This window comes from Streptomyces aurantiacus (genome assembly GCF_001418335.1).
Lineage (GTDB): Bacteria > Actinomycetota > Actinomycetes > Streptomycetales > Streptomycetaceae > Streptomyces > Streptomyces aurantiacus.
Genome location: NZ_LIPP01000149.1, coordinates 55,565 through 113,235, shown reverse-complemented (window position 1 = coordinate 113,235; position 57,671 = coordinate 55,565). Strand labels below are relative to the sequence as shown.

The 57,671-nt window shown below is 68.8% G+C and carries 48 protein-coding genes (2 of these 48 running past the window's edge); 12 read left to right on the top strand and 36 right to left on the bottom strand.

Going from position 1 to position 57,671, the window contains the following annotated elements:
* The 9 genes from AOK01_RS20930 to AOK01_RS20890 form a co-directional block, all read right to left on the bottom strand.
* A protein-coding gene (locus AOK01_RS20930; RefSeq protein WP_055513924.1) for a xanthine dehydrogenase family protein molybdopterin-binding subunit crosses the window boundary here: on the bottom strand, positions 1-1,992 show its 5' portion. The gene continues 315 nt to the left of window position 1, outside the view; only the first 1,992 of its 2,307 coding nucleotides appear in the window; the start codon lies at positions 1,990-1,992; its stop codon lies beyond the left edge, outside the window.
* Complete coding sequence (locus AOK01_RS20925) at positions 1,989-3,668, bottom strand: (2Fe-2S)-binding protein (protein WP_055513922.1); 1,680 nt, start codon at positions 3,666-3,668, stop codon at positions 1,989-1,991. The genes AOK01_RS20930 and AOK01_RS20925 overlap by 4 nt, the downstream gene beginning before the upstream one ends.
* Positions 3,665-4,558 (bottom strand): FAD binding domain-containing protein, encoded by an 894-nt coding sequence (locus tag AOK01_RS20920; RefSeq protein ID WP_055513920.1) that lies wholly within the window; start codon positions 4,556-4,558, stop codon positions 3,665-3,667. The genes AOK01_RS20925 and AOK01_RS20920 overlap by 4 nt, the downstream gene beginning before the upstream one ends.
* Positions 4,559-4,836: 278 nt before the next feature.
* Positions 4,837-6,561 carry a beta-N-acetylhexosaminidase gene (locus AOK01_RS20915; RefSeq protein WP_079103608.1) on the bottom strand — a complete coding sequence of 575 codons (1,725 nt, stop codon included), beginning with the start codon at positions 6,559-6,561 and terminating at the stop codon, positions 4,837-4,839.
* A gap of 1 nt (position 6,562) precedes the next feature.
* Positions 6,563-7,447: a carbohydrate ABC transporter permease gene (locus tag AOK01_RS20910; RefSeq protein WP_055513962.1), complete on the bottom strand. Its 885-nt coding sequence runs from the start codon at positions 7,445-7,447 to the stop codon at positions 6,563-6,565.
* Positions 7,448-7,509: 62 nt separating this feature from the next.
* Positions 7,510-8,436 carry a carbohydrate ABC transporter permease gene (locus AOK01_RS20905; RefSeq protein ID WP_055513960.1) on the bottom strand — a complete coding sequence of 309 codons (927 nt, stop codon included), beginning with the start codon at positions 8,434-8,436 and terminating at the stop codon, positions 7,510-7,512.
* A 242-nt stretch (positions 8,437-8,678) separates the two neighbouring features.
* The gene (locus AOK01_RS20900) at positions 8,679-9,965 is read right to left on the bottom strand and encodes an extracellular solute-binding protein (protein WP_425424750.1); all 1,287 of its coding nucleotides are present in this window, start codon (positions 9,963-9,965) and stop codon (positions 8,679-8,681) included.
* A 302-nt stretch (positions 9,966-10,267) separates the two neighbouring features.
* The gene (locus tag AOK01_RS20895) at positions 10,268-10,573 is read right to left on the bottom strand and encodes a DUF3039 domain-containing protein (protein WP_055513916.1); all 306 of its coding nucleotides are present in this window, start codon (positions 10,571-10,573) and stop codon (positions 10,268-10,270) included.
* A 29-nt stretch (positions 10,574-10,602) separates the two neighbouring features.
* On the bottom strand, positions 10,603-11,175 hold the full coding sequence (locus tag AOK01_RS20890; RefSeq protein ID WP_055513914.1) for a YqgE/AlgH family protein: 573 nt from the start codon (positions 11,173-11,175) through the stop codon (positions 10,603-10,605).
* Positions 11,176-11,437: 262 nt separating this feature from the next.
* On the opposite strand from AOK01_RS20890, the gene murA reads away from it, so the two are divergent.
* The gene (murA, locus tag AOK01_RS20885; protein ID WP_055513912.1) at positions 11,438-12,784 is read left to right on the top strand and encodes a UDP-N-acetylglucosamine 1-carboxyvinyltransferase; all 1,347 of its coding nucleotides are present in this window, start codon (positions 11,438-11,440) and stop codon (positions 12,782-12,784) included.
* A 190-nt stretch (positions 12,785-12,974) separates the two neighbouring features.
* Here murA and AOK01_RS20880 read toward each other — a convergent pair whose 3' ends face one another.
* From AOK01_RS20880 to AOK01_RS20840, 9 genes are all read right to left on the bottom strand, one after another.
* The gene (locus tag AOK01_RS20880; RefSeq protein WP_007382399.1) at positions 12,975-13,256 is read right to left on the bottom strand and encodes an HU family DNA-binding protein; all 282 of its coding nucleotides are present in this window, start codon (positions 13,254-13,256) and stop codon (positions 12,975-12,977) included.
* 618 nt (positions 13,257-13,874) lie between these two features.
* The gene (locus tag AOK01_RS20875; RefSeq protein WP_055513910.1) at positions 13,875-15,290 is read right to left on the bottom strand and encodes an NAD-dependent malic enzyme; all 1,416 of its coding nucleotides are present in this window, start codon (positions 15,288-15,290) and stop codon (positions 13,875-13,877) included.
* Between the two features lie 444 nt (positions 15,291-15,734).
* Positions 15,735-18,203 carry a HelD family protein gene (locus AOK01_RS20870; RefSeq protein ID WP_055513908.1) on the bottom strand — a complete coding sequence of 823 codons (2,469 nt, stop codon included), beginning with the start codon at positions 18,201-18,203 and terminating at the stop codon, positions 15,735-15,737.
* An 83-nt stretch (positions 18,204-18,286) separates the two neighbouring features.
* Complete coding sequence (locus tag AOK01_RS20865) at positions 18,287-19,066, bottom strand: anti-sigma factor family protein (RefSeq protein WP_055513906.1); 780 nt, start codon at positions 19,064-19,066, stop codon at positions 18,287-18,289.
* A gap of 38 nt (positions 19,067-19,104) precedes the next feature.
* Positions 19,105-19,626, bottom strand: coding sequence for a sigma-70 family RNA polymerase sigma factor (locus AOK01_RS20860; protein WP_055513904.1), 522 nt, complete (start codon positions 19,624-19,626; stop codon positions 19,105-19,107).
* A 229-nt stretch (positions 19,627-19,855) separates the two neighbouring features.
* A complete protein-coding gene (locus AOK01_RS20855) occupies positions 19,856-20,449 on the bottom strand; it encodes a CGNR zinc finger domain-containing protein (RefSeq protein WP_055513902.1) in 594 nt (197 codons plus the stop codon).
* A 217-nt stretch (positions 20,450-20,666) separates the two neighbouring features.
* Positions 20,667-21,902 carry a uroporphyrinogen-III synthase gene (locus AOK01_RS20850; protein WP_079103606.1) on the bottom strand — a complete coding sequence of 412 codons (1,236 nt, stop codon included), beginning with the start codon at positions 21,900-21,902 and terminating at the stop codon, positions 20,667-20,669.
* A gap of 211 nt (positions 21,903-22,113) precedes the next feature.
* On the bottom strand, positions 22,114-23,496 hold the full coding sequence (locus AOK01_RS20845; protein ID WP_055513899.1) for a nitrate/nitrite transporter: 1,383 nt from the start codon (positions 23,494-23,496) through the stop codon (positions 22,114-22,116).
* A gap of 207 nt (positions 23,497-23,703) precedes the next feature.
* Positions 23,704-24,129, bottom strand: a complete 426-nt coding sequence (locus AOK01_RS20840) for a Rid family hydrolase (protein WP_055513897.1) — start codon at positions 24,127-24,129, stop codon at positions 23,704-23,706.
* 172 nt (positions 24,130-24,301) lie between these two features.
* On the opposite strand from AOK01_RS20840, the gene AOK01_RS20835 reads away from it, so the two are divergent.
* Complete coding sequence (locus AOK01_RS20835; RefSeq protein ID WP_055513895.1) at positions 24,302-24,817, top strand: MarR family winged helix-turn-helix transcriptional regulator; 516 nt, start codon at positions 24,302-24,304, stop codon at positions 24,815-24,817.
* Between the two features lie 93 nt (positions 24,818-24,910).
* On the opposite strand, the gene AOK01_RS20830 is transcribed toward AOK01_RS20835, so the two are convergent.
* Positions 24,911-25,354, bottom strand: coding sequence for an ATP-binding protein (locus tag AOK01_RS20830; protein WP_055513893.1), 444 nt, complete (start codon positions 25,352-25,354; stop codon positions 24,911-24,913).
* 214 nt (positions 25,355-25,568) lie between these two features.
* Here AOK01_RS20830 and AOK01_RS20825 point away from each other — a divergent pair, with 214 nt between their 5' ends.
* The 7 genes from AOK01_RS20825 to AOK01_RS20810 all read left to right on the top strand — a co-directional run bounded on the left by AOK01_RS20825 (position 25,569) and on the right by AOK01_RS20810 (position 33,289).
* On the top strand, positions 25,569-26,444 hold the full coding sequence (locus AOK01_RS20825; RefSeq protein ID WP_055513890.1) for a helix-turn-helix domain-containing protein: 876 nt from the start codon (positions 25,569-25,571) through the stop codon (positions 26,442-26,444).
* Positions 26,441-26,653, top strand: coding sequence for a DUF397 domain-containing protein (locus AOK01_RS41435; protein WP_342671052.1), 213 nt, complete (start codon positions 26,441-26,443; stop codon positions 26,651-26,653). The genes AOK01_RS20825 and AOK01_RS41435 overlap by 4 nt, the downstream gene beginning before the upstream one ends.
* 103 nt (positions 26,654-26,756) lie before the next feature.
* On the top strand, positions 26,757-26,957 hold the full coding sequence (locus AOK01_RS41430; RefSeq protein ID WP_079103604.1) for a DUF397 domain-containing protein: 201 nt from the start codon (positions 26,757-26,759) through the stop codon (positions 26,955-26,957).
* A 95-nt stretch (positions 26,958-27,052) separates the two neighbouring features.
* On the top strand, positions 27,053-27,247 hold the full coding sequence (locus tag AOK01_RS41425; protein WP_079103603.1) for a DUF397 domain-containing protein: 195 nt from the start codon (positions 27,053-27,055) through the stop codon (positions 27,245-27,247).
* 110 nt (positions 27,248-27,357) lie between these two features.
* Complete coding sequence (locus AOK01_RS20820; RefSeq protein WP_055513889.1) at positions 27,358-28,023, top strand: DUF7019 family protein; 666 nt, start codon at positions 27,358-27,360, stop codon at positions 28,021-28,023.
* 11 nt (positions 28,024-28,034) lie between these two features.
* Positions 28,035-32,573, top strand: coding sequence for a protein kinase (locus AOK01_RS20815; protein WP_055513887.1), 4,539 nt, complete (start codon positions 28,035-28,037; stop codon positions 32,571-32,573).
* Positions 32,570-33,289 (top strand): hypothetical protein, encoded by a 720-nt coding sequence (locus tag AOK01_RS20810; protein ID WP_169800145.1) that lies wholly within the window; start codon positions 32,570-32,572, stop codon positions 33,287-33,289. Before AOK01_RS20815 ends, AOK01_RS20810 begins: the two co-directional genes overlap by 4 nt.
* A 55-nt stretch (positions 33,290-33,344) precedes the next feature.
* Here the strand turns inward: AOK01_RS20810 and AOK01_RS20805 are convergent, their stop codons facing one another.
* The 17 genes from AOK01_RS20805 to AOK01_RS20730 form a co-directional block, all read right to left on the bottom strand.
* The gene (locus AOK01_RS20805; RefSeq protein WP_055513884.1) at positions 33,345-34,046 is read right to left on the bottom strand and encodes a hypothetical protein; all 702 of its coding nucleotides are present in this window, start codon (positions 34,044-34,046) and stop codon (positions 33,345-33,347) included.
* Positions 34,047-34,100: 54 nt separating this feature from the next.
* Positions 34,101-34,775 (bottom strand): hypothetical protein, encoded by a 675-nt coding sequence (locus tag AOK01_RS20800; protein ID WP_157871383.1) that lies wholly within the window; start codon positions 34,773-34,775, stop codon positions 34,101-34,103.
* 27 nt (positions 34,776-34,802) lie between these two features.
* On the bottom strand, positions 34,803-36,149 hold the full coding sequence (locus AOK01_RS20795; RefSeq protein WP_055513879.1) for a hypothetical protein: 1,347 nt from the start codon (positions 36,147-36,149) through the stop codon (positions 34,803-34,805).
* A complete protein-coding gene (locus AOK01_RS45180) occupies positions 36,146-36,355 on the bottom strand; it encodes a hypothetical protein (RefSeq protein ID WP_245702332.1) in 210 nt (69 codons plus the stop codon). Before AOK01_RS45180 ends, AOK01_RS20795 begins: the two co-directional genes overlap by 4 nt.
* A 203-nt stretch (positions 36,356-36,558) precedes the next feature.
* Positions 36,559-37,614, bottom strand: a complete 1,056-nt coding sequence (locus AOK01_RS20785) for a hypothetical protein (RefSeq protein WP_055513875.1) — start codon at positions 37,612-37,614, stop codon at positions 36,559-36,561.
* Complete coding sequence (locus AOK01_RS20780) at positions 37,602-38,312, bottom strand: hypothetical protein (RefSeq protein WP_342671051.1); 711 nt, start codon at positions 38,310-38,312, stop codon at positions 37,602-37,604. Before AOK01_RS20780 ends, AOK01_RS20785 begins: the two co-directional genes overlap by 13 nt.
* A 257-nt stretch (positions 38,313-38,569) precedes the next feature.
* Positions 38,570-39,127, bottom strand: a complete 558-nt coding sequence (locus AOK01_RS41420; RefSeq protein WP_169800144.1) for a S1 RNA-binding domain-containing protein — start codon at positions 39,125-39,127, stop codon at positions 38,570-38,572.
* Between the two features lie 16 nt (positions 39,128-39,143).
* Complete coding sequence (locus tag AOK01_RS20770) at positions 39,144-43,556, bottom strand: RHS repeat-associated core domain-containing protein (protein ID WP_425424751.1); 4,413 nt, start codon at positions 43,554-43,556, stop codon at positions 39,144-39,146.
* Between the two features lie 306 nt (positions 43,557-43,862).
* A complete protein-coding gene (locus tag AOK01_RS20765) occupies positions 43,863-44,909 on the bottom strand; it encodes a hypothetical protein (RefSeq protein WP_055513870.1) in 1,047 nt (348 codons plus the stop codon).
* On the bottom strand, positions 44,897-45,604 hold the full coding sequence (locus AOK01_RS20760) for a hypothetical protein (RefSeq protein ID WP_342671050.1): 708 nt from the start codon (positions 45,602-45,604) through the stop codon (positions 44,897-44,899). Before AOK01_RS20760 ends, AOK01_RS20765 begins: the two co-directional genes overlap by 13 nt.
* A gap of 376 nt (positions 45,605-45,980) precedes the next feature.
* Entirely contained in the window at positions 45,981-46,346 is a 366-nt protein-coding gene (locus AOK01_RS20755; RefSeq protein WP_055513865.1) for a hypothetical protein, read from the bottom strand.
* 125 nt (positions 46,347-46,471) lie between these two features.
* Complete coding sequence (locus tag AOK01_RS43610) at positions 46,472-46,828, bottom strand: hypothetical protein (RefSeq protein ID WP_157871381.1); 357 nt, start codon at positions 46,826-46,828, stop codon at positions 46,472-46,474.
* A 598-nt stretch (positions 46,829-47,426) separates the two neighbouring features.
* Positions 47,427-47,735 carry a hypothetical protein gene (locus tag AOK01_RS20750; RefSeq protein WP_055513863.1) on the bottom strand — a complete coding sequence of 103 codons (309 nt, stop codon included), beginning with the start codon at positions 47,733-47,735 and terminating at the stop codon, positions 47,427-47,429.
* A 285-nt stretch (positions 47,736-48,020) separates the two neighbouring features.
* Positions 48,021-49,331, bottom strand: coding sequence for an acyltransferase family protein (locus tag AOK01_RS20745; protein ID WP_055513956.1), 1,311 nt, complete (start codon positions 49,329-49,331; stop codon positions 48,021-48,023).
* A 206-nt stretch (positions 49,332-49,537) separates the two neighbouring features.
* Positions 49,538-51,739 carry a bifunctional polysaccharide deacetylase/glycosyltransferase family 2 protein gene (locus tag AOK01_RS20740; RefSeq protein WP_055513861.1) on the bottom strand — a complete coding sequence of 734 codons (2,202 nt, stop codon included), beginning with the start codon at positions 51,737-51,739 and terminating at the stop codon, positions 49,538-49,540.
* Positions 51,739-52,773 (bottom strand): hypothetical protein, encoded by a 1,035-nt coding sequence (locus AOK01_RS41415; RefSeq protein ID WP_055513859.1) that lies wholly within the window; start codon positions 52,771-52,773, stop codon positions 51,739-51,741. Before AOK01_RS41415 ends, AOK01_RS20740 begins: the two co-directional genes overlap by 1 nt.
* 346 nt (positions 52,774-53,119) lie before the next feature.
* On the bottom strand, positions 53,120-54,091 hold the full coding sequence (locus AOK01_RS20730; RefSeq protein WP_055513857.1) for a LysR family transcriptional regulator: 972 nt from the start codon (positions 54,089-54,091) through the stop codon (positions 53,120-53,122).
* A gap of 83 nt (positions 54,092-54,174) precedes the next feature.
* Here AOK01_RS20730 and AOK01_RS20720 point away from each other — a divergent pair, with 83 nt between their 5' ends.
* The 3 genes from AOK01_RS20720 to AOK01_RS20710 all read left to right on the top strand — a co-directional run.
* Positions 54,175-55,590 carry an MFS transporter gene (locus AOK01_RS20720; protein WP_079103599.1) on the top strand — a complete coding sequence of 472 codons (1,416 nt, stop codon included), beginning with the start codon at positions 54,175-54,177 and terminating at the stop codon, positions 55,588-55,590.
* 154 nt (positions 55,591-55,744) lie between these two features.
* Positions 55,745-57,040, top strand: coding sequence for an extracellular solute-binding protein (locus tag AOK01_RS20715; protein WP_055513851.1), 1,296 nt, complete (start codon positions 55,745-55,747; stop codon positions 57,038-57,040).
* Positions 57,037-57,671, top strand: partial view of a carbohydrate ABC transporter permease gene (locus AOK01_RS20710; RefSeq protein WP_055513848.1) — the 5' portion only. It continues 379 nt past the right edge of the window; the window shows 635 of its 1,014 coding nt (coding positions 1-635); the start codon lies at positions 57,037-57,039; its stop codon lies off the right edge, out of view. Before AOK01_RS20715 ends, AOK01_RS20710 begins: the two co-directional genes overlap by 4 nt.

Sequence of the window (57,671 nt, the reverse complement as noted above, 5' to 3'; positions counted from 1 at the left end):
GGCGGTGAGCTGCGCGGGGTTCAGCACGCGGCCGACGTCCTGGGCGAGTGCCAGTTCCACCACGCGCACCGAGCCGAGCTCGATGTCCACGTCCACCACCGCGCGGATCGCGCAGAAGGCGAGGCCCACGAAGGCGTCGCCCTGGCCCGCGCCGTCCAGCGGCTCGGTGGGGTGCGGACGGCACTGCGCGGTCGCCCACAGCTCCTTGCCGTCCATCGCCTCGGTGACGGTCGTCGACAGCACGCCGTCGTACGAGGTGATCTTGCCGTCGGTGATCTGGAGCAGCTCGGTGGACATCCCGAACTTGTGCGCCAGGGGCTGCAGCAGCTGTGTACGGACCATCTTGGCGGCCCGTTCGACGGCGCCACCCGACACCCAGGTGTGGCGGCCGCGGCTGCCGGGTCCCGCGGGCGGCTGATCGGTGTCCACGGAGGCCACGTGGACCTCTTCGATGCCGAGCGTCTCCTGGACGATCTGCCGGGCCAGCGTGGTGAAGCCCTGTCCGGTCTCCACGGCCGCGCAGAGGACCGTCGCGATGCCGTCGTGGACCTTCACGGTGGCCGTCGAGACCTCGTCCGTGCCCTCGGCGCCGAGCATGTGGACCATGCCCAGGGCGTAGCCGACGCCGCGCCGCACGGCGCCGGGTTCGCCGGCGCCCTCGGGGCCGCCCGGGAGCAGCCACTCGTCCTCGGGGGTGTCCTTCGGGAGGGCGGGCAGCGGGAAGTCCTGGACGGCCTGCAGCAGTTCGGCCACGGGGGCCGGGCAGGTGACCGTCTGGCCGGTCGGGAGCACGTCCCCCGTGGCCAGTACGTTGCGCAGGCGCAGCTCGGCCGGGTCGACGCCGAGCTTCTTCGCCAGCTTGTCCATCTGGGCCTCGTAGGCGGCGCACACCTGCATGGCGCCCTCGCCGCGTACGTGTCCGGAGGGCGGGTTGTTGGTGCGTACGGCCCAGCCCTCGATGAAGGCGTTCGGGACGACGTACGGGCCGCAGGCGAAGGAGACGGCGGCGGCGAGGGCCTCCGAGGAGGTGTCCGCGTACGCGCCCGCGTCGAGGAGGATCTGTGCCTCGACCTTCACCAGGTTTCCCTCGGCGTCCGCGTGGTGGCGGTAGCGCAGGAGCGTGGGGTGCCGGTGGACGTGTCCGAGGAAGGATTCTTCACGCGTCGCGGTGAGCTTGACCGGGCAACCGGTCTTGAGGGCGAGCAGCCCCAGGGGAAGCTGGAAGCCCTGGTCCTCGCGGTCGGCGGTGGCGCCGGGCACTCCGGTGACGACGACCTTCACGCGGTCCGGTTCGAGGCCGAAGCAGGCGGCTGCCGTGTCCCGGTCGGTGTGCGGGTCGGTGGACGCCACGTAGAGCTCGACCCCGCCGTCGGGGCGGGGCACGGCGAGGCCGGCCTCCGCGCCGATCGGGGCCGGGTCCTGGCGGCCGATGCGGTACAGGCCCTCGACGACGATGTCACCGGCCGCTTCCGGGTCGCCGTGGCGCAGCGGGATGTGGCGGATCAGGTTACCGTCGGGGTGCAGGGGTTCCGCCTCGAAGGCCTGCTCCGGGTCGGTCACCGGGTCGAGGATCTCGTACTCGACGATGACGGCGGCGGCGGCCATCCGCGCGGTGTCGGGGTGGTCGGCGGCGACCGCCGCGATGGGCTCGCCGTGGTGGCGTACGACCTCGGAGGCGAACACCGGGCGGTCGGGCCTGCCCCGGCCGAGGAGCGCGGTCCCGGGGACGTCCTCGTGGGTGATGACGGCCCGTACGCCGGGCATCTCGCGCGCGTGGGTGGTGTCGACGGACAGGATGCGCGCGTGCGGGTGCGGTGATCTCAGGACGGCAGCCCACAGGAGGCCTTCGGCCCACAGGTCCGCCGCGTACGGGAAAGTGCCCTCTGTCTTGGCGCGGGCCTCCGCGGACGGCAGGGACACGCCGAGACCGTGCGGCGGCTCCGGCGCGGTGCCGGGCTCCGCTGTGGTCGCGGTGGCGGTGTCGTTGCTCACGCCTGGCCTCCGTCCTGGCCGTACGGCTGCTCATGGGGCGGGTGGGGCTGGTGAGGCGGGTGGGGCTGGTGTGGCTCGAACGCGGACGGGTTGACGCCGCCCGCTCCGGGGCCCGCCTGGTGCGGGATACGGGGCTCTTCGCCGTCCGCCGCGCTCTCCGCGGCGGCGTGGGCGTCGCGCTCGGCCACGACGTCGCGGACGGCGTTCAGGACGCCCCGGTAGCCGGAACAGCGGCACAGGTTGCCGCTCAGTGCCTGGCGGGTTTCCAGTTCGGTCGGCGCGGGGTTGCCCTCAAGGAGGTCGTGCATGGTCATGGCCATGCCCGGGATGCAGAAGCCGCACTGCACGGCACCGCACTTGGCGAGCGCCCGCTGGACGTCCGAGGGCTGGCCGTCGGTGGCGAGGCCCTCGACGGTGCGTACCTCGCTCCCGGCGGCGGTCACGGAGGGTACGAGGCAGGAGGCCACGAGCCGTCCGTCCACCTGCACGTTGCAGGCGCCGCACTCGCCCTGCGAGCAGCCGTCCTTGGCGCCCGCGAGGCCGAGCCGTTCGCGCAGGACGTAGAGCAGGGATTCGCCGATCCAGGCGTCGGTCACGGGCCGTTCGACGCCGTTCACCCGCAGGGCGTACGAGGCCAGGGGGTGGTCGTTGTGCGGCGGGACACCCTCGGAGTCGCCGGCCTCGGCCTCCTCGGCGGCGGCGTCGGTGTCCGCGGCGCCCGAAGTCTCCGGAGTGTCCGAAGCGCCGGACGGCTCCTCGTGGTCGTGGCGGGGCGCGACGACTTCGGCCGGTTCCTCGTGCTGTGTTTCGTGCTGTGTTTCGTTCTGTGTCGAGTGCTGGTTTTCGTGCTCTACGGAGACGGCGATTTCGTCGGCGTGCTCTCCGGAGACGTCGATGATCTCGGCGGCGCCGTGCTCGGCGGGCGCCGGCCGGTCCTCGACGGGCGGCTGGGCCCATGGCTCGTTGGCCCAGGGTGCGGCAGCCCCGCCCGGCAGCGTGGCGGGCGGGCTCCCGCCCCACTGCTCGACCAGCGCCGACGTGGTGAATTCACCGGACTCGTCCGGCAGATCACCGTCGGCGACCGGAATGGACCACTGCCCGGCCTGGCCTGCCTGCCCGGCCTGGCCGGTCCGACCGGCTTGCCCCGCGTGTCCGATCGCGTCCTGCTGTCCGGGACCGCCCGGGCCGCCCTGTGGGGGCTGGTCGAAGGTCCACTGGCCGGTGGCCCGGGGGTCGTACGCGAAGGAGTCCTGGGCGGGCTGCCGGTGCTCTTCGGGCAGGGCGTTCGGGTCGGGCCACCGCACGGCATGCTGCTGGCCGGCCTGCTGCTGATCGGCCTGCTGCTGATCGGCCTGCTGCTGGCCGATCTGTTGCCGGTCGGCCGTCTCGGGCGGCAGGGCCCAGGAGTCGGTGGACGCCGGGTGGTCGGGCTGCGCGCCCGTGCCGGGCGCGGACGTTATCGGCGGCGGTACGTAGCCGTGGCCGGGCGCGGCGAGCGGCGAGTCCGCGAGGAGGGCGTCGATGCCGCCTTCGGGGAGCTTGACGAAGGCGGTGGCGCCGTCGTCGTAGTCGCCCTGGGGCAGCGGGTCCCAGCGGCTGCCCGCCCGGGGCGCGCCCTCTCCCTGCTGGTCTCCGTACTGGTCGTCGTGCTGATCCCCGTACTGGTCGTCGGTCACGACAGTGCCCTCCCCAAAGCTCGTCGGGCCAGCGCGGCGACGGTCCGCCGCAGGTGCAGTACGGCGGGCGGCAGCGACGGTACGGAGCCGTCCTCCTCGGGGGCCGGATCGGGGATGCAGGCCGCGGCGACGTACTCACCGAAGGCGGCCAGCGCCTCGGGCACGATCGCGCGGTTGTTGTCCCAGTCGATGAGCGAGGCGACCCACTGCTCGGCTTCCAGGGGCCTGAGCGGCATCGGCGCTATGGCGCCCACGGCGCACCGCACCCCGCGCCGGGCGGGGTCCAGGACGAGCGACACGGACGCGAGGGCGCGTCCGGGGCCGGTCCGTCCGGTCGCCTTCAGGAAGACCTGCGGCGCGTGCAGCAGCGGCACGCGCACGTACCCGATGAGTTCGCCGCCGCGGAGCATCTCCACGCCCGCGAGCAGGTGCGAGACGGGGATCTCCCGGCGGGCGCCGCCCGGGCCCGCGACGATGAGGGTCGCCTCCAGCGCGGCCAGCACGGGAAGCGCGTCCCCGGTGGGGGACGCCGAGGCGATGTTGCCGCCCAGGGTGCCCGCGTTGCGGATCTGCGGCGGTCCCGCGGCTCGCGCGGCGGCGGCGAGGGCGGGGATGAGCGCGGCGAAGTCGGGGCGCCCCATGCGGGCGTGGGTGAGGCCCGCGCCGAGGAGCGCGTGGCCGTCCTGGTACTGCCAGCCGCGGATCTCGCTGATCCGGCCGAGGCCGACGAGTGCGGCGGGCCTCAGCTGCCCGGAGTTGACGGCGGCCATCAGATCCGTACCGCCGGCCACGGGAACGGCGGCGGGCATGGCGGCGAGTGCCGCCACGGCCTCGTCCAGCGAGGCGGGCAGCGTCACGGCCTGCGCCGCCTGCGGTGCGTGCGTGGTCAAACCGGCTGCCCCTTCCCGCTGCCCCACCTGGTCCCACCTGTGTTGCCGTACGGTACGTGCTGACAGGGCGGACGTGGCAACTCTGGCACATCTTCCCCGTTCCCCGACGCGGGGGTCCGCTAGGAGGCATTCCTACCCACCATCAGTAGATGGTCCGTTTTCGCACCACATCGCCGGTCAGCGCGAATTGGCGGTTTTCGTCGCCTCTTGGGCACCTTTCTCCTCAGGAGCCACCGTCCCAGGGCAACCACATCGGGCGACACCCTCCGGGAGGTGTCTCACACGTTCGGGGGCTCTCCCTCGATCGGGCGTCCGAGCACGCCGGGGCGCCGCTGCCACGGCAACGGGCCCGCGGGCGGCCGGTAGGCGACCCCCAGGGCGTCAAGTCGCGGGTAGTGGGCGGTCATCCGCCGTTCGAAGTCCGCGAAGTCGCGTTCCGCGGGTGCGGGCAGGGCGCTCCAGGCGACCTCCGCGAAGGCCACGAGCCGCGGAAAGGCCTGGTAGTCCAGGCGCGCCCGGTCCTCCATCACCTCGGTCCACAGGTTGGCCTGGGTGCCCAGCACGTGCCGCGCCTGACCGGGAGTCAACTCGGCGGGTACGGGCTCGAAGCGGTAGACGTCCTCCAGGGTGCGCACGAAGCCGATGGGCACCGGCTCGTTGGGTCCTTCGGCCTGCCGGTGGTCCAGGTACACCTGCTGCTCGGGGCACATGACGACGTCGTGGCCCGCACGCGCGGCCGCGATGCCGCCCCGGTAGCCGCGCCACGAGGAGACGGCGGCGCCCGGCGCGAGCCCGCCCTCCAGGATCTCGTCCCAGCCGATCAGCCGGCGCCCTCGCGCGGTCAGCCAGTCGTCGAAGTGGCGGATGAACCAGGACTGCAGCTCGTCCTCGTCCTTGAGGCCCAGTTCGGCGATCCGTGCCTGTGCGGCGGGGGACGCCTTCCACTGGTCCTTGGGGCACTCGTCGCCGCCGACGTGGATGAACTCCGAGGGGAACAGGTCGAGCAGTTCCTCGAAGACGCCCTCGTAGAAGCGAAGGGCGTTGTCAGTGGGGGCGAGTACGTTTTTGGAGACGCCCCAGGTGTCCCAGACGGAGAGGGAGAGCGTGTCGACGACATCGGTGTTGCCGAGTTCCGGATATGCGGCGATGGCGGCCTGCGAGTGCCCCGGGATGTCGATTTCGGGGACGACGGAGATATGCCGCTCGGCGGCGTACGCGACGATCTCGCGGATGTCGTCCTGGGTGTAGAAGCCCCCGTGCGGCTTCTCCTCCCAGTCGGGCGAGGCGCGATGGCCGAATTTCGTGCGCGCCCGCCATGATCCGGTCTCCGTGAGCTTCGGATACCGCTCGATCTCGATTCGCCAGCCCTGGTCGTCCGTGAGGTGGAAGTGGAAGACGTTCAGCTTGTGCGCGGCCATCAGGTCGAGGTGGCGCAGGACGCCGTCCTTCGGTGTGAAGTGCCGCGCGACATCGAGCATGCAGCCGCGCCAGCCGAAGCGCGGGGCGTCCTCGACGGTCCGCTGCGGGACGACGTGGGTGACGCCGGGTCGGACGGGAGCACGCCTGAAGGCTTCCGGGCCGATGAGCTGACGCAGTGTCTGGGCGCCCCAGAACACTCCTGCGGAGGTCCCGCCCCGGATCTCGATGCCCCGTTCCGCGTCGACGTCGAGTACGTACGCCTCCGGTCCGAGGCCCTCGCCGAGGCTCTCGTCGATGCGCAACCGCACGGTGTGCGCGGCGTCACCGGCGTGCTGGTCCGCCGGCGGCAGGGAGAGTCCCAGGGCGGCGCCGAGGGTGAGGCGCAGCCAGCGTTCGGTGGTGCCTGTTCCGGGGCCGGCCCACAGGGTGGTGCGCGCGTCGAGCGGGACGCCGGGGCGGGTGGACCCACGCACCGAGCGGGGCGCCGGAATCACACCGGGCGAGGTCGGGCCGTTGGTCGTCACGTCGTCGTTCGTCGTCACGTCGTCGTTGGTCGTCGGACGGTTGGGCGTCGTGTCGCTCATGTCAGTCCTTCACCGCGCCGCCGAGTCCGGAGACCAGGCGCCGCTGTACGAGTACGAAGAAGATCAGCACCGGAATCGTCATCACCGTGGACCCCGCCATCACGCCGCCCCAGTCCGGCTCGTCGGGCTTGAAGAAGACGAGGAGGGCCATCGGCAGGGTGGACTGCGAGGTGTCGCTGATGATGAAGGACTTGGCGAACAGGAAGTCGTTCCAGGCGGAGATGAAGGAGAACACGCTGGTCGCGACGAGCCCCGGAAAGACCAGCGGGAAAAGGATCTGCCACAGGAACCGCCTCCTGCTCGCCCCGTCGATATAGGCGGCCTCCTCCAGCGCCTCGGGGACGGCCTTCACGAAGCCCCGCAGCATCCAGATCGCGAAGGGCAGCGAGAAGGCGATGTGCGGCAGGATCAGCGAGCCCAGTGTGTTGAGCTGGCCGAAGTCCCGCATCTGGAAGAAGAGGGGGATCGTCAGGGCCTCGACGGGCACCATCTGCGCGACCAGGAACATGATCAGCAGGGTGGTCCGGAACCGGAAGCGGAATCGGGTCACGGCGGTCGCCGCGAGAAACGCGATGAGCGCCGAGACGACGACCACGGTGACCGCCACGACAAGGCTGTTGAGGAAGTAACGGCCGAATTCCTGCTGCCCGAAGACGCGCCGGAAGGAATCGAGGTTCGGGGACAGCGTCCAGGGCCGCGGCTCGGACGACTCGATCTCCCCGGCCGGTTTGAAGGCGCTGAGCACCATCCAGTAGAGGGGAAATGCGACAACCGCCGCGATCAACAGCGCCGAGACCTCCGCGGCCAGCCGCCACGGCCGTCGCACGGAACGGCGTACGAAAGCACGTACAAATCCCGTGGGCCGTACGGAACTTGGGGACTGAATCCTTGTCGGCGAACTCGCCGGCGAACTCGTCGCCGTCTCGGAATGCGCCGGCGTCACGGAACTCACAGCTCTTCCCCCTGCCTTCGCAGCAGCCTCAGATATACGAGCGTGACCGCCAGGAGCATCAGCAGCATCACCACTCCGATCGCCGACCCGAGGCCGTACTGGGAGGACGCGAAGGCCTTTTGATAGGCGTACACGTTCAGGACGAGGTTCTGGCCTGCGATGCCGCCGCCGTTGGTCATGACGTAGATCTGCGTGAAGACCTTGAAGTCCCAGATGACCGACTGGATGGTGACGACCACGAGGATCGGGCGGAGCATCGGCGCAAGCACCGAGCGCCAGATCCGCCACTGCGAGGCGCCGTCGAGGGACGCGGCCTCCAGGACCTCGGTGGGCACGGCGCGGATACCGGCGTAGACCGTGACCATCACGAACGGGAAGGAGCACCAGACCACTTCGAGCAGGACGAGCGCGAAGGCGCTGTAGCGGCCGTACGTCCAGGAGTGGTCGCCGAGTCCCAGGACGCGGTTGACCGGCCCGAAGTCGGGGTCGAACAGGAGCAGCCACACCGTCGACCCGGTGACCGCCGGGGTCGCCCAGGCGCCGAGCGCGGCCAGCATCAGGGCGAGCCGCGGTACGGCGCGGACACGTGTCAGGAGGACGGCCAGCGCGCAGCCGAGCGCCAGGGTCGAGACGACGCACGCCGCCGCGAACACGACGGTGGCCAGCAGCACCTGCCAGAACTGCTCGTCCTTGAAGAGCGTCGCGTAGTTCCCGAAGCCCTGGAAGGTCGTCGGCTCCCCGCCGCTGACCTGGGCCTGCGTGTACTCCAGGAACGAGATCAGCCCGAGCTGGTAGACGGGGTAGACGAGCAGTCCGCCGAGGACCACGAGAGCGGGGGCGAGATAGAGCCAGGGTGTCCAGCCGCCGCGGGCGAGCGGTGACTTGCGCCCCACGCCCGCACCGCGGCCCGGGCCACGACCCAGGCCACGACCCGCACCACGGCTTACACCGCTGCCCACGCCGGAGCCCGGCCGGGCGGCCCCGGCCTGCCGGCTCTTCACCGGTACGGGTCCGGCGCCGCCGCCACGGACCGCCGTCCCGGCCGCGGCCGAGAGGGCCGTCCCCGGGGCCCGGGCCGACGTCGCCGCCGGCCCGGACCCCTTCGGTGTCTGCTCGTCGCCGGGCGGCGGGACGGACCCCCGAAGCGGACGGTTCGTCATCCGGCTCAACCCGCGGAGCTGAACGCGGCGTCCATCTTCTTGGCCGCGTCCTTCGAGGCGGCCGCCACGTCCTTACGTCCGCTGACGATCTCCTGGAACATCGTCGGCAGGACCAGGGACGCGTCGATCTGCGACCAGGCGGCCGACGCCGGGACGAACTTGGCTCCCGCGCCGAGGGTCTTCACGAACGGCTCGACGAACGGCTCGCGCTTCGCGACGTCCTGGCGCACGTCCGTGAACGTCGGCAGGAAGCCCATCGCGTCGAAGAGCGCGCCCTGCGTCTTCTTCGCCGCGAGCTGTTCCATCAGGTCGACGGCGAGCGTGCGGTGCGAGGTGCTGTTCAGTACGCCGAGGTTGTTGCCCCCCGCGAAGGCGGGAGCGATCTCACCCGACTTCACCCCGGGCAGCGGCACGACCGCGTACTTGCCCTTGACCTTCCCCGCCTCGATCGCCGCGTGGCTGAAGTCGCCGCCGATGGCCATGCCGGCCTTGCCGGAGGCGAACGCCGTCACGGTGTCGTTGCCGCCCATGCCCGCGCACTTGGCGGCCGGACAGTTGTCGTCACCGAAGAGCGAGGTGTACGCCTTGATGCCCTTCTGGGCCTGTGCGGTGTCGATCGCCGAGGCGTACGACCCGCCCTTGCCCTGGGCGATCTCGCCGCCGTTGGACCAGATGAACGGCATCGCGCCGTACGTGTACGCGCCGCCGACCGCCAGCCCGTACAGCTCCGGCTTCGCCTGCCGGATCTCCTTGGCCGTGGAGATCAGCTCGCTCTGCGTCTTCGGTACGTCGAGGCCCAGCTCGTCGAAGATGTCGGTGCGGTAGTACAGGGCGCGGACGCCGACGAAGTACGGGGCTCCGTAGATCTTTCCGTCAACCGTGACGGACTGCTTGGCGGTCGGGTCGGTGTCCTTGGACTCGTTCCAGTCCGTGAACTCCTCGGTGAGGTCCGCGAGTCCGCCGTCCTTGACGTAGCCGGCGGTGTCCGTGTTGCCGTACTCGATGAGGTCGGGCGCGCTCTTGGGGTCGTTGAAGGCGGCCTTGATCTTCTCTGCGCGGGTCTCCACCGGGATGTACTGGACGTCGACCTTCGTGCCCTTGTGGGACTTCTCGAAGGCGGTGACGACACCGTCGACCACCTTCTCCTTGGGCGCGTTGGCGACCTCCTGGAAGAGCCACACACGCAGGGTGCCGCTCTTCTCGTCCTTGCCACCGGAGTTGTCGGACGACTCCGGTGCGCAGGCGGTCGCGGTGAGCCCGGCGACGACGAGCGCGGCGATCGGTGCGGCCATGCGGGCAGAGAGATGAGCGAGCTTCATGAGGCGCCCTCCGGGGGAGCTCGTTGCAGCACGTGCAATGGTGGTTTTGCGCTGCACAACACCCGGGAGGCTATGGAGAACATGAACATGCCCACAAGAGGTCTCAACCACTCTGTGACCGGCGAAAGCACTCCGTGCAACGGGCGGGCGGGACAAAGGCCCCGGATACGTCGAGAGCGCGCACCACGGGCCCGCGCCTTCCGGGCACGACTCGGCCGCGGCACCCCGCACCGGGGGCACCGCGGCCGTACTCCAGGAGGTGCTGGGAGGCGTCGCTACTTGTCGCCGCCCTTGTCCTTGCCCTTGCCGTCGTCGCCGCCCGCGCCCATGGACTCGTAGATCTCCTTGCACATGGGGCACACGGGGTACTTCTTCGGGTCCCGGCCCGGGACCCACACCTTGCCGCAGAGTGCGACGACGGGGGTGCCGTCGAGCGCGCTCGCCATGATCTTGTCCTTCTGGACGTAGTGGGCGAAGCGCTCGTGGTCCCCGTCGCCGTGCGACGTCTGCGGCGTCGGCTCTACGAGGGTTCCCGTCCCAGTGCCTCGCTGGGGCTGGGTCTCAGGCTCAAGAGTGCTCATAGAAGCAAGAGTACTGAAGGCTCGGGGCATCAGTTGAGCGAAGGGTCGTCCGGGTACGTGGCCACCATCGCCAGCTCGCTGCGCTGACGGCGCAGCACCTCGCGCCACAGCCGTTCCGGAAGGGGCGAGGAGACGTCGCCGGGCTCGGACTCGACGACGTACCAGGCGCCCTCGACCAGTTCGTCCTCCAGTTGCCCGGGCCCCCAGCCCGCGTATCCCGCGAAGATCCTGAGCGAGCCGAGCGCGGAGGCGAGCAGTTCCGGCGGCGCCTCCAGGTCCACGAGCCCGATCGCGCCGTGCACCCGGCGCCAGCCGAGCGGCGCGCGCTCCCCGGAGGCGCCGCCGGGGATCACCGCCACGCCGAGCGCGGAGTCCAGTGAGACCGGGCCGCCCTGGAACACGACCCCGGGCTCCCCCGCGAGGTCCGCCCAGCCCGCGAGGATGTCGCCCACGTCCACCGGGGTGGGCCGGTTGAGGACGACGCCCAGGGAGCCCTCCTCGTCGTGGTCGAGGAGCAGCACCACCGCGCGGTCGAAGTTGGGGTCCGCCAGGGCGGGTGTGGCCACGAGCAGCCGCCCTGTGAGCGAGGACACCTCGGTCATGCGAGACATGATCTCGCATCTTCCCCGTGGACGGGGAGCCAATACCCGTACCTGAGTGAATGCAGATCAGGGCGTACGGACGCAGTAGGCGGGTGCAGGCGGAGCGCACACCGGGCCGGTGACCCCGTGTTCCCGATCAGGCACGGTTCGTGTTGTGGCAAAGCTATGACGTCCCTGAGAGCCCCTTGGGCTTACTGAAGGGGGGTGGGCGGCCATTACGCTTGCTGCTTCGCCCTGTCCCACCAACCGGAACGCGAGATACATGACCGTCAACGGCTCAGACGACGTACTCCTTGTCCACGGCGGAACCCCGCTTGAGGGCGAGATCCGTGTCCGCGGTGCGAAGAACCTCGTACCGAAGGCCATGGTCGCCGCGCTGCTCGGGAGTGCTCCGAGCCGGCTGCGCAACGTCCCGGACATCCGTGACGTGCGGGTCGTACGCGGCCTGCTGCAGCTGCACGGCGTGACGGTCCGTCCGGGTGAGGAGCCGGGCGAGCTCATCATGGACCCGTCGCACGTGGAGAGCGCGAACGTCGCGGACATCGACGCGCACGCGGGCTCGTCGCGCATCCCGATCCTCCTGTGCGGTCCGCTCCTGCACCGCCTCGGCCACGCGTTCATCCCGGGCCTGGGCGGCTGCGACATCGGCGGCCGGCCGATCGACTTCCACTTCGAGGTGCTGCGCCAGTTCGGCGCGACGATCGAGAAGCGCGCGGACGGCCAGTACCTGGAGGCTCCGCAGCGGCTGCGCGGCACCAAGATCGAACTGCCGTACCCGTCCGTCGGCGCGACCGAGCAGGTGCTCCTGACGGCGGTCCTCGCCGAGGGCGTCACGGAGCTCGCCAACGCGGCGGTCGAGCCGGAGATCGAGGACCTGATCTGCGTCCTGCAGAAAATGGGCGCGATCATCGCGATGGACACCGACCGCACCATCCGCGTCACCGGCGTCGACACGCTCAGCGGCTACACCCACGCGGCCCTGCCGGACCGCCTGGAGGCCGCCTCGTGGGCGTCCGCGGCGCTGGCCACCGAAGGCAACATCTACGTCCGCGGCGCCCAGCAGCGCTCGATGATGACGTTCCTGAACACCTACCGGAAGGTGGGCGGCGCCTTCGAGATCGACGACGAGGGCATCCGCTTCTGGCACCCGGGCGGCCAGCTCAAGTCGATCGCGCTGGAGACGGACGTCCACCCGGGCTTCCAGACGGACTGGCAGCAGCCTCTCGTCGTCGCCCTCACGCAGGCCACCGGCCTGTCCATCGTCCACGAGACGGTGTACGAGTCCCGCCTCGGCTTCACCTCCGCGCTGAACCAGATGGGCGCGCACATCCAGCTCTACCGCGAGTGCCTGGGCGGTTCCCGCTGCCGCTTCGGCCAGCGCAACTTCCTGCACTCGGCGGTCGTGTCGGGCCCGACGAAGCTCCAGGGCGCCGACCTGGTCATCCCCGACCTGCGCGGCGGCTTCTCGTACCTCATCGCGGCGCTGGCGGCCCAGGGCACGTCCCGGGTGCACGGCATCGACCTGATCAACCGCGGCTACGAGAACTTCATGGAGAAGCTCGTGGAACTGGGCGCGAAGGTCGAGCTGCCGGGCAAGGCACTGGGCTGACGAGCGGCAGCTGACGGCCGGCGGTCCACGGCCAGCGGTCGGCGGTCGGCTGTCGGCTGTCAGCGACCGCATGTAGTCGGTACGCACGCGATGGGGCGGTCACCCGAACCGGGTGACCGCCCCATCGACGGTTACTTGTACTTGAGCCTCGTACGTCGTCCTCGTCCCGGGGACGTACGTACAGGAAGGCTTACTTGCCCTTGGCGGCTTCCTTGAGCTTGCTGCCCGCGGAGACCTTCACGCTGTAGCCGGCCGGGATTTGGATCGGGTCACCGGTCTGCGGGTTGCGAGCGGTACGAGCGGCACGGTGGGTGCGCTCGAAGGTCAGGAAACCGGGGATGGTGACCTTCTCGTCGCCCTTGGCGACGATCTCACCGACGGTCTCGGCGAAGGCGGCCAGAACGGCGTCGGCGTCCTTGCGAGTCACCTCGGCACGGTCGGCCAGCGCGGCCACCAGCTCACTGCGGTTCATGTTGTTACTCCCGTGTTCTTCTTGCCGTTGAGGCGTGCCACGCGGCGGAGCCGCATCTCGGGCACGTCGAAGCCGATGCTGCCAGGGTCCTCGGCGGTCCCCGCACCCGGGTCCGGGGGCCGGACCCTCGCGCCCGAAGACGCATCCTGCCCCCACCTGCGGCGGGAAAGCCAATCCGGCGCCCTTGGGAGTCACACGAAAAGCGCCACGGCCTCGAAATGGTGACGCTCCGTCCGCTCCCGGCAGCGGACCGCGGAGCCGGTGAGGGCCTGGTGGGCCCGCGGGGACTGAGCCATGGCCGCCACCCTAGAGGCGCGCCGAGGCGCTGTGTCCGGCGACGCGCCGGTACGGGTGTGGGGTGGCAACCGTCACAGCGGGCGCTGTGGCGGTTGCCGTCTCGGGGGCTCCGCCCCCGGGCCCCCGCCGTGCGGAGTTTCGTCTGCGGGTCCGGTGGGGGCTGGTCGCGCAGTTCCCCGCGCCCCTGGAAGGCGGGGCTGCGCCCCAGCCTTCCAGCCCGGCCGCAGGCCTTTCAGCCCGTCCGGCGTTTGAGGACGAGCGCGCGAGCGCGATGCGGGGGTCTGGGGGCGGCAGCCCCCAGAACGGTGGGACGGGGCCTTCTCAGACCGTCGCGCCCGCCGCCTTCGCCGCGTCGCGGACCGCGCCCGCCACCGCTCCCGCGACCTTGTCGTTGAAGACGCTGGGGATGATGTAGTTCGGGTTGACCTCGTCCGGGGTCACCACGTCCGCCAGCGCCGTCGCGGCCGCGAGCATCATCTCCGTGTTGACCGTGCGGGACTGGGCGTCCAGGAGACCGCGGAAGACGCCGGGGAAGACCAGCACGTTGTTGATCTGGTTCGGGAAGTCCGAGCGGCCGGTGGCCACGACCGCGGCGGTCTGCCGGGCGATCGCCGGGTCGACCTCGGGGTCGGGGTTCGCGAGTGCGAAGACGATCGCGTCGTCGGCCATCGCGGCCACGTCGTCGCCGTCCAGCACGTTCGGGGCCGAGACACCGATGAAGACGTCCGCGCCGCGCACAGCCTGCTTCAGCGTCCCCGTGACGCCCTCGGGGTTGGTGTTGTCGGCGATCCATCGCAGCGGCGAATCGGCGGCGGCGTCCACCAGGTCCTCGCGGCCCGCGTGCACGACACCGTGGATGTCGGCCACGACGGCGTGCTTGACGCCTGCGGCGAGCAGCAGTTTCAGGATGGCCGTACCGGCCGCTCCCGCGCCCGACATGACGACGCGGATGTCGCCCATCGCCTTGTCGGTCACGCGCAGCGCGTTCAGGAGCGCGGCGAGCACGACGATCGCCGTGCCGTGCTGGTCGTCGTGGAAGACGGGGATGTCGAGGGCCTCGCGCAGGCGGGCCTCGATCTCGAAGCAGCGCGGGGCCGAGATGTCTTCCAGGTTGATGCCCGCGAAGCCGGGGGCGATCGCCTTCACGATCTCCACGATCGCGTCGGTGTCCTGCGTGTCCAGGCACAGCGGCCAGGCATCGATGCCGGCGAACCGCTTGAAGAGCGCGGCCTTGCCCTCCATCACCGGCAGGGCGGCCATCGGGCCGATGTTGCCCAGGCCCAGCACGGCCGAGCCGTCCGTCACGACCGCGACGGAGTTGCGCTTGATGGTGAGCCGGCGGGCGTCCTCGGGGTTCTCGGCGATCGCCATGCACACCCGGGCCACCCCCGGCGTGTAGATCATCGAGAGGTCGTCGCGGTTGCGGATGGGGTGCTTGGACGCCATCTCGATCTTGCCGCCGAGGTGCATCAGGAACGTACGGTCGGACACCTTGCCGAGCGTGACGTCCTCGATGCCGCGCAGCTGCTCGACGATCTCGTCCGCGTGCGCCGTGGACGACGCCGCGATGGTGACGTCGATACGGAGCTTCTCGTGGCCGGAGGCTGTCACGTCGAGGCCGGTCACCGAGCCCCCGTGGGACTCCACGGCGGTGGTGATCTGGGAGACCGCGGTTCCGCTCGCGGGCACCTCCAACCGGACCGTAATCGAGTAGGAGACGCTGGGCGCCGTTGCCATGGGCCGACTTCCTCTGCTTTCACGGGGTACTGCGAGCGCTGCTGGTTCGCGGGCTTGCCGTCCGATCGTCCCACCTACCGCGGAGTACGTGGTAGCCGCCCCTGATTGCGGACCTTTTGTTCACAACGAATGTTCACAACGAATGTTCAGGACGGACGTCGGCGACGCAGAAGGTCCACGCCACCGGGGTGACGTGGACCTCTTTGCTGCGACACGTGCAACAACACGTTAAGTGACACCGACCCGCCATGCTCGCCTCGCGGCAAGTGGTCGCTCGTAGCGACGAAGGTTGGGCCCGGGGGCTTGGATCGGGCCGGTGTCACGTCCAAGGTAACAAACGATCCCCGTAAGGCAATTCCCGCACCGTGAGTTCACAGGGAAGCTTCCTGAGGACGGGCCCCCGGTTCACCGGAAGGGGCCCGCCGATTCACGGGCCCGTCCCGCTCAGTCCCGCAGGAGATCCGGTACTCCGTCCGCGTCCGGCTCGTCGCGGGGTGCCGAGACGATGGTGAGCTGCTGCGTCGCCCGGGTCAGCGCCACGTACAGCACGCGCAGCCCGGCCGGTGACTCGTCGGCGATCTCCGCCGGTGAGACGACCACCGTGGCGTCGTACTCCAGGCCCTTGGCCTCCAGGCTGCCGAGGGCCACCACGCGGTCCCCGAGCGCGGCGAGCCAGCGTGCGGCCTCGGCACGGCGGTTCATGGCGACGACGACGCCGACCGTGCCGTCGACCTGGTCGAGCAGCCGGGCGGCCTCCTCCCGCACGGTCTTCGCCAGGGAGTCCCGTCCGCCGGCCGCGGTCACGAAGCGGGGCCGTACGCCCGTCGAGCGCACCGCCGACGGCGACTCGGAGCCCGGCATGGCCAGCGCCAGGACCTTGGCGGCGAGCTCGGCGATCTCGGCCGGGTTGCGGTAGTTCACGGTGAGCGTGAAACGGCGGCGCGGGCGGCTGCCGAGGGCCTCGTCACGGGCCTCGGCGGCCTCGTCCGGGTCCGACCAGGACGACTGGGCGGGGTCTCCGACCACCGTCCAGGTGGCGTGCCGGCCACGGCGGCCGATCATGCGCCACTGCATGGGCGTGAGGTCCTGCGCCTCGTCGACGATGACGTGCGCGTACTCCGTACGCTCCTGGGCCAGCCGCTCGGCCCGCTCGCGCTGCGACTCCTCCCGTACGGGCATGAGCTCCTCCAGGCCCGTCAGCTGGTCGAGCGGGTCGAGCTCGCGTTTCCTGCGGGGGCGGGCCGGGGTGCCGAGGATCGCCTGGAGTTCGTCGAGCATGGCCACGTCGTGCACGGAGAGCCCGTCCCGCTTCAGGGAGCGGGCCACCCGCCGCACCTCGCCGGGGTTGAGGATGCGCCGCGCCCAGCGCCCCAGCCGCTTCTCGTCGGCCATCGCCTCCAGCACGCCACGCGGTGTCAGCTCGGGCCACCAGGCCTCGAAGAACGCGATGAAGGTGTCCTCGGAGCTGACGTCCTCGTCGAACGACGAGCGCAGTTCGGCGGCCAGCTCGGGGTCGGTGTGCCGGCTGCCGGAGCCGGACCGCGCCCAGAGGGCGTCGAGCAGCAGCTTGCGGGCGCGCGGGCGCAGCAGGTTCACCGGCGCGGTCCCGGAGAGCGCGTTCTGCCGGACGCGGTCCAGCTCGGGTGCCTCCAGTTCCAGCCGGCGCCCGAAGGCGACGACGCGGAGACGGGTGGGCGTGGCGGCCGGGTTCCGCGTACCGGCGTCGCCGCCCTGCCCGTTCTCGCCGTCGCCCTGCCCGTACTCACCGCCACCCTGGCCGTTCTCGTCGATCTCCTCGCCGAACGAGAGCTGCTCGGAATGCCCGCGGGCGGGAGCGGGGGCGGTGCGCCGGCCGGACGTGCCCGGTGTCTCCAGGGCCCCGCGTGCCGCCTTGCGCAGCACCTTCAGCATCCGGTAGGAGCCCTTGGCGCGGGCCACCGCCGGTGCGTCGTACTGCGTGGCCTCGACGCCGTCGACCAGGGAGCCGACCGCGCGGATGGCGACCTGGCCCTCCTCGCCGAGGGACGGCAGGACGCCTTCGGTGTACGCGACCAGCAGGGGCGTGGGCGAGACGATCAGGATGCCGCCCGCGTACCGCCTGCGGTCCTGGTAGAGCAGGTAGGCGGCCCGGTGCAGGGCGACCGCGGTCTTGCCGGTGCCGGGGCCGCCCTCCACGTAGGTCACGGACGCGGCGGGCGCCCGGATGACCATGTCCTGCTCGGCCTGGATGGAGGCGACGATGTCGCGCATGGTGTGGCTTCGGGCCTGGCCGAGGGCGGCCATGAGGGCGCCGTCGCCGATCACCGCCAGTTCGTTCCCGGCGAGTGTGGCCTTCAGTTCCGGGCGCATCAGGTCGTCCTCGACCCCGAGGACCCTGCGGCCCTTGGAGCGGATGACCCGTCGGCGTACGACCCGGCCGGGGTCGACCGGTGTGGAGCGGTAGAACGGCGCGGCCGCCGGGGCCCGCCAGTCGATGACCAGCGGCGCGTACTCGGCGTCCAGGACGCCGATGCGGCCGATGTGGAGGGTCTCCGCGATGTCGGCGGTGTTGTCGGGCCGTACGGCGCCTTCGGCGGGTTCGACCGCCGTGTACGCGCCGTCCGGGCCCTTCTTGCCGTCCTTGCCGGGGAGGAGGTCGATGCGTCCGAAGAGGAAGTCCTCGAACTCGTTGTTGAGGCGGTTGAGATGGATCCCCGCCCGGAACACCTGCGCGTCCCGCTCCGCGAGTGCTCCGGGCGTACCGACCTGACCACGCTTGGCGGCGTCGTTCATCAGGAACTCCGCCTCGTGGATCTTTTCCTCAAGGCGCTGGTACACCCGATCCAGGTGTTCCTGTTCGACGCCGGTCTCCCGGTTGCGTACGGAGTCGCCTTCCGGATCGAGCGCCATTTCCTGCTGAACCTGAGCGGCCACCGGGCCCCCTTCTGACGTGCATGGCAGCCGTCAACCGTACGCGAAGGGGAGCCCGGCAGGCTACGTTTCCGCTCTTGATCCACTCACACGTCGACCTGGGCCAGCTTGTCGCCGTCGAAGGTCACGACCTCGAAGTGGTCGATGTCGGCGCGGTCCATGGCTACGGCGCCCTGGAGGTAGAGCGGGTTCCGGGCCAGCTCGGTGGGGGCGTCCTTGATGCCGTAGCCCCACTTCGGGACGGTCCAGGTGGTCGCCGTCTCCCGCTCGCCGTTCTTGCCGACGGCGACGAGGGAGCACTTCTGCGGGCCCTTGACGTTCTTCAGTTCCAGGGCCAGTCCGGTGCCGTAGGGCTTGCTGTCCATCCCGACCGCGGCGCTGACCTGCGTGCTCGCGTCGGTGCCCTGGACCTTGTCCTTGGGATTCGTGTCGGTGAACACCTGCTTGGCGGCGCTGACCGTCTGCGTGGGCCGGGCCTCATTGGTGGTGTCACCGCCTCCGGTGGTCGCGATCGCGACGAGCGGGCCACCGATGATCAGTGAGGCCGCGAGTCCGAAGAAGAGCCGCCTGCTCTTCTTGGCGCGGACACGGCGTTCGACGACCTCTCCGACCAGCCGGTCCGAGAGCTCCGTGCTCGGCCGTGCGGCCAGTGACTCGCCGATGTCCGGAGCGCCGCGGGTGCCCGGCAGATCCGCGAGGGCGGCGAGCATCGGCTCCATGCCCGCGAGTTCGTCGAGTTGCTGCGCGCACCACTCGCAGGTGGCGAGGTGCTCCTCGAAAGCTGTTGCCTCGGCGTCGTCGAGGATGCCCAGCGCGTAGGCACCCACCGTCTCGTGCAGATCGCCCTGCCCTTGCGAACTTTGCATGGATCCAGGACTACCCGTTCCGTATCCCCCGTATGTGCTCATGCCGTCACCCCCCGCTCCTCCAGTGCGAGCTTCATCGAACGCAGGGCATAGAACACCCGTGACCGCACCGTGCCGCTGGGTATCCCCAGGGTTTTGGCGGCTTCGTTCACGGTACGCCCCTTGAAGTACGTCTCGACCAGTACCTCCCGGTGGGCGGGGGTCAGGTCGTCGAGCGCGTCGGAGAGTGTCATCAGCCACAACGCCTTGTCGATCTCGTCCTCCGCGGGAATGACCTCCAGCGGCGACGGGTCCACCTCCTGCGGCCGGGCCTGCCGGCTGCGGTGCCCGTCGATGACGATGCGCCGGGCGACCGTCACCAGCCAGGGGCGTACCGAACCGGTCGCTCGGTTGAGCTGACCGGCGTTCTTCCAGGCACGGATGAGCGTCTCCTGTACGACGTCCTCCGCCCGTTGCCGGTCCCCGGCGACCAGCCGCAGCACATAGGCGAGCAGGGGCCCGGCGTGCTCCCGGTACAGCGCACGCATCAGCTCCTCGTCCGGTTCCGAGGGCTGGGACATGCGATGTCGGGCCCTCGGCGATCGTTCATCGGCCACGGCGGAATCCTTGCGCACGCCTACCTCCGGTGTCCGGGGGATCCCCCAGTCGGTCGCTCATCTCCGGATACGGGCGCGGGCGTTGCGCTGTTCAAAGTGAATGGAATTCTTTGTGAGGAGCGTGATGAGGAACGTACGGACTCCGTCTCCTCACATGCTCCACAACTGCTTCACGGGGGATCCACGGAGGATCCTAAGCCCGTGCGAGGGCTGCTCTGCGCCGGTGCCTGGCGACCCGCTCACGGTTTCCGCACACCTCGCTGGAGCACCACCTGCGACGACGCCCCCTGGACGTATCCAGGTACACGATGGGGCAGTTGTCTCCCTCACACTGGCGGATGCTCGCGCGGGCCGTCGGGTCCGTGAGGAGTTCGACGGTGTCCCGGGCGACCGCCGCGAGCAGTTCCGCGCAGGTGGGCGGGGAGCGCAGGACGCGGACGAGCGAGCCGCCGGCGTCCCACACCGCCGATGGTACGGGCGGTGCGGCGCGGGCGAGTTCGTTGACCCGGGCCAGCGCGATCACGAAGGGCCGGGAGTCCCGGGAGGCCTTCTTGCGCACCAATTGCCCGATATGGCCGCGCAGTTCGCGGAAGTTGACGATCCAGGAGGAGTCCGCCGCCGCGAGCGGCGTACCCGCCGGAACGAGTCCGGATCCGGTGATCCAGGCCCGCAGCAGGTCGGCCGAGTCGAGCCGTTCCTCGGGGTGCGTGGTCGCCAGGAGATCGAGACAGATCCGCCCGGAGTCGAACCGCAGCTCGTACGGGGCCGTGGCCGTGCCCAATGCCATGTGCCTGTCACCGCCTTGGGGTTGCCGCCAGGAGGGGCCGGTGAGGGGTGGAGAGACGAGGGACCGGGAGGTGGGTCCGCAGGAGGGCCGCGCGGGGGCCCGTACCCCCTACAGTGCCTCTCCCCGCGCGTGGCGGGAAGCCCCGCGCCGCCCTGTACCCGTCCGCGCCCGCCCGCGCCTGCCCTCCGCCTGCCCTCCGCAGGCTGCGCGCCGGGTGTCAGACGTCGGCGTACTTGGAGTCGGCGGACGGGTCGAGTGCCAGTCGGTAGCCGCGTTTGACGACGGTCTGGATGAGCTTGGGCGTGCCCAGTGCCGTACGCAGCCGGGCCATCGCGGTCTCCACGGCGTGCTCGTCCTTGCCCGCGCCGGGCAGGGCGCGCAGCAGTTCGGCGCGGGACACCACCCAGCCGGGCCGCCGGGACAGCGCGCGCATCAGTGACATCCCGGCGGGCGGTACGGGCCGCAGCGCGTCGTCCACCAGCACCGCGTGCCCGCGGATCGCCACCTGGTACCCGGCGATCGGCAACGTCCGCGCGCGGGACGGCAGTTCCTTGCACAGCACCTGTACGAGGGGGCCGAGCCGGAAGCGTTCCGGCTGGACCGTGTCGATGCCCCTGGCCTGCAGTGGCAGCGCGGTGACCGGGCCGACGCAGACAGGCAGCACGTCGTGGCCGAGGGCGGTGAGCAGTTCGGGCAGCAGCCCGCGTTCGTCGGCGCGGCCGAGGAGCGAGGCGGCGGCGGGGGCGCTGGTGAAGGTCAGCGCGTCCACGCCGCGGGAGACGGTCGCGTCGAGCAGCCGGTCCAGCGGCCCGATGTCCTCCGGGGCCATCCAGCGGTACACGGGAACGCCGACGACCTCCGCGCCGGCGGCCCGCAGCGACTCGACGAAACCGGGCAGCGGCTCGCCGTGCAACTGGATCGCGATCCGGCGCCCCTCGACGCCTTCGTCCAGCAGCCGGTCGAGCACCTCGGCCATGGATTCGGAGGACGGGGACCATTCCTCGGTCAGCCCCTGGGCGCGTACCGCACCTTTGACCTTGGGTCCGCGGGCGAGCAGCTCGACGCCGCGCAGCACGGCAAGCAGATCCTCACCGAGACCCCAGCCGTCGGCGGCCTCGACCCAGCCGCGGAACCCGATCGCGGTGGTGGCGACCACGATGTCCGGCGCCTGGCCGAGCAGCTGCTTGGTCGCGGCGAGCAGCTCGCTGTCGTCGGCGAGCGGCACGATGCGCAGGGCGGGGGCGTGCAGGACGACGGCTCCGCGCCGCTGGAGCAGGGCGCCGAGCTCGTCGGCACGACGGGCGGCGGTGACACCGACGGTGAAGCCGGCCAACGGCCCGTGGTCCTGCTGCTCGGCTTGATCCGGTCGCTCGGTTTGATCCGGTTGCTCGGCTTGATCCGGTCGCTCGGCTCGGTCCGGTTGCTTCTCAGGGCGCTGAGGTTGCTCGTACATGGCTCTCGTCCCGCTCAAGTGGTGTTCGTCCGCTGGTGTTCGTCCGCGTCACCCGCTGGGTTGGGGCGTTGTGCTCCGAGTACCCGTTCTCGGGCTTCCGGGGCGTCCGGGGCGCCCTCTGCACGCCCCGTTTGTCCGTCTCATGGCGGATGACCGAGCCTGTCAATGATGCGTGACAGGCTCGGTTCCGCTTGATGTCACCCGTGTTACGTCACACCTCGGCGTAACTGAGCTGCGTCTTCGCCTCCGATGCGGCGGTGGTGGGCGACCCGGCGGTCGCGGGGCGGCGAAGGTATACGGCCCAGGTGAGCGCGAAGCAGACGGCGTAGAAGGCGAGGAAGGCGACGAAGGCCCCGGTGCCGGAACCGACGCTCAGGAACGACTGCCGGAAGGCGAGGTTGATCCCGAGACCGCCGAGCGCTCCCACGGCGCCGATGAGCCCCATGGAGGCCCCCGAAAGACGCCGGCCGTACGACGCGGCCTCTTCCCCGGTCAGCCCCATGGCGTCGGCCTTGGCCTGGAAGATGCCGGGAATCATCTTGTACGTGGACCCGTTGCCGAGCCCTGTCAGCACGAACAGCACGATGAACGCGGTGGTGAACAGGGCCAGCGACTCCTCCATGGAGGCGACCACGATGACGGCGGTCGCGGCACCCATGCCGACGAAGTTCCACAGGGTGATGCGGGCGCCGCCGTACTTGTCGGCCAGCAAGCCGCCGACCGGCCGGATCAGCGAGCCGAGCAGCGGCCCGATGAAGGTGACGTACGCGGCCTCCAGCGGCGTACGCCCGAACTGTGTCTGCAGGACGAGCCCGAACGCGAAGCTGTATCCGATGAACGACCCGAACGTCCCGATGTAGAGGAGGGACATGATCCAGGTGTGCGGGTCCTTCACGGCCTCCCGGGCGGCACCGGTGTCGTTCTTCACGGACGTGATGTTGTCCATGTAGAGGGCGCCGAGAAAAGCCGCGACGACGATGAGCGGAATGTAGATCCCGAGCAGCAGGCGGGGGCCGCCGTTGGCGCCGATGACGGCGAGCGCGACGAGCTGCACGACGGGCACGCCGATGTTGCCGCCGCCGGCGTTGAGCCCGAGGGCCCAGCCTTTCTTCCGCAGCGGGAAGAAGGAGTTGATGTTGGTCATGGAGGAGGCGAAGTTGCCGCCGCCCACGCCGGCGAGCATGGCGCATGCGAGGAAGGTCCCGAAGGACGTCCCGGGCTCCATCACGACGAAGGCCGCGATCGTCGGGACGAGCAGCATGCTCGCCGCGATGATGGTCCAGTTCCGGCCACCGAACCGGGCGACCGCGAAGGTGTACGGCACCCGCACGATGGCGCCGACCAGCGTGGCCATCGAGATGATGAAGAACTTGTCGGCGGGGGTCAGCCCGTACTCGGGCCCCATGAAGAGCACCATGACCGACCACAGGGTCCAGATCGAGAACCCGATGTGCTCGGAGAGCACGGAGAAGAGGAGATTCCGCCGGGCGACCTTCTCCCCCGTCTCCTTCCAGAACACCTCGTCCTCCGGGTCCCACTGCTCGATCCAGCGGCCCCCCTTGCGCGGTGTGATGCTGCTGCTCGGGGCTGTCATCTCACGCCTCCACGATTTCTCCGGGTGGTGTTCCCGAAGGTAGGGACGGCGCGTTTCCACCCTGTGGCTACGAGTGACCACCGGGGAACGTTGCTCTCACCCTGGGGCGGGGGGCGTGGTGAGGGTTGTCGCGGGAGGTGGGCGTTTCGCTGGGCCGCCTCGAAAGATGACTCAGTTGATGACTCAGTCGCTGATCCAGTTGATGGTTCAGTTCCCGGAGCCGACGACGGCGGTGACGCGGATCTCCACGCGCATGGCGGCGAGGCCGAGGACCGTGACGCCGGTCTCGGTCCAGATCGGCGCGCGGCCGTCGAGGCGACGGCGGAACTGCTCGGCCATGACCCTGTTGTGGTCGTCACCGATGGCGTCGTCCCCCGGTGCGACCTTGTGGTACGAGTTGACGTGGATGACGTCCTTCCATGTCGCGCCGACCGTGGCGAGCGTGCGCTCCACGTTGTCGAAAGCCTGGATGATCTCGTCCTCCAGCGAGTCGGGGACGACCAGGTCGTCATCGACCCCGGCCTGGCCGGAGGTCTCGACCCGGTCACCGACGCGGACGGCCCCGCTGTAACCGAGGGCCTCGTGCAGCTTCTCGCCGGAGCCCGGAGTGATGCCGAAGGTGACGGTGCTCATGATGTTCCCTCTTTCCGTCCATAGGGGCGCGTTTCCTCGCGCTTCCCCTTGACCTGACTTCACGCGTAAAGTGAGGCTAGCAGTCCTGACTTCAAGCGCAAAGTGACAGCGGACTCAGCCGGAAGACGGCGGAAGGTCCGACGGACAGTCCGACCCAAGGAAGGGAAGGTCCATGAGCGGCACGGCCGAACACGAGGACACCAAGGACGAGATGGAGGACGAGGACGACAAGGAGCTGCGATGGCTCGACGAGCAGGAGAAGGCGGCGTGGACGGGGCTGATCTCCCTTGTCCTGCTGCTGCCCGGCAAGCTGGAGTCGCCGCTGCGGCAGGAACACGGCCTCACCCTGTTCGAGTACCTCGTGCTCAGCCACCTCTCCGAGGCCCCGCGGCGCGAGTTGCGGATGGGAGAGCTCGCCTTCCTCGCCAGCGGGTCGCTGTCCCGCCTGTCCAACGTCGTCAAGCGCTGCGAACAGCGAGGCTGGGTCGCCCGGACACCGGACCCGGCCAACGGCCGCTACACCCTCGCCGGACTGACCGACGCCGGCTTCGACATCGTGCGCCTGGCAGCGCCCACACACCTGCGCGCGGTACGCCGCGTCGTCCTCGACTCGCTCAACACGACCGACCAGAAGGCGCTCGCCCGCATCGCGCAGAGGCTTCACATCGTCCCGGACGACTTCGGCTGACGGGCGTTTCGACCGGGTCGGGCAGATTGGCTCCGCTGCCTGCGCCATAGGCATCGGCATCGCATCGACATCGAGGAGCGGTCCAGAAGCCCGCTACGGGCTCACTTCGAACCACAGCAGCTTGCCGGCGCCGCGCCCGAGCAGGTCGTGCCCCAGGGACCAGCCGCCCCACGCACTCGCGCACTGCCGCACGATGTGCAGCCCGCGCCCTCCTTCCGCGCTCGCCGGGGCGGGCGTGCACCGCACACCGGGAGGCTCGTCGAAGGGCGCCGGGATGTGCGGACAGCTGTCCCACACTCCTACGCGCAACCGCCCGCCTCCCAGCATGCTCAACCGCAGCGAGGCGGGACCTTTCGTGTGCCGGTACGCGTTGGTGACCATCTCGGACGTCAACAGCTCGACCACGTCAAGGATCGCGGTCATTCCATGCCCGCACAGCGCGGCCCGCACGGTCATACGTGCGACGCGGGCGGCACGGGGGTCATGGGGCAGGCGAAGGCCGTACGTGCAGGTGTCGGGCGGGGCTACGGTGACCATGGGTGCCTCCGGGAAGGAAAGGGCGGACGGGAAATTGGGCTCGCTCAACGCCGATTCCAGGCGGTGGTAGTGCCTGATGGCGTGCGCTTCGAGCTCACTGGGGTGAGCAGTTGAGTGACACGAGATTCACCATAGGGGATGCGATGTGATACTTAACATCAAACGAGGGTGAGAACTCACAATTCCCTCATGTGAGTGACCCGCCGGATTCACCATGACGAGAGAGGACTCAGTGCCGCCCAGTACCACCACCCCCGGCCTGCGTCAGCAACGCTTGGGAGCCGAACTGCGCAGACTCCGGGAGCACTCCGGGCTTACGTCCACCGCTGCCGCAGAGTTGCTCGGCCTCAAGCAGGCACAGATCAGCAGCATCGAAGCTGGCCGGTATGCCGTCAGCGGTGACCGTGTGCGCACCTTCGGCCGCGCTTATAACTGCGCCGATGCAAACCTGGTCGAGGCGTTGGCCGGGATGACAGGCGGACGCACACGCGGCTGGTGGGACGAATACCGGGAGTATCTACCCGCCGGGCTGGCCGACCTCGCCGAACTGGAACACCATGCAACCGGCTTGCGAGTGGCCCTGTCCCTGCACATCCCCGCTCTGCTCCAAACCACGGACCACGCGCGAGCCATGCTCCAGCAGGCGGTCCCACCCTTCCAGCCCTACGAACTCGAACACCGCCTCTCCTACCGCATCAAGAGGCAGGCGGTCCTCCACGGCTCGGCTCCTCTCCCGTACACAGCGCTCCTCCATGAAGCGGCACTGCGCATGCAGTACGGCGGACCGGACATCGCCCGCTCGCAGTTGGCCCGGCTGCTTGATATGAGCAAACAGAACAACATCACCGTCCGGGTCATCCCCTTCACCTCGGCAGACTTCCCCGGCAACGGCCAGTCCTTCGACTACGCCATCGGCCAGGTCCCCCAGCTGGACACTGTTCAGCTGGACACCCACCACGGGGGATGTGAATTCCTCGACGCGGAAGCGCAGTTGGCGAAATACCGCACCGTGCTTGATCGTATGGAATCCTGCGCTCTCGACCCCGTCAAATCACGCAAGTTCATCGAACACATCATGCAGGGCCTATGAGAGGTGCCGACGTGCACGCACTGATCTGGCAGAAATCCACCTACAGCCCCGACGGTTCAAACTGCGTCTACGTGGCAGGGACGCCCACGGGACATGTCCACCTTCGCGAGAGCGACGACCCCGACACCGTCCTCATAACAACCCGCCCACGCCTGCATGACCTGATACGAAACCTGAAGGCACGTCCGTCTCCGCACACCGACGGGTAAGCACCCCACGATGCTGCCGCACAGCACCGCGCGCACCCTGAAACCCTGCCAAGTCGTGGGACTGCATCAACCGCCTCATCCAGGACTCGCGAGAGGACCGACTATGCAGACCATCGACTGGCAGAAGTCCACATACAGCGGCGACAGTTCAAACTGCGTCTACGTCGCCGCCACCCCCACGGGACAGGTCCACCTCCGCGAAAGCGACGACCCCGACACCATCCTCGTAACAACCCACCCCCGCCTACAAGCGCTCATACAAAGCCTGAAGAACCACCCATCTCCCGCACGCCGACGGGCATGACAGCCAGACCCGCACCACAAAACCTGCCAGCTCCGCGCCCCAGAGCCACAGTTGAGCAAGAACCGCACGATCCCGACACGTGAAGGGGACCAACTGTGCAGGCCACCGACTGGCAGAAGTCCACGTACAGCGCCGAAGCAGCCAACTGCGTCTATGTGGCGGCTTGCCCTACGGGAACGATCCACCTCCGCGAAAGCGACGAGCCCTCCGTCGCCCTCACAACAACCCGCCCTGGCCTACGTGAACTGATACGAAGCCTGAAGGCACAGCCGTCTTCGCGCACCACCTGAACGATGAACAGGCCCGCCGGCGCCCGGACATGCCTTGTCCGCCGCCCATGGCTCCCATCGGGCCGTGATCGCTACGCTGGAACAGGTCAATGCCTGGGAGGGAGCCGGCCATGTCGTTCAGCTACTACGTGTACGTCAGCGACAGCAAGGTCAACATGCTGTTGCCGCAGATCGATCCCAGGTTCAGGGCGAAGCGCACGACGGAACTGGGCGTGAATCTCTCGGTGCTGTCGGCGAAGCGAACGACCGAGGGCGGCCCGTCCGACGACCGATTCGGCCGGCTGGAGACCGTCGTCGGGTACCTGCGCGATCACGGTGATCTCGGCTCGGTGGACGAACCGGGTCAGTTCTTCTGGGGGCTGCTGCCGATGCGCTGGGGGGCGTTCCCCGCCGATCCCACGTCCTCCCTGGTCTTCTTCGGCGGGCGGAGCGAGAACACCGTCGTCGGGCTGGGCGGCTCGTACCGGCACGTGTGCGACTCCGTGCCCGACGCCGAGGCACACGGGGTCGGGCGCTCGATGATGTCGTCGATGCTCGACGGTCTGGGAGTCACCTCGGACCTGGAGGACGAGTACGTCGCCGACGCGGTGGACGGCGACCTCGACCGGGCCGATCGCGCCGCGCTCGCCCGGGTGCAGGGCGCCGTGGCGAGCCTGCGGTGGCCGGCGCAGAACGTCGAGTTCGTGGCCAAGCGCCTGCTGCACGGCGACAGCCCTGACGGCACGGCCAGGTCGGTACTGCTCGGGACGCCGGTGTACGTCGCCACCGTCGACTGACGGCGACGGCGATGGCAACGGTGGCGGCGACGTGGCACCGCGGGGACCTGATCCTCGGCCTCTACGAGGTCCTGGACGTGGTGCGCACCGGCGGGATGGGACTGGTGCACCGGGTCCGGCACCGCGGCTGGGACATCGACCTGGCGGTGAAGACCCCGCGCCGGGCCCTGGTCCGCTCGCCCGACGCGATCCGGGACTTCGAACGGGAAGCCGAGGTGTGGGTCGGCCTGGGCCTGCACCCGCACATCGCGAACTGCGTCTACGTCCGCACCCTCGACGGAGTACCCCGGGTCTTCGCGGAATGGGCGGACGGCGGCAGCCTGGCCGAAGCCGTCCGGAGCCGGAGCAGGAGCCTCTACGGGGATGGCCCCCTGGGATCGCCAGTACCACTGGCATCACCGGGATCACCGGGATCGCTGGGATCACTGCTGGACGTCGCCATCCAGTCCGCCTGGGGGCTCGACCACGCGCACGAGAACGGAGTCGTGCACCAGGACGTCAAACCCGCCAACGTCATGCTCACCCGGGACGGCACGGTCAAGGTCACCGACTTCGGAATGGCCCGGGCCCGCATGGCCACCGGAGAGGCCGCCGGCGTCCTTCCCGGCGCCGGCGCCGGCGCCGGGAAGGACGCCGGCGACGCGGATCCGTTCGTCAGCCGCGGCGGCCTGACTCCCGCGTACTGCTCGCCCGAACAGGCGCGGTCGCCGGGCGGGCTCACGACGGCCACGGACACCTGGTCCTGGGCGGTCACCGTCCTCGAAATGTTCCTCGGCCGGCCACCGGACCCGGACGGAACCGCGGCGGGCGCCGTCTTCGACAGCCTCGCCCGCTCCGGAGCCCCGGACGCGATCCTGCCGATGCCGGCCGAGGTGGCGGACCTGCTGCGCGAGTGCTTCACCGAGGACCCGGCCGCTCGCCCCGGCCGGCTCGGGCCGCTCGCGGAGCGCCTGATCCGAGTGCACGAGCGGGAAGTCGGCCCGTACCCCCGGCGCGCCCCGGCGGCGGCCACCCTGCTCGCCGACGGCCTGTCCAACCACGCGCTGTCCCTGCTGGACCTCGGCCGTCGCGACAGCGCCGAGGAGCTGTGGACCCGGGCTCTGCGCGCGGACCCGCACCACCCGCACGCCCGCTACAACCGAGGGCTGCACCGATGGCGTACCGGTGTGATCACCGACGCCGAGCTGGTCGACGAACTGGAATCCGTGCGGTTCGGTGATCCGACCACGACGGGTGACGGCGTGGGGACGTACCTGCTCGCGCTGGTGCACCGCGAACGCGGCGACCCGGTCGCGGCAACCGCGCTGCTGCGGGACGTGGCCGCACGGACGCCCGGCGACCCGCAGGCCGCCGCCGCCGCGCTCGCGTCGGTCGAGCACGCGCCCGCCCCGGCGCAGTCGGTCCTGTTGGAGGAGCACGAAGACTGGATCACCGCCCTCGCGCTGACCCCGGACGGCCGGGTCGCGGTCTCGGCCGACCGCTCCGGCGGGCTGCGTATCTGGGACGTCCCGGCGCAGGAGTGCCGGCAGCAGTTGCAGCTCGACAAGTACAGCGCCTCGGCCCTGGCGGTGCGCGACGACGGGCAGTTGGTGGTCGTCGGCGGGGGCGTCGGGCGGGCACTCGTGCTCGACCTCGAAGCCGCGGCCGGATTCGAGCTCCCCGGCCACCCCAGCTGGGTCGGCCTGGTCGCGCTGACCGCGGACCAGCGGCACGCGGTCACCAGCGGCCACGAAGGGGAAACCGTCACCTGGGACCTCACGACGCGCGAACCCCTGGACGTCAGGCAGTTCGAGAAGGAGGCGGACGTCCTCGGTGCCCAGGGCACCCTGTGCTCCGTCATCGACTACCGGCGCCGCACGACCTCCGTGCACGACGTCCGCACGGGCGAGTTGGTGCACCGGTTCGACCAAGTACTCATGGAGGCGCGGTTCAGCGGCGACGGCCGCCTCGCCGTGGTCGGTCTCGGCGGCACCGGCGTCCGGTTGGTCGATCTGCGATCCGGCGAATCCCTGCGGGAGTTGAAGACCGGCTACGGCCGGATCGCCATCGACCTGGACGGCACGGTCGGCTTCTCCAGCGGCGGCCGGAACGAGCCGTCGTCGCGGGTGTGGGACCTGAACAGCGGCCGGTGCCGCCTGTCCCTGGACCCGGCGCCCGACACCAAGAAGGTCGTGCTGAGCGCGGCCGGACGGGTCGCCGTGACCGCCGAGGGCAAATCCGTTCGGGTGTGGCACCTGCCGCCCGCGGGCCCGTCGGCCCCGTGGAGTTACGTCCGCCCGCACGAAGCCCCGGACGTCACCGCCACCGCCGACCGGGCGGCCACGCTGCTGGCGGAGGCGGCCACCCTGGCCGACGCCGGGCGGCTCGACGAGGCGGCGGACCTGATCCGCGCCGCCCGCGCGCTGCCCGGGCACCGGCGCCACGCCGAACCGGTACGCCTCTGGCGCCGGCTCGGCGCCCGCGGCCGCCGGACCGAGCTCGCCGACGCCTGGTCCGCGGGCCGGATCGACCCGGAGGGCGAGCGGTCGTGGGCCCTGGAGTTCAGCGGCCGCAGTCCCACCGCGCTCGCCCGCAACGGGAACGACGCCGAAGCGTGGGTCTTCGACGTCGAGACCGGGCAACTGCTGCACACACTCAGCCTGCACACCGGCCACATCAGCGCCGCGGCGATGACCGCCGACGGCCGGCTCGCGGTGTCCGGGGGCGAGGACGGCCGGGTCGTCGCCTGGCGCCCGCGCGACGGGCGGATCGTCCAGCTGTTCACCAGCCCCCGCGACCGCGTGTACTACGTCGCGGTCAGCGAGGACGGCCAGGTGGCTCTCTCGGGAACCGCCGACGGCCTGGTCACGGCCTGGGACATCGGCAGCGGCCGGACCATCGGGCGCTGGGAGGCGCACCCCGGCGCGGTGCTGGACGTGGCCGTCGGCGCCGATCACCGCTACGGGCTCTCCCGCGGCCAGGACGTCAGCGTGAAGATCTGGGATCTGCGCGAAGGCGAGCTCCGGTGGGTGCTGCGCGGACACGACGAGTGGATCGGCGCCGCACGGCTGAGCGACGACAGCCGGTACGTGGTCACCGGTGGCGCCGACGCCGCGGTACGGGTCTGGCGCATCGCCGACGGGCAGTGCGAGGTGGTGCTCACCGGGCACACGGACGCCGTGGTCGACGTCCTGCCGAGCCCGGACGCCCGACGGCTGCTGTCCTGCTCGGTGGACGGCACCGTACGGCTGTGGGACGTCGCAAGTGCTCACTGCGTGCACGTCCTGGCCGGGCACACCGGCATCGTACGGAGTCTGGCCGTCACACCGGACTTCCGGCTCGCGGCGTCGGGCGGGGAGGACCGGAAGGTCCGGCTGTGGGACCTCACGACCGGCCGGCAACTGCGCGCCTTCACCGGCTTCTCGGACACGGTCACGCACGTCGCGCTGGCCCCCGACGGCGCCCTGCTCCTGGCCGGCGACGAGGGCGGGCGCCTGCTGACCTGGGCCCTGGACTGGGAGTACGACTTCGGCTCGGTGACCGGCTCCCTGCGGCCGGAGGCCGAGCCCGCGCTCGACGAGCTGCGGGCCGAGGTCGCCGTTCCGCTGCCGTCGCGCGAGGACAGCCGCCCGGCGCTCGTCGAGGCGTTCGCCCGCCTCGGCGACCGGCAGCGGCACGCGATCACCCGCACCCTGGAACTCGCCGGCGAACTGGACAAGATCTACTCGCGCACCGATACCGGCCACCGGCTGTACGTACGCTCCGTGGCCGAGGACGCGGCGGCCCGGGAGCCCACGGACGTACCGAGCACGGCCGAACGGCTCGCGCTGCTGCTGCGACCGGAGGCGGAGCTGAACCGGCCTGAGAAGTTCTGGGCCAACTTCTTCGCCGAGCAGCTCCAGGACGACCTCGTCACGCTCGCCGGGGCCGCCCCGGTCCTGCACCGCGAGGGCGACCTCGCCGAGGCCGAGCAGGCATGGCAACTCGTCGTCGACGTCCGCTCCCACCTCTGGGACGCCGGGCACCTCGAAACCCAGGGCGCGATGCTCGGCTGGGCTGCGGTCCTCACCGACCTGCACCGGGAACCGGAGGCCCTGGCGCTGGTCCGGGCGGTGGCCGCGGAGCGCGTACGGGACCTGGGGCCGGACCACCCGGCCACCCTGGAGGCGAACGCGGCGCTCGCGTCCCTCCTCTCGGCGAACGGCGAACAGGCGGCGGCCGAGGCGGAGCGGATGTACGACGACCTGCTGCCCCGCCTCGTGAAGCGCTACGGCCGCGACGACGGCAAGACGCTCGACGCCCGGGTGGGGCTGGCACGCGTGCACCACCGGCTCGGGCGACCGGCCGACGCCGAGCAGGTCCTGCGCGAAGTACTGGCCAAGCGGCAACTGCGGCTGGGCGACGACCACCCGGACACGCTTGCCGTCCGGGCCGAGCTGGACAACGTACGGGAAGGGACGCAGACGCCTGCGCCTTCTCCGGCACCGTCCCCGGCACCGTCGCCGTCATCGTCACCGGAGAAGCCGACGCGGCGGCGATGGAGAGAGCGACGATGGAGGAGGCGACGATGATCCCGGATCGGTCCAGTATCGAAGCGCTGATCACCGGCAAGGTGTTCATGGACGAGATCGGGGCGTTCTTCCCCGTGAGCGTGACGTTGCGAGGCGACGAGTTCGGGGCCGTGCTCATGATGCGCCCCGGCGATCTCGGGCATCGGACCACCGGGCCGTACACACCCGACCGGCCACCGACCGACGCGACGAACTGGGCCCAGCTGCGGACGGGGACCGGCATGGCGGGGCGCTTTCCCCGCTTCCGGGTCGACGCGAGCGGCATGTGGCCGCGCATCCACGTCGAGTTGCTCGGCACCGCCGTCCGCGGGCTGATCGTGATGCCGGAGGAAGTGACCGCGGAGTCGGTGAACGCCCCTTACCTCGGCGAGTGGCAGGAGCAGGTCTCCTCCTCGGTGCGGATCGCGCTCGACTGGATCGCCGGCTGGCTCACGGCCTGCCACCACCGGGCCGGCGGCACCGAGCCGTCGGTCGACCTCGATCTGGTCTACCGGCCGGACGACGACTACGAAGCCGTCCTCGCCCGGACCGACGCGCGGGTGCGGGAACTCATCCCGCCGGTACGCGCGGTCCTTGAGCTGCGCTGGCGTTCGGTGAGCCCGGCTCAACGCAAGGCCTTCGTGAAGAACCTGAAAGGCGCCCGAAGGACCGGCCCCCGCTCCGACCGGCGACTGAACTACCGCATCGGCGATGTCGAAGTGGAGGTGTCGGCCTGAGGAAGGCCACCGCCCACCGCCCACCGCGACCGCTTTCCAACCGTCGGCGAGGTCCTCAGCCGGGTTCCTCCTCGCCCGGGGCGAGCGGGTTGTCGAAGCTGACCGTCTCGGCGATCTGCCGGAGGATCGCGCGATATTGCTCGCGGCGGGCCACAGCCGTCGTGGTCAGCGTGAGGACGACGAGCCGCTTGCAGTCCGGGTGAGGCAAGTAGGCATGGACCTGGAGGAGTGCCTGCACCGGAAGACCGCTGTCGGCTGACGGCGTGCGCACGGCCTCGCTGAACGTGGCGGGCCCGCAGGGCAGTTCCAGATACTCGATGTGAGTACGCCCCTCGGCAGAAGCCACCGCGCGGGCTGCCGTGGCGGCGCGTGACGCCACGGCCGTGTCGCGCCAGGAGAGAGTGAGGAAGGAGAACAGCGGCTGTCCCCCCTCACTGTCACTGTCACTGTCCGCGTCGCCGATGTCATCGCAATGCAGACCGATGGAGCAGTGGACGGTACCGATCTCACGCAGTGCGGCCAGCAACCGCTGCGCTTCCGCGACTTGGGCGACGAACCGCTGCCGGGTCACCTCGTCGGGCGCCGCTTCGAGGAACGGAGCGAAGGCCGTACGCAACTCGTCGGCGGCCGGGGAGCCCGGTGGGACAAGCAGGAGGTCGAGAGGGAGCGGAGTAAAGGCTGCGGGTTCGGCGAACCAGATGTCGGCCTGAGGATCCCTGGCGGAGTCGTCGACGGTGAAGCGGGGGGTGGCAGTCATGGGTTCCTGTCCGGTACGCGTGCCTCGGTGCCGACCTCGACCTCGGCCTCGGCGCTACCGCTGGGGCGACGGGTCGGGCACGTGAGCACCGGCACGGCGGGCGCGTTCGAGGGCGGCGGGGCCGGCGTTCCAGTCGGTGGGGGCGATTCCCCGGTGGCCGGTGGCCGTGCGCTGATAGAGGAGGTGCAGCCGCCGGGGTGCCTCGCCTCCACGGCCTGTGGCCGCGACCACGGCGATGAAACGCGGGTCGCCGGCGAACCAAAGAGGCTCGATCTGCGCCTTCAGCTCTGGCTTGGTGCGCGAGGTACCGAATCGCCTCATCCACCAGAAAGTGCGCATGTTCGCCAGGAAAAGCAACGGAACCTGCTCCTCCGGGTCCTCCGGGTTGGGGATCTCGAACCACATCTCGTCCTCCTGCACCCGCGGGTGCTTGTTTCGGCCGCGGGGGACGTCAGTGAGGAACTGCCAGGGGTACTGCTGGAGGACGCGTCGGATGTAGGTGGAGGGGCGAAAGTAGGCGAGTTGGAGGACGGCACGGTAGGTCGCATAGACGAGGAAAGGAAGGAAAACCCAAGCAATCCAGGGTGGTGTCGCCGCGATGAGGAAGAGGGATCCGAACCAGACTGCAATCCACCCGACCAGCCGCACAACGATCGTGATCATGTGCTGCTTCCAGGCCCGTCGGGTTGGTGGATGATCCCAAGCTGTCGGGGAGTCGGTGGGACGCATGGTTGAGGCTCTTCCTGTGGTCGGGGCTCAGAAAACATGCCGGGCGAGGTCGACAAGTGCACCACCGTCAATGCCGAGCCGCGCTCCGTCGATGCCGGCCACGGAACCGTCCTTGACCCCGTCGTCATCGGTGTCCACGGCCTTCATGACCAGACCGAAGCCCGCAGTGGCCACACCGACTGAGGCTGAGGTGACCTCGACCGATCGAATCGCCTGCTCTGCCCGCGCGCCCCGAATCGTGAAACTGAGCAGAGAGTTGTCCAGGGCAGAGATGGACTTCGCGTGCTCCATGGTGACGGTCCCGAAACGGGCAGCCCGCTGGCCGAGCGCGATGGCTCCTCCCGCCTCGCCAGTGGCTCGTACGGCAGCCGTAGCGCCTTTGCCCGCCGCGCCGACTCCAGGAAGCACGCCGAGTGCGTCGCCACCAACGGTGACGAGGTTGCTCCAAAAGTCTGTGTCGAACTCACCTTTGGTGAATCCGTCCCACAGCGAGGCCCGCAGAGTCGGGTCTCCGATCACCCGCATCGTCAACGCGGTAGCACTCAACGCGGCAGCAGCAAGCAACAGCACCGCAGCCGCCGTCCCGCCCGACAGGACGAACAGCGCCACCAGCCCAACCACCGCGGCCACTGCGCTGAGGATGTCCGGCAGGTTCTCGCCGAGCCAGTCCATCGCCGAGTCGAACCATCCCGGCTCGTGCGGCGCCAGCTTCTTCGTCGCGTCCCGGATCTTGCCAGCTCGGTACCGCGCCTGTTTCTCATGCTCCTCGGCGAGCCTGCGCGCCCTGCCCAGGATCTGCTCAAGGTCGGCATCCGCCTCGTCGACGGCCGTGTTCGCGCGCGTCAGGGCCTTCTGGGCGTCGTCGTGCCCGGCGCCCTTCTTCTTGTCGAGGGCCGGATCGTCCCCCGCCGTCGTCGCCTTGCCCTTCGCAGCGTCGACCGCGGCACGCGCGTCCTTCGCCTCCTCGTCGAGGCGCTTGGCGCGGCGCTGGAACTCGTCGAGTTCGCCCTCCCAGAGGCTCAGTTGCCTGGCCGCCTTGCGGAGGGAACGCGCGGCGTTCTTCAGGTTCAGAGGCAGCGGGCCGCCGTCGAGCTGTTCCCGGAACGCGACGGCCGCGTCGCCCTCCCAGTAACTGCCGTCCATCAGCTTGGTGACCAGGTCACGCGTGTCTTCGAGCACCTTCGCGCAGCCGCCGAGCTTCTTGTGCAGGCCGCTCACCGTCTCGGTGCTGCCCGGCACAGGATTGAAACCCAGGTGGAGATAGTCGGGATTCGCAATCCGCGGGGAGGATTTCAGTCCCTGCGGAAGGGGGCCGTTTCTCGCAGCCTCGGAGCGGGCCAAGGGCGACGGTTCGATGCCGGGCGTTTGAGTCACTTCTTCCCGTCCCCGCTACCGCCCCGGTTACCGTCTCCGGCCTTCTTCAGCGCTGCCTCCAACGCCTTGTCGACCTCGCGGTAACTGTCCCGGCTCTTGCCGATGATCTCAGCGAGGTCCTCGGTCTGCTTGCCGATCTCCTGCGAGCCGTACTTCCAGTCCTCCTGGAATTCCTCGCACGCGGAGTCCAGATCGTCGGTGCCCAATCCAGTAATGGTTGCTTCGGACAACGCCTTACGAACGCCTCTGAGCGAGTCCGTCGATTTGCTCAGCATCTGCATGAAACGCCCGAGCTCATCACCGTCGACCGCTAATCGCTCCGCCATACCCCGTTACCCCTTGCCTCTCCTCGTTCACCCGTCCTGCCCCTCGGGGAACGTCTGACCGGCGGATGAGCAGACCACCGCGGTCAGCGGTTGATGGACTGGATCTCCTGCACGACCACGTCCTGGCCGGCCCCGAACTCGCCGTCCGGCAAAGGCTGGTCCTCGTTCACACCGGTGCCCGTCCAGTGGATCTTCCACGTGACCGTCGCCTGGAGCTGATACGAGCCGTCCCCCGACGAACGCAAATACTTCACACCACACGGCGGAGTCTCGCCGGCCTTGCCCTTCGCGTACGCCTCACCGATCTCATCACCGTTCAGCTCGCACACCCCGGAGGCGGGATACGTCGTCGCATCCGCCGTACCCGGCTCGATCTTCAACGAGACCGGCTCGGCCGTGGTCGTCGCCTCGATACCGATCAGGGGTACGGACGCCGTGACCGAGACCGGCTTGAAGTCGGCGCCGTCCAGCCAGGCCCAGGTCGGCAGGTTCACCTTGGTCGTGCCTTCGGGCGCCAGGGTCACCTCGGTGCCGGGCACCCGGATCTCGGCGTACGCGAGCTGGGCGAGCATCTCGGGAGTCACGGCGTTCTCGATGTCGGCCGGCGGAGGGTCTCCCTGATCCACCCAGAAGGGCGGCTCCTCGCACTTGTCCCAGCCCGGCGGATAACTCTTGTCGACGAACGAGTCCCAGAAATAGCCCTTACCGGTCTTGTCCTTGTTGAAGTCCTTGTAGGGCTCCCCGTTGACATACCGATTGCGCTGATCACTGTCCCACCCACTACCGGTCGACCCGGCCTCCCAGATCGGCTCCATCTGCTTCTGGAGCTGCTCCGGGGTGTACTTCGGGGCGTACCAGCAGGCGGGCGGAGTCCAGGTGGTCGTGGGCCTTACGGCTCCGACGGAACCGCCGCTGCCGTTCTTGGAACGGTCGAAGACGATGCCGCTCGCGGAGGAGTTGATGGTGTTGCCATCGACACCGCCCGAGGGTCCTTTGCCGTTCCCGGAATCGCCACCGAATGAATCCTCCCCGCCGGGAGGGATCGGCTCGGCGTTGGCGACAGGCACCGCAATCGTGCAGATGGTGCCCGCCAGCAGCACGGCCGTCGCGATACGAAAAAGCCGACTCATGGCTGGCACCTGTCAGCCCCTCGGGTGGAGGAGATCTTCATGAGTTCCCAGACCCCTTCATCGTTCTTCTCCACCTGCACGCCGTAGGCGACGTAACTTCTCTTGGTGACCTTGGTCTTCTTGATCTCCTCGGTCTTGATGACCTTGCTGTACGCCTTGCTCTCATCGGCGCAGTAGGTGAGCGAAGCGGCGTTCTTGGAACTCACCGTGACCTGGCGGTCGAAGTAACGCACGTCTCCGGTGACCGTCCAGCCGACGTCCGAGAACGCCTTGACCCACTTCTGAGCGGCCACCGCGCCCTCTCCCTCCGTGTAGAACTCCAGGGAAGGCAGTCGCGGGTTCTGGGCGACGATGGCCGCGTCAAGTGCGCGGACGAGTTCCGCGTTGTCCTTCAGGACCGCGTTCTTGACAGCATCGTCGGACTTCTCGGGAACGAAGCTGTGCGTCACATCCGACGGCAGCTCGATCTTCGGCCGCCCGGCGGCAGCCTCCGCGGACGCGCTCGGCGAAGCCGACTTCTCCGTGCCGGTGTCGGCGCCCGCGATCTTGTCGTTGTCCTTGCCCTGATCCTTGGAGCTGTCGCCGCCACCGCAGGCGGACAGCGACAAGGCCGCGGCGGCGGCGGTCAGCGTGATCGCGACGAGCAGAGTGGGACGGCGGTTCACAGACAGCTCCCGGTGGGACGAGGGGGTCATGAGCACAGCCACGCTACCGAGAGTGCACGAGACGACACCAGAGCGAATTACGGCAAGGGCGACGGCATTTCGGCCTCAACCCATCCATAAGCTCAGGAAGCAGCGGCTGAATGCGTCTGAAGAGTGACCTGCGGGGAGTGAAAACGTCACCGTGTTGACCATCGCAAAGCCTCGCTGCGGGAGTCACGGCCGGCCCGGCACCCTCCGGAACCCTCCGGAACCCTCCGGAACCTGCCGCCATCCGCCTGCGGTGCGCGGTGCCCCTGCTCTCAGCCCCGCCGCCCCTCCCCCTCACCACAGACGGCAAGGCTGATCTGTCGTTTATGGACGTTGACCCCGAGAACCGTCACCGAGACGTCGTCACCGACCTGCAGTTCCTTGCGAGAGGGCTCAGACTCGCCGTTGGGCCGCCGCCCGAGTACCAGCCCCACGAGGTCTGCGTCGAGGTCCACGTCCACCCGCACGAACGCGCCGATCGGGCCGATCTCCGTGACGGTCCCGGAGACTTCGCGGCCGAGCTTCTCCCGTGCGAACTCTCGCATGGGGTCCGGGTCCAGCGCTTTGAGCGAGAGAGCCATCGGTCCGCGTTCCGTCACCGCGTTCAGGACGAGCACGGCAACTTCTTGCCCCACACTCAGGAAACGGGAATGATCCTCGATCCGATTCCAAGAGATTTCAAGCCGGTCGATCAGCCCTTCAAATCCTCCCATATCCACGAACACTCCGAAGTCTTCGATACCGGAGATCTTTCCCCTGAGGACGTCACCCGTCTGAACACGTCCCGGCGGAATTTGATGAGGCATTGCATTCCAATCTGTCGCTGACACCGAGCAAATGTATCGATCATCGCCCCCTCTCATACCAACCATGAGTGGAGTCGAACCATTGTGGTTCACCGTCGATAAGTGCATTAAATCGCGGGATATCCTCTTCAGGGATAACCCATTCATATTCCTCCGCGCCTCGGCTGTTCTCGTGCACCTGTCGATATTCACTGGCCGGAAATTCGTCTCGGAATTCCGGCTTCATCTTGTATTCCCAGAATCCTGCTTCGAAGCCCGGCTCTCCCGCGTACTGTGCGGCGACATCCGGACTGTCCCCAAGATATGCCGTACCCTCGTGGCGTCCCTGCGCGCCGTGCATGGAAGGGTCCAACCCCTGGCGTGCTGCTTCTCGCTGGCCCGACTTCGGTGCGCGATAGAGCAGTGGAGGGCAGCCGTCGGGTGAGAGGCCGAGGTGATCGGTCCAGATGACAGGATTTCGTACATATGCGTTGGGATTGGGGCTCGGAGTAAGACCCAGAGGATCCGGACTGATATAGCGAGCAGTCTCCGGATCGTAAACGCGGTGGTGGTTGTAATGGAGGCCTGTCTCCGGGTCGTAGTACTGGCCGGGAAACCGCAGCGGAGTGTAAGCCGAACTGTCGGCGGCCCACGTTGTGGTGCCCCACAGAGTGGAGCGCGAACGCCAGGCTATGTCGCCGGTCTCATCGACAAGTTCGCTGGGAGTTCCGACGAGGTCGTTGACGATGGTGAAGAAACGGGAGTCGATCTCGTCCTGTGACGCGCCATCGGCGGTTTTGCGTTCGAGCTGAGATACCGGGCGCAGACCCTGATGCTCCCAGGTCACAGTGACGGGATCAGGAAAGTCCGCCGCCGTGGTCGTCTGTTCGCAAAGAACGCTGCCGTCCCATATGAACGTTGTGCTCTCCACGACGGTTTCGCCGTCGGGTGCGAGCCGCTGCTTGGCTACGCGGCGGCCCAGGGCATCGTATTGATAGCGCCACAGCCTCCCGTTGGGGGTCGTGACGGCGGTGAGCCGGTCCTCCGCGTCCCAGGTGTAACGCCATGTTTCCGGCTTGCGGGAGAGTCGGCGCTTCTGCCGGAGCACAATGCGCCCCAGAGCGTCGTGCTCGTAACGAACCCTTCCCGCACGGGTGATACGAGTGCCCACGTATGTACGGGGGCCCGTCGCCTCGTGGCCGGCGTGGTTCTCCGGCCAGACGGCGTGCGTCTGGTTACCGTCGGAATCGTAGGCATAGGACTCGGTCCAGTCGGCGGAACGGACGCCGGTCACTCGGCCTCCGGTGTCGACGTCGAAATGCCGAGTCCCGTTCAGTCGGTCATCGAGCCGGATGAGGTTTCCGTCGGCTCGGTAGGTGTATGTCCGGTCCTGGATCGTGTGGCCGTCTGCCGCGGCGGCGGACTGGCCAGTGAGACGGCCCAGTCGGTCGAAGGCGTGAGTCAGCGTGACGTTCTCACCGACATGACGGGTGATTTCCTGGCCCGCCTCGTCATAGTCGAAGGCGATGGTGCGGCCCGCGGTCGTGAGTTGCGTACGCCGACCGGCTGGGTCGTAGGACCAGGCACTTGTCGCCCCGGTGGGGGTCACCCTGCCTGTGCGGCGCCCCAGAGCATCCTGCGCGTACTCGGTGGTGCGGCCGTTGACCGTCTCGGAGAACAGCCGGCCGGCGGGACCACATCGCCGTGTGAGAGTCACCTCGCTGCTCTCCGCTCGGACGAGGCGTCCTGCCGGCGTATAGCTGAAGGTTGTAGCGGCACCGTCGGCCTCCTTGGAGGCGATCCGGCCCTGAACATCGCGCCGATACCGGATCACCTGCCCAAGAGCGTTGGTGCGCGAGACAAGTTGATCAGCCGCGTCGTAGACATAGGTGGTGACGCGACCGTCGAAATCCGTCTCTCGGGTCAGGCGGCCTGCGGGGTCGTACGTGTAGTACCAGGTGAGTCCCAGCGGATTGGTGACCCTGGTGAGGCGCAACTCCGTGTCGTGCCCGAACTCCAGACGCACGCCGTCCGGCCCAGTGCGCGCGCTGAGCAGATCGAAGCAGGTGTACTCGAAGCGGGAGACATTGCCCATTCGGTCGGTGTGACTGGTGCGGTTGCCCTCACCGTCGTACGTCCACGACTCGTAGCTGCCGTCGGGCGCGGTACGGCGGGCCAACCTGCCCTCCACCGTCCACTCCAGTCGGACAGTGCGGCCGAGAGGATCGGTCACCGCGAGCCGACGGCCGAAGGCATCCCGCTCATATCTCGTGGTCATGCCGAGCTGATCGGTCGTCCTCACAGGCAGACCGGTGGCGTCCGTACGAAAACGAGTGGTGTGCCCCAGAGCGTCGGTGATGGAGACGAGGTTGCCGCTCTCGTCATAGGTGTAGCGGGTGACGGCACCGACGGGGTCGGTCACCTGGACTCTGTTGCCTCGGTCGTCATAGACCTGCTGCCACGTCTCGCCGTCAGCGTTGACGACCCGGACGGGCAGACCGAGTTCGTTGTACTCGGAGTGCGCTTCGCTCCCGTCAGGCCGAACGACGGTCGTGAGGTTCCCGGCGTCGTCGTATCGGAATCGGATGACACGGCCGAGCGGATCGGTCTGAGAGAGAAGTCGGTCGTACTGGTCCCGCTCATAGCGGATCACTCTGCCGAGCGGGTCGGTTTCCGCCACGAGTTGGTGTACGTCGTTGATCAAAAACTGGCGTGTGTGACCCTCACCAGTGGTGGTCGTCGTGATCGCCTGGCCGGTGCCTCCGTCCGGTCCCGAGTAGCTGATCCGCAGCGCCATGTGGCCTTCGGGGGTGCCCTCGGCGATACAGCGGTCCTGCTCGTCGTACTCGTAGGCGTAGCTGTGGCCGTTGCTGTCGGTCCACGAGGTGACACGGCCCGCCGAGTCGTAGGTGAACTGCAGGGGCAGTCCAGAGGAGTTGGTGACCGAAGTGAGGTCGCCGTGGACGTAGCCGTAACGACGAATTTCCTGATCGCCGCCGTCGGGCGCCGCCCCAGCGAGATGGAGGGAGGTGATCCGCTCGTCCTCAGTGGTGATCTTGAGGTGATAGCCGCCGCTGTGCCGGACAGCGGCAGGAGCGCCCTGCTCGTCATATTCGAAGGTGATTGTGTTGCCGTTGCGGTCCTCGATCGACTGGAGGACGGCGATGTCACTGTGCCGGAGGAAGCGCCGGGAGTGACCGGTGGACGGATCAGTGATCGTGTACGTCGAGGCGTCGGCGCTGTCGGTCCGGGTGAGGGGCCAGCGGGGGCCACGGCTGGGCAGAACCGGCACGCCCGTCTGGGGTGCGGGGTAGGCGAGAAGCAGTCCTTCATCGTGGATGAAGACAACGCCCTCGTCGTCGAACTCCAACCGCTGGTCGACGGTGGAGGACCATGAGGGGCCGAACCACCAGCCTGCTCGGTAGCCGGATTCCACCCGGCGGCGGAATACCAACGGCAGGGTACCGGGCAGAGTGATGTCGGTCTGCGGCAGGTACATCTTGCCGGTGGCCAGGTCGACCGGGTCAGTACCGTTCGAGCAAATGCTCTCCTTCGGGCGACTCGAACCTGTCGGGGACTCCTTCACGCTCTTACGGCCCAGGCCCCGAGCACGCTTGCCCAGCCCTTTGGCCATGGCCTTGAGCCCACCCGCACCCAGGGCTTTCAGGCCCTTGGCCAGTCCGCCGAGGGTGGTCAGCCCCTTCATGCCGGGTATGCAGTCCAGGGCGGCGAACGCCACATCCCACAGGGAGGCCTGCCCCTTGGCGTATTTGCTGAGGGTGTCGGCGAGGACGACGAGCGCGGCGATCAGCACGATGGCGCCGAGGATCGGCCCCCCGATGATCATCGCGATGATGCCAAGGACGGCAACGACGACCTTGCACACGGCGACGATGGTGTCCCAGTTGTCGACGAACCAGTCCCCGACCTCCTCATACCACTTACGGTTCTGAATGCCCGCGTCGGAAGCCTCGTCGAGCTTCCGCTTGGCCTCGCCGGCGGCCTCCTCACGCATCGCGCGAGCATCGCCGGCCATCTTCTTCGCCGCGTCGAGGGCGTTCTGCGCGGAGGTCACATCCGACTGGGCCGAGGTATGGGCGTCCTTGGCACTCTGCGCATCCCGGGTCGCGGCCCGCACCTTCGCCTCGTCCGGCTTCTCAACATCTTTCCCACCGGTCGGATCGTCCTTGTACTTGTCCGACTCCTTGTTGGCCCGGCTCACCCACGAATCGGCCGACGACAGACGGGACTTGGCGGACGAGAGATCGGCCTGCGCCTCACGGCCCTTCGCCAGCGCCTTGTCGGCAAGGGCCTGAGCGCGCTCCAGCTTGGGCCAGTACGCGGCCAGCGCATCCCCGGCCAGGTCGTACGACTTCTTCAGCTTCTTGAGATCCTTCGGAACCCCGGAGAACTCGTCCCGGAACACCTCGGCGGTCTTGCCGATCATCGTCAGGACGGCGTCTTCCTCCGCCATCCCCTTCACCAGACGCAGGGCATCCTGCACGTCATCGGCAAAGTCATGCAGGCTCTTGGCGAGGGACTTCACCCGAACCGGATCCCCCGGCGTCGGATCCTTCTCCAGATCCAGCACATGCCAGTCCGTCGGCCGATAACCCGCCACCACGCAACCCCCGTCACGCCAACCAGACCAGCAACCGTACGTACAAGCGAAGTTACCGCACCACCAGGGACGCCCAGAGGTGGCAAGCCTGCTGACCCAGGAGCCGCCTCACGCTGCGAAACGGTCGCCGGGCACCGGCAAGTTCACTTCGCGATCAGCTCAGCGGTTGATGGACTGGATCTCCTGCACGACCACGTCCTGGTCGGCGCCGAACTCGCCGTCCGGCAGACCCCGCTCCTCGTTCACACCGGTGCCCGTCCAGTGGATCTTCCACGTGATCGTGGCCTGGAGCTGGTACGAGCCGTCGCCCGACGAGCGCAGGTACTTCACGCCGCACGGCGGAGTCTCGTCCGCCTTGCCCTTCGCGTACGCCTCGCCGATCTGGTCGCCGTTCAGTGCGCACACCCCTGAGGCGGGATACGTCGTCGCGTCGGCCGTACCCGGCTCGATCTTCAGCGAGACCGGCTCGGCCGTTGTCGTCGCCTGGACGTTCAGCAACGGGACGGACGCCGTCACGGAGACCGGCTTGAACTTCGCCGCGTCCAGCCACGCCCACGTCGGCAGGTTCACCTTCGTGGTGCCCTCCGGGGCCAGTTCGACCGTGGTCGAGGGCACGCGGATCTCGGCGTAGGCGAGTTGGGCGAGCATTTCGGGGGTGATCGCCTGCGGGATCTCCGGGGGCGGAGGAGCTCCCTGGTCCACCCAGAAGATGTCCTTCGTACAGTCGAGCGCGCCGGGGTCGCCCTCCCTGCCCTCGGTGACGTACGAGTCCCAGAAGTAACCCTTGCCGGCCTTGTCCTTGTTGAAGTCCTTGTACGGCTCGCCACCCTCGAACGTCTTCCGCTGCTTCGCGTCCCACTCGTACCCCGTGGATTCCGCCTGCCAGATCGGCTCCAGATGCTTCTGCAGCTGCTCCGGGCTGTACTTCGGGGCGTAATAGCAAGCGGGCGGCGTCCAGTTCGACGCCGAGGAGGTGACGGGGCCGGCCGACTGCCCGGAACCGTTCTTGGAACGGTCGAAGACGACGGCGCCGGCCGTGGCGGAGAGGTTGCCTTTGCCGTCGCTGTTGCCGGAGACCGGTGGCTTACTTGGCTTCTGGCTGCCATTACCGAAGTCGTCATCAGCCGATGCCAGACCGGAGTTGGCCAAGAACACCAGGGCGATCGCTGAGCCGACAACGACTCCGCTCCTGTTCACGGCTGGCATTTGCTACTCGCCCTCTCTGAAAGCATGTCCTGGGTCACCCAGACCCCGGCCCCATTTTTCTTCAAGACCGTGTTGTAGAAGACGTAACTCTTCTTGGTTACCGGCGTCTTGTCGACTTTTCCAGTCTTGACGTACTTGTTGTAGGCCTTGCCTTGGTCCTCGCAGTACGTGAGCGTCGCCGATCCATCGCCTCGGACCGTCACCGACTCGTTGTAGAAGCGGTAGGTCCCAGTAGTGCGAGCTCCGTGATCCACGAAGCGCTGCACGTACTTCTCCGTCGACGCCGCCAGCTCACCCTCTGAGTAGAAGCGATACGCAGGGTCGAGCGCATCCTGGTTGGCAATGGCCTGGTCCGTGGCCTTGATGAACTGCTCGCCGTCCGACAGGACAGCCTTCCTGTCCGCGTCGCCCGTCCTCTTCCACTCAAAGGAGTAGTGAAGATCCGCCGGCAACTCGATCTTCGGCCGCCCGGCGGCAGCCTCCGCGGACGCGCTCGGCGAAGCCGACTTCTCGGCGCCTGTGTCAGCGCCCGCGATCTTGTCGTTGTCCTTGCCCTTGTCCGCGGAGCTGTCGTCGCCACCGCAGGCGGACAGCGACAAGGCTGCGGCGGCAGTCAGCGTGGCCGCTGCGAGCAGAGTGGGACGGCGGTTCACAGACAGCTCCCGGTGAGACGAGGGGGTCATGAGCGCAGCCACGCTACCGAGGGTGTAGTGGACGACACCAGAGCGAATTGCGGCGGGGTGTTGACGAAACCTGCGCTTAAGACCGCATATCTACACAAAGGGTTACCGAATCATCCGCCGCTGATCGCGTACGGAGCTCTCGACTTGGCCCGAGCAAACAGAACACTCGACAGAACGAGGCGGGCCCTGTGACGGGACAGGCCACCAATGACACGACGAGGCGGAGCGGCCCTGCTTCGCCGGACACCCCCGCTTGCCGTCCACATGGTGATCTGGCTGGGCGACGCCCCACTCACGCTTCGAGGAACCAGCCCCGGCGCTCTTCGTGAGCCGTTCGGTGGATCACGTTGCCGTCCCGATGCGGCCCGCTCGTTCCGGACCTTGACGCTCACGCTCCCAGATACGCGTGCCCTTCGCTTCCCGGAACCTCGTACAGCCCTCCGTCACGGATCTGCCACTCGGTCAACCCGTCGACTTCGTGCGTCACCAGAAACAAGCCCTCCACTTGAGACTCGTCCTCGTCTCCCGGTTGCAGTGCGGCCATCTCCGCGAGCTGGTTACGCAACCAGGGCACGTCCGCCACCTGTAGATCGCCACCGTAGAACGCGTACGACGTCCAGTTGAACGGCTGGGCCGGAAACCCCCATCCGCCGGAGTAGGCGTTGTCGGAGTGTTCGGCAATGATGTTCTTCAGGGAATCCAACTGCTTTGGGTCACATTCGATCCATCCCCGAATCGACACGTACACAGCCATAACGTCGCCATCCCTCCCTCCCGCTTACCCAGTTCCTGAGGAACGATCAATGGTTCTATGTCGATCACTGCAGGCATCTTGTGACGCTGAGCGTACCGGCGGATGGAGTCCACTGCACTTAAGTCTCACCCGAGCTCTTCAGGACGCCGGGAACGAATGGAGTTGAGGGCGAGATATTCGACACCTGGCCCAATAAATCCCGCATCATCGTCCACAGCACAAGGCCATCGAGCACATACCGCGGCTACGACGGCGTCGGCGGCTTCTACGGACCGATAGTCGACACCGAATCCATCCCAGTCTCCAATAAGCCCTTCTATGCGGGCGAGCTCGTCCTGTTCGTATTCCCTCTCCAGTTCACCAACCAAGTCCGGCTCAACCCAGGCGATAGAGCCTTCATGCAACGCGGCGATCCGCCCGTCCTGACAGTCCGCATTCACACCGAAAGCGAGCAATTGATCTCGAACATCGTCAAGAGTCACTCCCCGCGGAAGGCATACGATCAACGACCTCACGACGCAATCACCGCCAGCAAGTCATCCATTGCGCTACCGCCTTCGTCGAGGTCCCCTCAATGGACCTGTCCTCCACTTAGGAAACGACTCCTTCGGCCCGCCCGATGAACTGGCAGGCCGACGCCAGGTGAGCTAAGAGTCACATATTACTCATCCTCGGAATTTTATCCGGATTCCCATATGACAAAACTCGACACAGTCCTTCACGAAGAGCAGAAACATCTACTCCATCAGCGATTCCAATTTCAATGTCCTGCGCCGGAAGATCAAGCACTGACACGTATGATACCCCCTCGACAAACCCACTCGAAGGGTTGCCAATCTCTTTACTCACTCTCGCGCGCAAATATGAAACACGTGGGCCTTCATACCCATTCCAATAGACCCAGATTCGCCCACACGCAGGACACAAGAAGACTGGCCTTGCCTTTTCCTGTAGACCCGCGAAATTCTCCCAGGATTCCTCCAGCTCCTGATCCGACGCCAGGTGCCATTCAAGTGGATTGGGAATCTCTCCACTCATGGAAATTATCTCGCCGCAACGGCATCGAAATCTAGCCATTAATCAACCATTTTTCCAGATTGGCATCATCAAGCCAAGAATCCTGAGAATCATCCGGTTACCTTGGGCGGCCACCTTCTCAGTAGAGTAGACCTCATCAGGCATAGCCTTCGCCGCCTCGTTGATGAATTCTCCAAAGCTTCCTGACACTGAATTGTCCTCGGCCTCCCGGAGCCCCTTACTCAGCTCCTCAATGATCCGCCCGATGCTAGCCGCAGCACCGTAGACGCCGCCGCACGGATCCGTGAGAACCAAGTAGCACCCGTCACTGAGCTGGCCGCCGCCGCTCCCCTGGTGCGCCGGATACTGCAAGCCCGGCAGGTCGGCGTTGGAGACCGGGTTGTTGCCTCCGTAGCTGTAGCCGTTGACTGACTGGTGCTGGTCGAGCGAGAGAACCGGTCATCTGAAGTTCGGCATTATCGTCGAAACGCCTCCAGGCTGCCGGGTCATCCCTCGTCCTTGGCCTGCAGCATGCCCTGGGGGCACAGTCTCCGTTCCGGCCATGTACGGCTTCGAGCAGGCAAGCGAAGGGCCGCCCGGATTGATCCGGGCGGCCCATGGCCGACAGCCGAGTTCGCCTCAGCAAGCACTCACCACTCAGGCTCGGTGTGCCCTTTTCCTCGTCTGTGGCTGTGTGTGCTTGCTTGCGCTCCCGTCCGGCCACAGCTGTGGGCTTCGCTTCGCCGCCAGGTCCTCGATCCAGCCGACCGAGATGATAGCGAGGCCGATCAGGGGCCAGACCAGTAGGAACATCCACAGCATGTACGTCGTGTCCAGTACGCCCACCAACTGGTCGTCCATGAACGGCAGGTTATAGAGCTGGTCGAGGATCGGGACCGTCGCCATGATGAGGAGGTTGTGCCACAGGTAGATCGTCATGGCGCGGCTGTTGGAGAGGGTGACCAGCCTGTCCCAGCGCTTGAGGCGGCCGGGGAGTTCCTGCCAGGACGGGGAGTACTGGAGCAGGATGACGACGAACCCGAAGGACCAGGTGGCCTGGGCCAGCGGGATGTCGTTCAGGTCCCAGCCGTCGGGGCCGAGATGGCCCGACGCCCACCACAGGCCGAACGCCATCAGCAGCGCGGAGCAGGAGACCACCGCATAGCGCGGGAGCTTCTGCATCATGCCCTCATGGTGGGCGAAACCGAGGACCCAGCAGCCGCCGTAGACCGCGAAGTCCGAGATCGCGTTGCCCGTTTCGCCGGGGATGGTGACCAGGCCCGTACCGACCACGGCCGTCAGGCCGAGCGGCGCCAGCAGCGTCGGCCACGGGGCCCGGCGGAACGCCCAGAGGAGCAGCGGGGACGCGATCACGAACCACAGGTACGCGCGTAGGTACCAGAGCACGCCCGCCGACTGAACCGCCCACGTCTGCTCCAGGAGGCCCGACTTGTCGCCGATGCTCCAGGGGAACGGCGGGGCGCCGATCGGTACGACGTAGTTGAAGAGCTCGATCATGCCCCAGGTGCCGCCGTTGTCGGGGTCCTCGGAGATGTTCCAGCCGGCGGCGAACATCATGGCGAGCATGACGGCGCTGAACACCCACAGGGGCGGCAGGAGCCGGCGCACACGACCGCGGATCACGCCCAGGGCCGGGCGTTTCAGCGAGCGCGCCATCAGTGAACCGGCGAGCGCGAACATCACGCCCATGGACGGGAAGAGCACCGTGAGCCAGGCCCAGCCGAACAGGTGGTAGATGACGACGCGGATCAGTGCCAGCGTGCGCAGAAGGTCCAGGTAGCGGTCGCGTCCCGCCTTCTTCGGCGCGGAAGCGGGAGGACTGGGAGGAGCGGCGGAAGCGCCGGGGTGAGCGGCTGGAGCAGGAACCGTCGACACCAAGGGCGCGCCGGATGCCGGCGGCCCGGCGGATGTTCCGTCCGCCTCCGGCCACGCCGCCGTGGCCTCCATCCGGGCCGCTTCCGGCCGGGCTTCCGTCCCGAACGGGGACATCACCCACGTCGCGTCGTACTGGGAGCCCTCCGGGTAACCCCGTGCCTCCGTGTAGCCCTGCGGCTCGTCGGGCCGTTGCCGTGGCCTCCCGAACGACGGCGTGGGATCCGATGGCGTCGGCTCCGGTGGCGGTGTGCCCGGGTCCATGCTGTGGCGTCCGTGTGTCATCCGACCGGCCTCCGATCGCTGCCGCTCTCCGCGCGTGGGCGCGGTACCGCGCCGGCCGTCGCGCCCGGTGCCGAACCCACGACGCCGGTGCGCCGCAGTTTCTGCCAGCGCAGGCGGCCGCCGGTCAGGGCGGTGATCCAGGACTGGAGCAGGACGACGTACATGAGCTGGCGGTAGAGGATCTGTTGCAGGGGCAGCGAGATGAGCGGGGTCATGCGTTCCTTGTCCAGCCGGAAGGCGTACGCGGCGCACACCGCCTGGACGGCGAGTACGCCCAGCCAGGCGCCGATCGTCTTCTCCGTGGGGCCGAACACGAGCCCGTACAGCAGGAACACGTCGATCAGCGGGGCGAGCAGCGGGGCCAGGACCATGAAGAGGGAGACCAGGGGCAGACCCACGCGGCCGAAGCGGCCCGACGGGCCCCGTTCGACGACCGCCCGGCGGTGCTTCCAGATCGCCTGCATGGTGCCGTACGACCAGCGGTAGCGCTGGGACCACAGCTGCTGGACGGACTCCGGGGCCTCGGTCCAGGCGCGGGCGTTCTCCGCGTAGACGACCTTCCAGCCGTCGCGGTGCATCGCCATCGTGATGTCGGTGTCCTCGGCGAGGGTGTCCTCGCTCATGCCGCCGACGCGTTCGAGGGCGGAGCGGCGGAAGGCGCCGACGGCCCCCGGGATCGTCGGCATGCAGCGCAGCATGTCGTACATGCGACGGTCGAGGTTGAAGCCCATCACGTACTCGATGTGCTGCCAGGCGCCGATGAGCGAGTCGCGGTTGCCGACCTTCGCGTTGCCCGCGACGGCGCCCACGCTCGGGTCGCCGAAGGGCTGCACCAGTTCGCGTACGGTGGCCTGCTCGAAGACGGTGTCGCCGTCCATCATCACGATGAGGTCGTGCCGGGCGTTGGCTATGCCCCGGTTGAGGGCGGCGGGCTTGCCCGCGTTGAGCTGGCGTACGACGCGTACGTTCGGCAGCCGCAGGTTCTCGACGATGCGGGCGGTGCCGTCACTCGAACCGTCGTCGATGACGACGACCTCGATGGGATGGTCGCCGGCCATCAGCGAACGCACGGTGTTCTCGATGCACTTGGCCTCGTTGTACGCGGGGACCAGCACCGAGACCGGTTCGGTGATCGGCCGTCCCCAGCGGAAGCCCTTGCGGCGCACGCGCCGGGCGTGGGCCACGGAGAGGAGGAGCATCAGGCCGAAGCGGGTGATGACCAGGACACCGATGACGGCGAGGCTGACGACGAGGATGCCGGTGATCTTGTCGGAGGCCTGTACCGCCCAGGTCCAGGCCTTGCCCTTCCACAGGTCGGGTCCGGTGACCTGGGTGTGCGCGCTGGGGGCGCCGAGCGCCCCGGTGAGGTTGTCGAACTCGTAGCCGCTCTTCTGCAGGGTGGGCAGGAGCCGGTCGAGCGCCTCGACGGTCTGGTGGCGGTCGCCGCCGGAGTCGTGCATGAGGACGATGGCGCCCTTGCCGCCCTTGGGGGTGGCGCGGCGGACGATCTCGTCGACGCCGGGCTTCTTCCAGTCCTCGCTGTCGATGTTGTTGACGACGGTGAGGTAGCCGCGGCTGCCTATGTACTCGGTCACCGGCCACGACTTGTTGTCCATGGCGTCGGCGAACGAGGAGTACGGCGGCCGGAACAGCGACGTACGGATGCCGGCCGCGCCCGCGAGCGCCAGCTGGTTCTGGGACAGCTCCCAGTCGATGCGGCTCTTGGACTGGAAGGAGAGGTCGGGGTGGTTGAAGGTGTGCAGTCCTATCTCGTGGCCCTCGTCGACCATGCGCTGGACGAGGTCCGGGTAGCGCGAGGCCATGGTGCCGGTGACGAAGAACACCGCGTGCGCGTCGTGCTTCTTGAGGATGTCGAGGACCTTGGGCGTCCACTCGGGGTCCGGGCCGTCGTCGAAGGTGAGGACGAGGCGGTGCTTCGGCACGCTGAGGCTGCTGGTGCGTCCGCCGCGGGTGTCGATGACCGGACCGCCGTCGAGGATCTTCTCGGGTACGCGGTCGGTGGCGGCCTCGGGCTGGATGCGGTGGTCGGCGAGTATCTCGCTGTGTACGTACCCGCGCAGCATCAGCATCGCCACCAGGGCGACGAGGATCAGCGAGGGCAGCAGGTAGCGCATGGGCAGGCGGCGGCGCCGGGCGGCGCCCCGGACTGCGCCGCGTTTGTGCGTGCGGGGTGCCATCAGAGGATGTTCTCCGGGGAGGACGAGGTGGGCGGGCCCGGCTCGATGAGCGTCGGCTCGGCGGCGATCCGGTCGGCGGCGACGGTGTCCGTGCCCGCTCCGGCTCCGGCTCCGGCGGGTGCCGTGGGGCTGTTCGTGACGTCGGGGTCGGAGGTTTCCGGATCGGGGTCCGGTGACGTGGGGACGTCGGGGGGATCGGAACCCGGGTCGGACGAGTTGTTGCCCGACCCCGGCTTCGTGGTGGTGGTCGAGGGCTTGGGGTCGGCCGAGTTGCCGGGTGCCGTCTCGCTGACCGACGGGTCGGCCGAGACGCTGGCTCCGGGGGTCGGCGTCGTGGCGTCGGCGGTGCCGGAGATGCTCGCCTCGGGCGGGGTGCTCACCGAGCCGGAGGGACCGGCGGCGTCGGTCGGCAGCGGCGAGGGCTCGACCTTGCCGGCCGGAGCGTCGTTCTGCTGGTCTTTTATGGGCAGCCAGGGTGCGTTCGAGTTGCCCGATATGAGCGTGACGAGGATGACCACCGCGTAGACCGCGCAGGCCATGCCGACCGCCATGCCTATCCTGCGGTATCTGCGACTGCGACGGCCCGTCTCGTCGACGAAGACCGGGCCGTCCGAGGGCTCCTGGGCCCCGGGGGCACCCTTTGCCTGCTGGACGAGCCAGTCCTCCATGTGGCGTCCCACACCGTCGAGCTGCACCGTGACCTCGTGCGGGTCGTGGCTGTGCTCGGGGTGCTCGGACTCCTGCCAGGAGTCCGGTCCGGTGCCGGACCCGGTGCCGTGTCCGGAGCCGTGTCCGGCGTCGGCGCCGAACGCGAAGCCGACGGTGCTTCCGGGGTCGGAGGAGAAACCGGCGTCCTGTGCGCGGGTGTGGCCGTCGTCCCGTGCGGCGTCGGCGAGATCTCCGGCGCCCGGTCCGTCGAGGCCCGGTCCGTCGTTGCCCGGTCGGTCGAAGCCCGGTCCGTGGTCGGCCTGTCCGTCGTCTCTCCGCCCCGGCACCGCCGCGGCAGCCTCACGGCGGAACCATCCGTCGGACACACCGGCATCACTGGCACCGCCAGCACTGTCAGCACCGCCGGAACCTCTACCGAACGGCTGATCAGGCTCATTTCGGACCGGCCGACCGACCTCTTCACGGGTCGATCCGTCGGCTCCGGCCTCGCCCTGCGGATCGGAATCGTTCCGATCCGGTTGAGCGTCTTCTGGCCAACTTTCCGCGCGCACGTACATCCCCCCATGGGATTCGTTCTGGGGTGGCGCGTGCGACCCGGATACTCGCACGTCGTCGTTCGAACCGGACCCCCATCCGGTCCGAGCGCCCCCTTTACCACATTGCACCCGGGCCTCGAATGTATCGTACGGAGCCATGGGTGAGGGTTGTGTGTCAGATCCGGCCCGCCATGACGAGCGCGTCGGTGGCCGGAATCCACCCTTCGACCGGGCGATCCAGCCACCCCTCGTCCGCCGCGAGCCGTGCCGCCGCCGCTCGCAGTGCTTCAACCCCGCGATGCACCAGTCCCTTCCGCCACACCAGTGACACGGGTGACAGGGGGACGGGGTCCACGAGGGGACGAAGTGTAGATCCGGACATGGCCGGAAAATCGACCACGGCCAGAACGGGGGTCCTCGTCCTGGCCATGACCCTCCGGAACTCCTCGGTGCCGACGGCGAGGGGCGCGGGCGCCGCGACCTCGATCCCGCGTCCCTCGAAGAGCTGACGGGCCAGGTCGGTCCATTCCCTCGTCCGGGGATTTCCGGCGCCCGCGTACACCCGCTCCCCCGCCAGGGCGTCCAGCGGTACGGCGTCCAGCGCGGCCAGGTGATGATCCTCGGGCAGTACGACGGCCATCGGCTCGTACCGTACGGGCTGCTGCTCCAGGCGGGCCCTGATCGCCGGGGCGAGGCCCGCGAACCGCCCGAAGGACACGTCGAGCCGGCCGGCCAGCAGCTCGGCCGCCGCTCCGGTGAGGCCGCTCTCGAACCGGGCCATCAGTTCACAGTCGGGAACGAGTTCGCGGGCCAGGTCCAGGACCCGTCCGGAGACGAGACCGGGGCTGTTCACGTCCACGAGCAGGGGGCGCCCGGCGTCGGCCCGCCCGAAGGCGGCGAGCAGTTCGTCCTGCGCCTCCAGGGCCCGCCGCGCGTACGGCAGCAGACGCTCGCCGTCAGCGGTGAGCGTCACCTGGCGGGTGGTGCGTACGAAGAGGCCGACGCCCAGTTCCCGTTCCAGGCGCCGGATGTCCCGGCTGAGGGCCTGCTGGGCGACGTACAGCCGGGCCGCCGCGCGGGTGAAGTGCAGGTCCTCGGCGACGGCGAGGAAGGCACGCAGCAGCCGGGGATCGAGGTGGTCGGGCATCGGGCGAACTTACAACGTGCGTGCGTCAATCGGCACCGAAAAGGTGTTGGACCCCTGACGGCGGCCCGGGCGAGCGTTGATCCATGCCGCCACGACCCCCTCGACCACGCCCGCAGTCACGCTCTCCACGCCCGCGGTCACGCTCTCCACGCTCGCAGTCGCGTCCTCCACGCCCGCAGTGTGGCCGGAAACAACCCTCACGCAACCCCCTCCGCGCAGCCTCCGCCCCCTACCGCCAACTCTTCGACATTCCGGGCACCCGGGCGTTCACGATCGGGAATCTCATCGCCCGCCTTCCCATGGGCATGTTCAGCGTGAGCGCGGTGATCATGATCGCGGGGACACGGGGCTCGTACGCGCTCGCGGGTGCGGTGACGGCCACCGGGCTGGCGGCGACGGCGGTCGTCGCACCCTGGACGGCGCGTCTCGTCGATCGTCACGGGCAGGCCCGGATCGCCGTCCCCGCGTCCGCGGTCGCGGCGCTCGGCTCGGTCGCGCTGCTGCTCTGCGTCCATTACGGGGCGCCCGACTGGACGCTGTTCGCCGCGTACGCCGGCACGGCCACCACGCCCAACACCGGAGGCATGTCCCGGGCGCGCTGGGCCCATCTCCTCAAGAGGGACACGGCGCGGCTGCACACCGCGAACTCCTTCGAGCAGGCGGCGGACGAGCTGTGTTTCATGTGCGGCCCGGTGCTGGCCGCCCTCCTGTGCGGGGCCCTCTTCCCGGAGGCGGGCACCCTCGTCGCGGTCGTCCTGCTGCTGACCGGTGTGCTGCTCTTCACGGCCCAGCGCTCGACGGAACCGCCCGCCCGGGGCCGTACGGACGCCGGGGTGCCGTCGCCGCTGCGGGCCCCCGGCATACCCCCGCTGCTGATCGCCTTCCTCGCCACCGGCGCGGTGTTCGGCTCGATGGAGGTGGTGACGATCGCGTTCGCGGACGCACAGGGACACCGTTCGGCGGCCGGGGTGGTCCTCGCTCTCCAGGCGGCCGGCTCGTGTGCGGCGGGACTCGTCTACGGGCTCTACGGGCTCTACGGACTTCGCGGGCTCCACGGGGCGCTCCGGACCACGAGGGCCGTCGAACGGAGAGTCGAACGGAGATACGTTCTGGGCATCGCCGCCATGGTGCCCCTCGTCTGCCTCCCCCTCCTGGCCGCCACGCTCGGCGGCGGCCTCGTGGCGGTCGGCCTCGCGCTGCTGGTCGCCGGGATGGCCACGGCCCCGACGATGGTCACGGCCATGACGCTGCTCCAGCACCGCACACCCGAGGGCCGCCTGAACGAGGGCATGACGCTGGCGGTGACCGGGCTGCTGGGCGGGATCGCCTGCGGTGCCGCGCTCGGCGGGTGGGTGGTGGAGCACGCCTCGGCCGCCGCCGGCTACGGCGTCCCGGGCGTCGCGGCCACGACAGCCTTGCTGATCGCCCTCGCGACGGCGTCGCACCCGTCCCCCGCGTCCCTGGAGGGGCGCGGCCCGTCCGGCCCGTCGAACGCCTGACCCAATTCCCGCGCACCCCATTGACTCGCCCGGGGCCCCCACATACGTTCCCTCGTCGAAGCGCTTCGACGTCATTCATCGATTCGCTTCGACTCGCTTCGATTTGCCTATGTTCCGCTACCCCTCCGACTCCCCACTCCCCTGGAGGCACTGGATGTCGACGACACGAAGGCGTGTGATGGCCGCGGCGGCGGCGGTGGTGAGCACCACCCTGCTGCTGGCCTCCTGCGGTGACTCGGACAGTGGGTCCTCCGACGGGAAGACACTGAAGCTGTGGCACTACGAAGCGCCCAACAGCGCGATGGGCCTGGCCTGGAACGAGGCCATCAAGGAGTTCAAGAAGACCCACCCGGGCGTCGAGGTGAAGTTCGAGGAGAAGGGCTTCGAGCAGATCCAGAAGACGGCCCCGATGGTCCTCAACTCCCATGACGCGCCCGACCTCATGGAGTACAACAAGGGCAACGCGACGGCCGGGCACCTCTCCCAGCAGGGGCTGCTCACCGACCTGTCCGCGGAGGTGACCAAGCGCGGCTGGGACAAGAAACTCAGCGCCGGCGTGCGGACCACCAGCCAGTACGACGCCAAGGGCGTGATGGGCTCCGGGAAGTGGTACGGGGTCCCCAACTACGCCGAGTACACGATGGTGTTCTACAACAAGGAGCTCTTCAAGAAGTACGGCCTGGCCGAGCCGAAGACGTTCGACGAACTGACCGCGGTCATGGACAGGTTCGTCGACGAGGGCATCACCCCGCTCGCCAACGGAGGCGCCGAGTACCTGGCCCACCAGTACCTGTACCAACTGGCGCTGTCGAAGGCCGACCGAGCCTGGGTGGACTCGTACGAGCTCTACAAGGGCGAGCCGAACTTCCACGACTCCGCCTGGACGTACGGCGCCGAGACGTTCGCGGACTGGGTGAAGAAGGGCTACATCAGCAAGAAGTCCACCGGTACGAAGGCCGAGGACGCCGGGGTCTCCTTCATCCAGGGCAAGAGCCCGATCCTGTTCTCCGGCAGCTGGTGGTACGGCCGCTTCGCCGCGGAGAGCAAGTTCGACTGGGGCACGTTCCTGTGGCCGGACTCGAACATGACGCTCGGCTCGGGCGGCAACCTGTGGGTGGTCCCCAAGGGCGCCAAGAACAAGGAACTGGCGTACGACTTCATCGACATCACCATGTCGAAGAAGATCCAGAACCTGCTCGGCAACAAGGGCGGTGTGCCGGTGGCCGCCGATCCCGCCGCCATCACGGACCCGCAGTCCAAGGCACTCATCGCCGACTTCAACACCCTCTCGGAGCGGGACGGCCTGGCGTTCTACCCCGACTGGCCGGTCCCCGGCTTCTACGACGTCCTCGTCTCCGAGACACAGAAACTGATGACGGGGAGCGCGAAACCGGACGCGTACCTGGACGCGGTGAAGGCGGCGTACGACAAGGGCGTACAGGACCGATGACGGTCACCGTCGAAAAGGGCGAACCGCGTGGCGGCTGGGGTGGTCGGGGTAGCTGGGGCGGCCGGGGCGGTGACTCAGTCGAAGCGCGTCACCAGGCGAAGAGCCCGCGGCGCCCCCGCGACTCGTACGCCCTGTTCCTCCTCCCCGGAGCCCTCGCCTTCCTCGTGATCGTCATCGGGCCGTTCCTGATGAACACGGGCGTGAGCTTCACCGACTGGCAGGGCGTCGGCAGCCCGAAGTGGGCAGGGCTCGCCAACTACCGGGAGCTGATGGACGACTCGGAGTTCTGGGCGTCCTTCCGGCACAGCCTCTTCATGGTCGTCGCGATGGCCGTCGTACCGACGCTCCTCGGGCTCGTCCTGGCCGCGGCCCTCTTCGACTTCGTCGCCAAGCACTTCGGCAGCAGGGTGGCCGCCGTGCTGCGCGCCTGCTTCTATCTGCCGCAGGTGCTGCCCATCGCGGTCGCGGGCATCGTGTGGAGCTGGATCCTCGCGCCGGACAACGGCTCGCTGAACGAGGTCCTCAAGGCGATCGGGCTCGGGAGCCTCCAGCAGGACTGGCTCGGCGATCCCGACCTGGCGCTCTACAGCGTCATGGGCGTGATGGTCTGGGTGCAGCTCGGCTTCCCGCT

Coding starts and splice junctions, on each gene's coding strand:
- AOK01_RS20835 (WP_055513895.1), top strand. CDS start 24,302: ATGAGCGGCACGGCCGAACACGAGGACACCAAGGACGAGATGGAGGAC.
- AOK01_RS20850 (WP_079103606.1), bottom strand. CDS start 21,902: ATGTACGAGCAACCTCAGCGCCCTGAGAAGCAACCGGACCGAGCCGAG.
- AOK01_RS20720 (WP_079103599.1), top strand. CDS start 54,175: ATGCCGCCACGACCCCCTCGACCACGCCCGCAGTCACGCTCTCCACGC.
- AOK01_RS20825 (WP_055513890.1), top strand. CDS start 25,569: ATGACGAGAGAGGACTCAGTGCCGCCCAGTACCACCACCCCCGGCCTG.
- AOK01_RS20845 (WP_055513899.1), bottom strand. CDS start 23,496: ATGACAGCCCCGAGCAGCAGCATCACACCGCGCAAGGGGGGCCGCTGG.
- AOK01_RS20855 (WP_055513902.1), bottom strand. CDS start 20,449: ATGGCATTGGGCACGGCCACGGCCCCGTACGAGCTGCGGTTCGACTCC.
- AOK01_RS20860 (WP_055513904.1), bottom strand. CDS start 19,626: ATGTCCCAGCCCTCGGAACCGGACGAGGAGCTGATGCGTGCGCTGTAC.
- AOK01_RS20740 (WP_055513861.1), bottom strand. CDS start 51,739: ATGGCACCCCGCACGCACAAACGCGGCGCAGTCCGGGGCGCCGCCCGG.
- AOK01_RS20765 (WP_055513870.1), bottom strand. CDS start 44,909: ATGCCAGCCGTGAACAGGAGCGGAGTCGTTGTCGGCTCAGCGATCGCC.
- AOK01_RS20805 (WP_055513884.1), bottom strand. CDS start 34,046: ATGACTGCCACCCCCCGCTTCACCGTCGACGACTCCGCCAGGGATCCT.
- AOK01_RS20880 (WP_007382399.1), bottom strand. CDS start 13,256: ATGAACCGCAGTGAGCTGGTGGCCGCGCTGGCCGACCGTGCCGAGGTG.
- AOK01_RS20915 (WP_079103608.1), bottom strand. CDS start 6,561: ATGAGCGACACGACGCCCAACCGTCCGACGACCAACGACGACGTGACG.
- AOK01_RS20900 (WP_425424750.1), bottom strand. CDS start 9,965: ATGGCCGCACCGATCGCCGCGCTCGTCGTCGCCGGGCTCACCGCGACC.
- AOK01_RS20815 (WP_055513887.1), top strand. CDS start 28,035: ATGGCAACGGTGGCGGCGACGTGGCACCGCGGGGACCTGATCCTCGGC.
- AOK01_RS20875 (WP_055513910.1), bottom strand. CDS start 15,290: ATGGCAACGGCGCCCAGCGTCTCCTACTCGATTACGGTCCGGTTGGAG.
- AOK01_RS20820 (WP_055513889.1), top strand. CDS start 27,358: ATGTCGTTCAGCTACTACGTGTACGTCAGCGACAGCAAGGTCAACATG.
- AOK01_RS20745 (WP_055513956.1), bottom strand. CDS start 49,331: ATGGAGGCCACGGCGGCGTGGCCGGAGGCGGACGGAACATCCGCCGGG.
- AOK01_RS20895 (WP_055513916.1), bottom strand. CDS start 10,573: ATGAGCACTCTTGAGCCTGAGACCCAGCCCCAGCGAGGCACTGGGACG.
- AOK01_RS20770 (WP_425424751.1), bottom strand. CDS start 43,556: ATGGCGGAGGAAGACGCCGTCCTGACGATGATCGGCAAGACCGCCGAG.
- AOK01_RS20730 (WP_055513857.1), bottom strand. CDS start 54,091: ATGCCCGACCACCTCGATCCCCGGCTGCTGCGTGCCTTCCTCGCCGTC.
- AOK01_RS20755 (WP_055513865.1), bottom strand. CDS start 46,346: ATGGCTGTGTACGTGTCGATTCGGGGATGGATCGAATGTGACCCAAAG.
- AOK01_RS20800 (WP_157871383.1), bottom strand. CDS start 34,775: ATGCGTCCCACCGACTCCCCGACAGCTTGGGATCATCCACCAACCCGA.
- AOK01_RS20865 (WP_055513906.1), bottom strand. CDS start 19,066: ATGCAAAGTTCGCAAGGGCAGGGCGATCTGCACGAGACGGTGGGTGCC.
- AOK01_RS41430 (WP_079103604.1), top strand. CDS start 26,757: ATGCAGACCATCGACTGGCAGAAGTCCACATACAGCGGCGACAGTTCA.
- AOK01_RS20890 (WP_055513914.1), bottom strand. CDS start 11,175: ATGACCGAGGTGTCCTCGCTCACAGGGCGGCTGCTCGTGGCCACACCC.
- AOK01_RS20840 (WP_055513897.1), bottom strand. CDS start 24,129: ATGAGCACCGTCACCTTCGGCATCACTCCGGGCTCCGGCGAGAAGCTG.
- AOK01_RS20715 (WP_055513851.1), top strand. CDS start 55,745: ATGTCGACGACACGAAGGCGTGTGATGGCCGCGGCGGCGGCGGTGGTG.
- AOK01_RS20810 (WP_169800145.1), top strand. CDS start 32,570: ATGATCCCGGATCGGTCCAGTATCGAAGCGCTGATCACCGGCAAGGTG.
- AOK01_RS20830 (WP_055513893.1), bottom strand. CDS start 25,354: ATGGTCACCGTAGCCCCGCCCGACACCTGCACGTACGGCCTTCGCCTG.
- murA (WP_055513912.1), top strand. CDS start 11,438: ATGACCGTCAACGGCTCAGACGACGTACTCCTTGTCCACGGCGGAACC.
- AOK01_RS41435 (WP_342671052.1), top strand. CDS start 26,441: ATGAGAGGTGCCGACGTGCACGCACTGATCTGGCAGAAATCCACCTAC.